We start from the raw sequence: 42,558 nt of genomic DNA, 5'->3' as shown, positions 1-42,558 counted from the left end.
GAGGGGAGTGAAATAGAACCTGAAACCGTGTACGTACAAGCAGTGGGAGCCCTTCGGGGTGACTGCGTACCTTTTGTATAATGGGTCAGCGACTTACATTTTGTAGCGAGGTTAACCGTATAGGGGAGCCGTAGGGAAACCGAGTCTTAACTGGGCGTCTAGTTGCAAGGTGTAGACCCGAAACCGGGTGATCTAGCCATGGGCAGGTTGAAGGTTGAGTAACATCAACTGGAGGACCGAACCCACTAACGTTGCAAAGTTAGGGGATGACCTGTGGCTGGGGGTGAAAGGCCAATCAAACTCGGAGATAGCTGGTTCTCCCCGAAAGCTATTTAGGTAGCGCCTCGGACGAATACTACTGGGGGTAGAGCACTGTTTGGGCTAGGGGGTCATCCCGACTTACCAACCCCATGCAAACTCCGAATACCAGTAAGTAATATCCGGGAGACACACGGCGGGTGCTAACGTCCGTCGTGAAGAGGGAAACAACCCAGACCGCCGGCTAAGGTCCCAAAGTTCTGGTTAAGTGGGAAACGATGTGGGAAGGCTCAGACAGCTAGGATGTTGGCTTAGAAGCAGCCATCATTTAAAGAAAGCGTAATAGCTCACTAGTCGAGTCGGCCTGCGCGGAAGATGTAACGGGGCTCAAACCAGGCACCGAAGCCGCGGATTCACACTAAGTGTGAGTGGTAGGGGAGCGTTCTGTAAGTCTGCGAAGGTGTATCGAGAGGTATGCTGGAGATATCAGAAGTGCGAATGCTGACGTAAGTAACGATAAAGGGGGTGAAAAGCCTCCTCGCCGGAAGACCAAGGGTTCCTGTCCAACGTTAATCGGGGCAGGGTGAGTCGACCCCTAAGGCGAGGCCGAAAGGCGTAGTCGATGGGAAGCAGGTTAATATTCCTGCACGACTTGTAATTGCGATGGGGGACGGAGAAGGCTAGGTGGGCCAGGCGACGGTTGTCCTGGTGAAAGTGCGTAGGTGGTGTTTCTAGGCAAATCCGGAGACACAACACTGAGACACGAGACGAACGCACCACGGTGCGGAAGCCATTGATGCCCTGCTTCCAGGAAAAGCCTCTAAGCTTCAGATTACAAGTCATCGTACCCCAAACCGACACAGGTGGTCGGGTAGAGAATACCAAGGCGCTTGAGAGAACTCGGGTGAAGGAACTAGGCAAAATAGTACCGTAACTTCGGGAGAAGGTACGCTCTTGTTGGTGAAGTCCCTTGCGGATGGAGCTGACGGGAGTCGCAGTGACCAGATGGCTGGGACTGTTTATCAAAAACACAGCACTCTGCAAACACGAAAGTGGACGTATAGGGTGTGACACCTGCCCGGTGCCGGAAGGTTAATTGATGGGGTTAGCGCAAGCGAAGCTCTTGATCGAAGCCCCGGTAAACGGCGGCCGTAACTATAACGGTCCTAAGGTAGCGAAATTCCTTGTCGGGTAAGTTCCGACCTGCACGAATGGTGTAACCATGGCCATGCTGTCTCCACCCGAGACTCAGTGAAATCGAATTCGCCGTGAAGATGCGGTGTACCCGCGGCTAGACGGAAAGACCCCGTGAACCTTTACTACAGCTTGGCACTGAACATTGAACCTACATGTGTAGGATAGGTGGGAGGCTTTGAAGGCGTGACGCCAGTTGCGCTGGAGCCGTCCTTGAAATACCACCCTTGTATGTTTGATGTTCTAACGCAGGGCCCTGAATCGGGCTCGCGGACAGTGCCTGGTGGGTAGTTTGACTGGGGCGGTCTCCTCCCAAAGAGTAACGGAGGAGCACGAAGGTTGGCTAATCCTGGTCGGACATCAGGAGGTTAGTGCAATGGCATAAGCCAGCTTAACTGCGAGACGGACAGGTCGAGCAGGTACGAAAGTAGGTCATAGTGATCCGGTGGTTCTGAATGGAAGGGCCATCGCTCAACGGATAAAAGGTACTCCGGGGATAACAGGCTGATACCGCCCAAGAGTTCATATCGACGGCGGTGTTTGGCACCTCGATGTCGGCTCATCACATCCTGGGGCTGAAGTCGGTCCCAAGGGTATGGCTGTTCGCCATTTAAAGTGGTACGCGAGCTGGGTTCAGAACGTCGTGAGACAGTTCGGTCCCTATCTGCCGTGGGCGTTGGATGATTGAAGGGAGTTGCTCCTAGTACGAGAGGACCGGAGTGAACGAACCTCTGGTGTTCGGGTTGTCACGCCAGTGGCACTGCCCGGTAGCTAAGTTCGGAATCGATAACCGCTGAAAGCATCTAAGCGGGAAGCGAGCCCTGAGATGAGTCATCCCTGACCCCTTGAGGGTCCTAAAGGGCCGTTGGAGACCACAACGTTGATAGGTGGGGTGTGTAAGCGCGGCGACGTGTTGAGCTAACCCATACTAATTACCCGTGAGGCTTAACCATACAACACCCAAGAAGTGTTCGAAGGCTTGTAGCAGATACCGAGAACGAAGAATTAAATCAGCTTTTTCAGATTGAAGATTTTGCCTGGCGGCAATAGCGCAGTGGAACCACCTGACCCCATGCCGAACTCAGAAGTGAAACGCTGTAGCGCCGATGGTAGTGTGGCATTCGCCATGCGAGAGTAGGACACTGCCAGGCACCCAATTAAACGGTGATGTGAAAGCACATGGCCGGCTGCGAGGATGACACCTCAGAAGAAGCGGCAAAAGATTTAGCGAAAGCTAACCGAATGCGGAGCGGTAGTTCAGTCGGTTAGAATACCGGCCTGTCACGCCGGGGGTCGCGGGTTCGAGTCCCGTCCGCTCCGCCACTACTTAAGAAGCCCAGTCGAAAGACTGGGCTTTTTTTCGTCTCTACGATCTCTCTATCTCATCTCGGTTAGCCCGATTTCGTTGCTCCATCCCGTTTCATGTTTATCTGAAATTCGCCGCCGCCCATGGTTGTCGCTATAATGGCCGCCCTCAATCAAGGTGGTGGTATGAAAGCAGAGTATCTACAGCGATTCGGGGGCATTGCCCGTCTTTATGGTCAGAGTGCACTTGGTTCCTTCAGCCAGGCGCGTGTCTGTGTGGTCGGGATCGGCGGCGTCGGCTCCTGGGCGGCAGAGGCGCTGGCCCGTGCCGGCATCAACCAGATCACCCTGATCGACATGGACGACATCTGTATCACCAACACCAACCGCCAGATCCACGCCATGCAGGGCACGGTCGGTCGCCTCAAGACGGAGGTGATGGCCGAGCGCATCCGTGCCATCAATCCGGATTGCGAGGTGATCGAGGTGGATGACTTCGTTACCGCCGACAACCTGGCCGAGCATATCAAGCGGGAGTTTGACTATGTGGTGGATGCCATCGACTCGGTCAAGGCCAAGGTGGCGCTGATTGCCTTCTGCAAGCGCAACAAGATCCCGGTGATTGTGGCGGGCGGCGCCGGTGGGCAGATGGACCCGACGCAGATCACCGTGGCCGATCTGGCCAAGACCATTCAGGATCCGCTGGCCGCCAAGGTGCGCTCTGACCTGCGCCGGCTACACAGTTTCAGCAAGAATCCGGCGCGCAAGTTCGGGGTGGAGTGTGTCTTTTCAACCGAGCAGTTGAGCTACCCGGATGGTAATGGCGGCACCTGTCAGGCCAAGGCGGCCAGCGATGGCAATATGAAGATGGATTGCGCCTCTGGCTTTGGCGCCGTGACGCCGGTGACGGCCACCTTTGGCTTGGTCGCCGCCTCCCGGGTATTGAGGAAGATTGCCGAACGAGGAGCCCGTGCCGAGAAAGAGGCCGGGAATGAAGAAACAGGGTCGATTGGCGAAGCCTGATCGACCACTGAACAAGGCGGGTTAGACTGCCTGTTGCCGGATAGCCAATACTATGGCCCTGAGCCCGTTGCCCCGCGACGGGCTCAGGTGTTTCTCAAGCCCTAGCTCGCTGAAATAGGCATCGATATCGAAAGTCTGGATAGTGTCGGCACTCTGATGATTGAGCGCCGCCAGCACGATGACGATGAGGCCACGCACGATGCGGGCATCGGAGTCGCAGGCAAAGTGCCAGTTGCCATCCTCACTCTTTTCACCCTTCAGCCAGGCCTGGCTCTCGCACCCTTTCAAGCGGTTCTCTTCCTGCTGCCACTCTGCGGGCAAGGTGGGTAGCAGCTTGCCGAGCTGTATGATAAGGCGGTACTGGTTCTCCCAGCCGTTCGCCGCCGCAAACTGCTGGCGGATGGTATAGGCATCGGGCTCAAGGCCGATCCGGGTATAGGTTGCGAGGCTGTTCATCGGGTTGTCTGCCTTAGAAGAAGTCACTGAGTTTGTGCAGGGCGGCCAGCAGGGCGTCCACATCGTCACGGTTGTTGTAACAGGCCAGCGAGGCTCGCATTGTGCCGCCTATGCCAAGGCTCTCCATCAACGGCATGGCGCAGTGGTGGCCGACCCGCAGGGCGATCCCCTGCATGTCGAGCAGGGTAGCCGCATCCTGGGGGTGGATATCCGCTAGCAGGAAGGAGACCGCGCCGGCGCGTTGGCGAGGTTCGCCGACAAGATGCAGCCCCGGCACCTGCCGCAGGCCGGCGACCAGATAGTCGGTCAGCACCGCTTCATGGCTGGCCAGCAACCCCCGGTCTTGCTCCATCACAAAGTCGATGGCGGCGGCTAGGCCGATGGCGCCGGCGATATGGGGCGTACCCGCCTCGAACTTGAAGGGCAGGCTATTGAAGGTAGTGCCGCTGAAGCTGACCCTGTCGATCATCTCGCCGCCGGCCTGCCAGGGCGGCATCCGCTCCAGCAGTTCGGTGCGCCCCCACAGCACACCGATACCGGTCGGGCCGTAGAGCTTGTGGCCGGAGAAGGCATAGAAGTCGCAGCCGATGGCCTGCACATCTACCTCGAGATGAGCCACTGCCTGGGCGCCGTCGATCAGGGTCAGGGCGCCGACCGCCTTGGCGGCCGCCACTATCTGTTCGACCGGGTTGACGGTACCGAGGGCATTGGAGACGTGAGCCACGCTCACCAGTCGGGTACGTGGTCCCAGCATGGCCAGATAGGCGGCCATGTCGAGATCGCCCCGCTCATCGAGGGGGACGACCCGGATGACGGCGCCGGTGCGCTGGGCGACCAATTGCCACGGGACGATGTTGGCGTGGTGTTCCAGGGTGCTGAGCACGACTTCATCCCCCGCCCTCAGCTCGCTTATCCCCCAGCTCTGGGCCATCAGGTTGATCGCCTCCGTGGTGCCACGGGTCCATATCACCTCGTGGCTGCGAGGGGCATTGATAAAGCGAGCGACAGTCTCGCGGGCATCTTCGAAGGCGCGGGTGGCCCGGCCGCTCAGGGCGTGGGCGGCACGGTGCACGTTGGCGTTGTCGGCCCGATAGTAGTGATTGATCGCATCCAGCACGGTTTGCGGCTTCTGGGTGGTGGCGGCATTGTCCAGATAGACCAGCGGGTGGCCGTTGACCTCCTGCGCCAAGGCCGGAAACTGGCTGCGCAGCCGGTCGTGCTGTTGCTGGTTCATGCTCCCCTCACTGTCTGGAAAAGTGGTCATCATCTCGAAAAGTCGGTCATGATCCTGAAAACCGCCGCCGAACACAAGGCATCTGGCGAGCTATTGCTCGATGGGGCTGGCCGGGTGATTTCTGTTACAATGCCGCCCCTCATCATAAGCCAAGAGATCCGGCCCATGAAGCTCAACCCCAATCAGAACGAAGCGGTCAAGTATGTCTCCGGCCCTTGCCTGGTGCTGGCGGGTGCCGGATCGGGCAAGACCCGCGTCATCACCAACAAGATTGCCTATCTGGTGCAGCAGTGCGGCTACAACGCGCGCAACATAGCGGCGGTCACCTTTACCAACAAGGCGGCGCGGGAGATGAAGGAGCGGGTCGGCCAGACCCTGGGTCGCAAGGAGGCGCGGGGGCTGATGGTCTCCACCTTCCATACCCTGGGGCTCGAGATCATTCGCCGCGAGCACAAGAGCCTGAACCTCAAGGCCAACTTCTCACTGTTCGACGACACCGATCAGCTGGCGCTGCTCAAGGAGCTGACCGAGGAGGAGCTCGACAACGACAAGGACAAGCTCTCGGCTCTTATCAGCCAGATCTCCAACTGGAAGAACGACCTTATCCTGCCTGCCCGGGCCATGCGCATCGCTCGCGGGCCGGAAGAGGTGTTGATGGCCCAGTTCTACGAGCGCTACCACCGCCAGATGGTGGCCTACAACGCGCTGGATTTTGACGACCTCATCGTGATGCCGACCCTGTTGCTCAAGAGCAACCAGGAGGTGCGCGAGCGCTGGCAGAACAAGATCCGCTATCTGCTGGTCGACGAATACCAGGACACCAACACCAGCCAGTACGAGCTGGTGAAGCAGATCGTCGGCGAGCGGGCTCGCTTCACCGTGGTGGGGGACGACGACCAGTCCATCTACTCCTGGCGTGGGGCAAAGCCGCAGAACCTGGTGCTGCTGAACGAAGATTTCCCCAATCTGCGGCTCATCAAGCTGGAGCAGAACTACCGCTCCAAGCGGCGCATCCTCAAGTGCGCCAACATCCTGATCGCCAACAACCCCCATGTCTACGACAAGGCGCTCTTCTCCGAGCTGGACGAGGGGGTGAAGCTCAAGGTGCTGTTTGCCAAGAACGAGGAGCATGAGGCGGAGCGCATCGCCGCCGAGCTGATGGGCCACAAGTTCATGAATCGCACCCGCTTCAAGGACTACGCCATCCTCTACCGGGGCAACCATCAGTCGCGCATCTTCGAGAAGGCGCTGATGACCAACCGCATTCCCTACCGTATCTCGGGCGGCACCTCATTTTTCTCCCGCACCGAGATCAAGGACATCATGGCCTACCTCAAGTTGCTGGTGAATCCGGACGAGGACACCGCCTTCCTGCGGGTGGTGAATCTGCCGCGCCGGGAGATAGGCCCCACCACGCTCGAGAAGCTGGGTCAGTACGCCAACCAGCGTGGCAAGAGCCTGTTTGCCGCCAGCTTCGAGCTGGGGCTGGAGCAGCACCTATCCGGTCGGGGCCTCACCGCCCTGCAGGCTTTCACCAACTGGCTGGTGCGGCTCGGTGATCAGGCCCTGCGCGGCAACCCGGTGGAGGCGGTGCGGGACATGATCAAGGAGATCCACTACGAGGAGTGGCTCTACGAGACCTCCCCCAGTCCCAAGGCGGCCGAGATGCGGATGCAGAACGTCTCCACCCTCTATCGCTGGATCAGCGAGATGCTGGAGGGGGACGAGCTGGAAGAGTCGATGACGCTCGCTCAGGTGGTGACCCGTCTCACCCTGCGCGACATGATGGAGCGCAACGAGGGGGAGGATGAGGCGGATCAGGTGCAGCTGATGACTTTGCACGCCTCCAAGGGGCTGGAGTTCCCCTATGTCTACATGGTGGGCATGGAGGAGGGGTTGCTGCCGCACCAGACCAGCATCGACGAGGACAACGTGGAGGAGGAGCGGCGCCTTGCCTATGTGGGGATCACCCGGGCCCAGACCGAACTGACCTTTACCCTCTGCAAGGAGCGGCGCCAGTTTGGTGAGTCGGTGCGGCCGGAGCCGAGCCGCTTCCTGCTGGAACTGCCGCAGGATGACCTGGAGTGGGAGAACCAGAAGAAGGTGAGTGCGGAGGAGCGCCAGCAGAAGGGGCAGATGGCGGTGGCCAATCTGCGCGCCATGTTCAAGAAGGATTGAGTCGCTCCGCTTATTTGCTCTGGGTCAGCAGGGGCGTGATGTCGGCGCCCGGCATGGGTGGTGAAATGTAGCGCCCCTGGCCCATCAGGCAGCCCAGGTCGATCAGCTTCTGCAGTTGCTGCTGGTTCTCTATCCCTTCCACCACCAAGGTGAAGTCCAGATCCTGGCAGATGTCGCGCATGGCGCGAATGAGGGCAAGATCCTTGGGAGATTGCAGCATGCGATGGGTGAAGCTGTCATCCACCTTGATGTAGTCTACCGGGAAGTGGAACAGGGCATTGAGGGAAGAGAAGCCGGTACCGAAATCATCCAGGCTGATCTGGATGCCCTTGGCCCTCAGCTCGTGCAGTGAGGTGAGGGCGTCGGAATCCTGCCGTGACAACTCGCGCTCGTTGAATTCGAAAATCAGATAGCCGGGGGAGATCCCCTCGGATTCGATGATCTCGACCAGTTGCATGATCTGTTCATGGCTGACCAGATGTTTGCCGGACAGGTTGATGGCCACCTTGAACTTGCTCTGGCCGGAGAGCGGCAGCCACTCCTTCAGCTGCTGGCAGGTGTGGCGCAGGATCTGGTAATCCAGCTCCTGAATGAGGCCACACTGCTCCGCCAGCGGGATGAAGTCGAATGCGTCCTTGAGCACCCCCTCTTCGGTGATCCAGCGTGCCATGACCTCCAGCCCGGTCAGGCGGCTGTCCTTGAGCCGGATCACCGGCTGGAAATAGGGCACGATGCGGCCTGCCCGCAGCGCTCTGGCCAGCATCTCCTCCGGTGAGGCCCAGGTCTGGGCCGAACACTCCTCCGAATAGCTGACAATGCGGCTGCGGCCGTTGCGCTTGGCCTGGTACATGGCCAGATCGGCCTGATGCAGCAGCTGGCTGATGTCGGATGTCTGTTCCGACACGCTGGCCACTCCGAGACTCACCGTGATGCCGAGTTCGTTGCCCATCAGCCGGAAGGGATAGGAGAGGCGGCTGATGATGCGGTTGAGCACCGGGCTGATATCTTCCTCGGTCTTGCTGCTGTCCAGATAGATGACGAACTCGTCCCCCCCCAGCCTGGCCACCATGTCGTTTTGTCGGATGCAGGTTTGCAGGCGGCGGCTCATCTCCTTGAGCAGCTGGTCGCCGGCGCTGTGGCCGAGAGTGTCGTTGACCTGCTTGAAGTGGTCCACATCGATGAAGATCAGTGAAAACCCGGGCGACTTGTAGCGGTGAAAGTGGGTCATGGCGTGGTTGAGGTGGTTCATCAACAACGCCCGGTTGGGCAACTGGGTCAGCGGGTCGTGCAGGGCATCGAACTGCAGCCGGCGTTCCAGCTCCTGGTGCTGCTTCAGCTGCTTCTGCAGCCTGAGGTTGGTCTGGCGCAACTGCTGCAGCCGCTGGTTGATGGAGTCTTCCGAGTTGATGTCGTGCAGCTGCTGGCGGATCCGTCTCAGCTCCAGCAGCAGGGTCAGCTGGCTGCGCAGAAAGTCGAGAAACAGCCGGTCGTCGGTTTCCAGCGGCTGTTGCAGGCTGATGAGGAAGTGGGCGAAGTACTGCTGCTGGAGACGCAGCGGCTGGCTGTACCAGTAAAGCTGCTCCTTGTGCTGCTCAATGTTGTTGGTGCTGTGGCAGAGCCCGGTGATGAATTCGTCGCTGTGGTGGGGCAGTTCCGGGTAGATCTTCTCGAGCCGGTGGCTGTCGATGCGTACCAGCAGCATGTCCTGAATGGCGAGCATCTGGCGCAACACAGCCTCGAGCTGGGAGAAGAGCGCCTGGCTGGGCAGGGTGTTGGCCAGCCGGATGATGCGGTTGATGCTCTCGATCTTTCTCTGCCAGTCCGGATCCTTGCGAATGAGCGGCGAGGCCAGCTCTGACAGCTGGGAGCCAGCCTGGGTCTCGTTCAGCCGTTTGGCCAGGCACTCCAGCAACAGGCGCAGCGTCGGCAGCTCCTTGGGCTGGCAGCAGGCCAGCAACCACTGGATCTGACCGTGCTCGACCGGCAGGGTGCACCAACCCTCGGCTTCGTCCAGCTGGGCCAGTTGATCCGTGATGCGTGACTCTTCCAGCCCCAGCTGCAGTTTGAAGCTGTCGGGGACCTGGTATTCACACACCCAGTGCAGTCCGGCTTCCGACAGGCCGAGCATGCCGAAATGTTGCAACGGGCAGAGCTGGTTCAGCTGCTGGATCAGGGTGTCGTAATCTTTGGTAGTGGCGACGGAGGGGGCGGGGAAATCCATAATAGCGGAAACCAACGCCAGCAAGGGAGTCGAGTAATGTGGTGCTGTGGGTTGCGCTGACATGAGTGACTCCCGATTTATCTACCCTTCAAAGAGTAGTCGGAAGTCATCAGATTGAAAGGGCCGCATATGCGGCCCTTTCAATCACTTAGAGCTTGTCGATCATGTAGTGAATGGCGTTTTCGATCTCTTCATCGCTACAGGTGGCGCAAGTCCCTCTGGGTGGCATGACGCCGGTCTTGCCTGCGAAGCCGGCAATGGCATGTTTCTTAAGTGTTTCAATGCCTTGGGCGATACGAGGCTCCCAGGCAGCCTTGTCGCCGCGCTTGGGCGCGCCGGCGATGCCGGCATCGTGACAGGCGAAGCAGGCGCCCTTGAACACGGCTTCACCGTCGCGCGGGCCGGATGACGCGGCCGCCGCAGGGGCTGCGCCTGCGGTCGCAATCCCTTCCAGATCCTTGGCGGTGTAGACCTGACCGACCGGCTTGATGCGCTCGGCAATGGCCTCCGGCGACATATCATCGGCAGCCAGCACGGCACCGGACAAACTGGCGGCCGTCATCCCGACCGCCAGCAAATAGCTCAGTTTTTTCAACACGCTCATGTACTCCCAGCAGGCTTTTATTATCCCTAGAAAACGACTGGATTATAACCGAATAGTTACAGCCATTTAAACGCTTGTGTGTGAAGTGTTAAGCACTCTGCGTGCAAAGTTTCTTCGTCGGATCACAAACTGGCGAGGCCGGCCTGCAAAAAAGAAACCCGGTTTTCACCGGGTTTCATCTGATTGACGTGCTGAAAGGCTTATTTGTCCCAGCTGAGGATCACCTTGCCGGACTGGCCGGAGCGCATGGCATCGAAGCCCTGCTGGAAGTCGTCGATGTGGAAGCGGTGGGTGATGATGGGGGAGAGATCGAGCCCGGACTGGATGAGGCTCGCCATCTTGTACCAGGTTTCGAACATCTCGCGGCCGTAAATCCCCTTGATGAACAGTCCCTTGAAGATCACCTTGCCCCAGTCGATGGCCATGGTGGCGGGGGGAATGCCGAGCATGGCGATTTTGCCGCCGTGGTTCATCTTGTCGATCATGTCCTGGAAGGCGGAGGGGACGCCGGACATCTCCAGCCCCACGTCGAACCCCTCGGTCATGCCAAGCTCGCTCATCACGTCGGAGAGCTGCTCCTTGGCCACGTTGACGGAGCGGGTGGCGCCCATCTTGCGGGCCAGCTCGAGCCGGTACTCGTTGACGTCGGTGATCACCACGTGACGGGCTCCCACATGACGGCAGACGGCAGCAGCCATGATGCCGATGGGGCCGGCGCCGGTGATCAGCACGTCTTCACCCACCAGGTCGAAGGAGAGGGCGGTGTGCACCGCGTTGCCAAACGGATCGAAGATGGCGGCCAGCTCATCCGGGATGTTGTCCGGCAGCTTGAAGGCGTTGAAGGCCGGGATCACCAGGTACTCGGCAAAAGCGCCGGGGCGGTTGACGCCGACCCCTATGGTGTTGCGGCACAGGTGGGTGCGACCGGCACGGCAGTTGCGGCAGTGGCCGCAGGTGATGTGGCCTTCGCCGGAGACCCGGTCACCGACCGCGAAGCCGCGCACTTCCTGGCCTACGGCGACCACTTCACCGACATATTCGTGGCCGACCACCATGGGCACCGGGATGGTCTTCTGCGACCATTCGTCCCAGTTGTAGATGTGGATATCGGTGCCACAGATGGCGGTCTTGCGGATCTTGATCAGCAGATCGTTGTGGCCCAGTTCGGGGGCCGGTACGTCTGTCATCCAGATGCCGACTTCTTTGTGCAGTTTGGAGAGTGCTTTCATGGTTGTTCCTTCACGATGAGCGCAGAAAAAAGGGGCGCCGGGCCCCTTGATTCAAATCAGATGATGCCGAGTTCGCGGCCGATGCGAATGAAGGCATCGATGGCCTGGTCCAGCTGTTCGCGGGTATGGGCGGCGGACATCTGGGTGCGGATGCGGGCCTGGCCCTTGGGCACGACCGGGAAGGAGAAGCCCACCACATAGATGCCGGCGGCCAGCATGCGGCTCGCCATCTCGGCTGCCAGCTTGGCGTCTCCCAGCATCACCGGGATGATGGCGTGATCGGCGCCGGCCAGGGTAAAGCCGGCGGCGCTCATCCGCTCGCGGAAGTACTGGCTGTTCTCCTTCAGGCGGGCACGCAGGTCGTGGCCGTCGGCCAGCATGTCGATCACCTTGATGGTGGCGGCGACGATGGAGGGTGCCAGCGAGTTGGAGAAGAGATAGGGGCGGGAGCGCTGACGCAACCAGTCGATCACCTCTTTCTTGCCGGAGGTGTAACCGCCGGAGGCGCCGCCGAGCGCCTTGCCCAGGGTGCCGGTGATGATGTCGACCCGCTCCATCACGCCACAGTATTCGTGGGTGCCGCGGCCGTTCTCGCCGATGAAGCCGACGGCATGGGAGTCATCCACCATCACCAGCGCATCGTACTTGTCAGCCAGATCGCAGATGGATTTGAGGTCGGCGATGACGCCATCCATGGAGAAGACGCCGTCGGTGGCGATCAGCTTGAAGCGGGCACCATCGGCATCGGCCTGCTTGAGCTGGGCTTCCAGTTCGGCCATGTCATTGTTGGCGTAGCGATAGCGCTTGGCCTTGCACAACCGCACCCCATCGATGATGGAGGCGTGGTTGAGGGCATCGGAGATGATGGCGTCTTCGGCGCCGAACAGCGTCTCGAACAGACCGCCGTTGGCATCGAAGCAGGAAGAGTAGAGGATGGTGTCTTCGGTGCCGAGGAAGGCTGACAGCTTCTGCTCCAGCGCCTTGTGCTGATCCTGGGTGCCGCAGATGAAACGGACCGAGGCCATGCCGAAGCCGTGGCTGTCCAGCCCCTGGTGGGCCGCTTCGATCAGATCGGGGTGGTTGGCCAGCCCCAGATAGTTGTTGGCACAGAAGTTCAGCACCTGCTCGCCGCCCACCGCAATCCGGGCCTGCTGGGCCGAGGTGATGACGCGTTCCTGCTTGTACAATCCTTCAGCCTGGACCTGCTCAAGCTGCTCGGTCAGGTGACGATAGAATCCGTTAGACATCCTCGATCCTCATTGGCTATTTCAGCTGCGTATCAACAGAGGACGACATTTTACTGCAATCTGTTGCGGCGAATTCAAATTATTGTGCTGATGTTCAACAAATGTGAAACAGATCTCACCCAGCTGGTTGGGCCAGTTGACGGTAATGCTGCTCCAGCTGGCGGATCTGTTCGGCCACCTGCGGCTGCACATAGGGGCGCAGCAGAAACAGCACCCGCAAGACGCCCTGATAGAGCAGTGGCTTGGTGATGCGGGTGCTGGGAGCCTGGGCGATCTGGAACGGGATCCAGCAGGTCACCACCATCTTGATGGTCTGGCCCAGATCCGGCAGATCCTCGTCGCTGACGTCTATGATGCCGCCCTCGCGCAGGCTTCTGAGCAGGGCCACCACGGCGGCGCGTAGCTGCTCCTGGGCCTTGAGGTACTTCTGCTGCAGCGGCTCGTCGCGACTGAGAATGTCCGGCAGGTTGGCGTAGAAAAAGCGGAACTGCCACATCAGATAGAAGATGGCATCCAGATAGCCCATCAGGTTTTCCAGCTTGATCTCGTCGCTGCGGGCCGGCGTGAAGCTCTCGCTCAGGTGACGGGCGTACTGGTCGAAGATGGAGTGGATGATGTCTTCTTTATTGCGAAAGTGGTAATAGAGGTTGCCCGGGCTGATGCCGAGGTGGGCGGCAATGTGGTTGGTGGTGATGTTGCGCTCACCCTGGTCGTTGAACAGCTCGGTGGCGCTGTGAATGATCCTGTCTCTGGTTTTCATCGCTGCTCCCTCTGCCGGGTCCCGGGGGCGATCTCGTCAAGGTCGAATCCCCCTGCGGCCCGTGATAAACTTTTCGGCAATTTTAAATTGGCTCACTATACACAGCTTTAACAGGCAGTCACATGTGACCATCAACGTACGCGAGGCAAACTCCATGATCGTAGTAACTGGCGGTGCTGGCTTTATCGGCAGCAATCTGGTCAAGCAGCTGAACGCTCAAGGACGGACCGACATCGTGGTCATCGATGATCTGACCGACGGCACCAAGTTCGTCAATCTGGTCGATCTGACCATTGCCGATTACATGGATAAGGATGAGTTCCAGGCGCGGATCGTCTCCGGTGACGAGTTTGAAGAGTGGGACGGCATCGAGGTGATCTTCCACGAAGGTGCCTGCTCCGCCACCACCGAGTGGAACGGCAAGTTCATCATGGAGGTCAACTACGAGTACTCCAAGGATCTGTTCCACTACTGCATCGAGCGGGAAATTCCGTTCATCTACGCCTCTTCCGCCGCGACCTACGGCGGGCGCAACGACAACTTCATCGAAGATCCCAAGTTCGAGCAGCCGCTCAACGTCTACGGTTACTCCAAGCAGCTGTTCGACCAGTATGTGCGCCGCTGGATGCCGGAGATCAACTCTCAGGTAGTCGGCCTCAAGTACTTCAACGTCTATGGCCCGCGCGAGCAGCACAAGGGCTCCATGGCCTCGGTTGCCTTCCACCTCAACACCCAGGTGAAGAAGGGCGAAAATCCCAAGCTGTTCGAAGGCTGCGACGGTTTCCCCAACGGCGGTCAGATGCGCGACTTCATCTATGTGGATGACGTCTGCAAGGTGAACCTCTGGTTCTGGCAGAATCCGCAGCACTCCGGCATCTTCAACTGCGGTACCGGTCGTGCCGAGCCGTTCCAGAACGTGGCCGAGGCGGTGATCAAGCATCACCAGAAGGGCGCAGTCGAGTACATTCCCTTCCCGGATCACCTCAAGGGCCGTTATCAGAGCTTCACCCAGGCGGACATGACCAAGCTGCGCGGTGTCGGCTATGACGCCGAGTTCAAGACCGTGGCCGAAGGCGTGGCCGACTACATGGCCTGGTTGAACCGGGCTTGATCCCCCTCTGACGGGTGGCTGCTGGCCACCCGTCGTTCGGATACCCTCCCATGAATATATTGATGGCACTCTCCCAGCTCGAAGTGACGGGAGCTGAGGTCTATGCCACCACGGTCGGTAACGAATTGACCCGGCGTGGCCACCAGGTTTTCTACGTATCGGACACTCTGACCAAGCCCACGCTGGGCCAGGTATTCAAGCTGCGATTCAACAAGCGCAGCATACTGCGCCGCTTCTGGCACGTGTTTTACCTCGTCTACCTCATCAAGAAGCATCATATCCAGTTGGTGCACGCCCACTCCCGCGCCTCCGGTTGGAGCAGCTATGTGGCCTGCAAGCTGACCGGCACTCCCATGATCACCACGGTACACGGGCGCCAGCCGGTGCATGCCTCCCGCAAGGCTTTTCATGCCCTCGGTTTTCGGGCGGTGGCGGTGTGCGAAGATATCGCCAGCCAGATCATCGACAATCTGGGGGTGGATCCGGCCATCGTACAGGTGCTGCGCAACGGCATCGAGACCGACAAGTTCCAGCCCGTGCCGGCTCCGGACAACGCCAAGCCGGTGATCGCCATCATAGGTCGGCTCAGCGGCCCCAAGGGGGAGCTCTGCTACCGGTTGCTGGATGAAGTGCTGGATCTGGATGCCTGCCAGGTGAAGGTGGTGAGTGGCAGCCAGCTGCCCGAGCGCTTCGTGCGTTTTCGTGACCGGGTCGATTTCGTCGGTTACGTAGAGGATATCCCTGCCCTGATGGCGCAATGCGATCTGGTGATCGGTGCCGGTCGGGTAGCGATGGAAGCCCTGTTGTGCGGTCGTCCGGCGTTTGCCATCGGCGAGGCCAAGGCCATCGGCCTGGTGACCGGGCAGAATCTGGATGAGGCGCTGGCCAGCAACTTCGGCGACATAGGCCCCAGGGATCTGGCTATCGATTTTGCCGCGCTGAAGACGCAGATTGCCCCGGCCCTGGCCAGCGGCAGCATCTCCGACGTTATCCGTCAGCGCATTCAGGCCGAGTATGGCTTGGCGGGGGTAGTCTCCGGCCTGGAGTCCATCTATCAGGATGCGGTGGTCGAAACCCTGCGCCGCGAGATGCCGGTCATCATGTACCACCGCTTCATCGAGCACGAGAGCGAGAAGGGGGTGCATGGTACCTGGATGCCGATCGCCATGTTCGAGAAGCACCTGCGCCTGATGAAGTGGCTGGGTTATGAGACCCTGACGTTTCGCGACCTGGCGGACAAGGGGTTCATCCATCGTCTGCAATACGGCAAGAGATACCTGATGATCACGGCTGACGACGGCTATCAGGACAACCTGACCCGCATGCTGCCGCTGCTGGAAAAATATGGTTACAAAGCCGTGGTATACGTGGTCACGGGGGAAGGGTATAACCGCTGGGACGTGGAGCAGGCGAGCAACCCGGACACCCGGGTGGATCTGATGAATGGCGAGCAGCTCAAGGCGCTGGTGGCCTCCGGCCATGTGGAGATCGGCGGTCATACCCTGACCCACCCCAGGTTGAGCAAGCTTGCACCCGAGCAGCAAGCCCATGAAATACAAGAGAACAAGCGGCAACTCGAGACTCTGCTTGGCCACCCTTTGCTGTCGTTCGCCTACCCTTATGGGGATATGGATGAGAGCGCCAAGGCGCAGGCGATGGCGGCGGGCTATCGTTTTGCCGTGGCCACCAACAGCGGGCCCAGAGCCATGCACCAGGACCCCTTCCGGATCCGCCGCATCGCCATCTTCCCGCGTACCGATGTGTTTGGCTTGTGGCGCAAGATCCGGGGTAACTATGTCTTCAGGAAATCGTGATTGATGCTCAGCAGAAGCCTCGTTTTGCTCGATAAGGTGACGACAGCCCTGTTCGGACTGACCATCATCTTTGCCTTTTGCGGCCTGTTTCTGGTGCCCGTCGGCCAGAGCATGCAGTCCAACCTGCTGGCGGTGACCGGGATCTTCGGTCTGTTGAACTACTTTGTCGGCAAGCAGCGGGATGTTGGGCTCAGGGATCGCCGGATTCTCTGGGGCCTGCTGGTGTACGCCGTCATGATCTTCGTGAACCGGTTGATCCATGGCGATCAGTACGGGGTGATGCGGGGGCTGTTTTATGTCGCTGTCTTCGCGCTGATGATGCCGCGCAAACCCGTGCTGCTGATGCTGGGGTACCTGGCCATCGTGCTGGGTGGCGTCGGGCTCGGGATCCTCAGCTTCTGGCAGTACCATCACGGTATCGTCAGGGTGGAGGGGTTCACCAATGCCATTCTCTTCTCGCAGGCGGCATTTGCCCTGGCGATTCTCAACTGGTTTGTCTTTCAGCAGGGGCAACTGGCCGCCTGGCTGAGAGGGGGGGCTCTGGTTGGCCTGCTCGCTGCCCTGTTTGCACTGTATCTCTCCCAGAGTCGGGGGGTCTGGCTCGCCTTCGGGATCATTCTCGCCTACGTCATCTGCTACAAGGCCTACTTCAAACCGTGGAAATACATTGCCGTCGCCGTGCTCTGCATGGCCACGACAGGCGCCATCTATCAGACCAACCAGCTGGTACAGGTGCGGGTTGCCGAAGCCGTGTCGGATCTTAAATCGGCAGAAAACGGCTCTTTTGATTCCTCCTGGGGCCTGCGGGTGATTGCCTGGCAGAGCGCCTGGCTGGGCTTTCTGGATTCGCCGGTTGTCGGGGTGGGTACCGATGGTTTTGATGCGCTGAAGCAGACGCAGGTCAACAACCATCAGATTTCCGAGCTGATCTTTCATCCGGCGCTGGCTCATTCCCATAACCAGTACATGCAGAACCTGGTGATCCGGGGCGGCATCGGCTTTGTCGCGCTGCTGGTTTTTCTGGGTTGGCCTCTCTACCTTGCCGCGACCAACATCAGCAAGATTTCCGCCGGAGTGCTGGTGCCGCTGGCGTTTTCAGTTAATTCATTGAGTGATGTGCCGTTTGAGCATCAAGGGGTGCTCTATCTGTACACGCTCAGCCTGGTTTTCATCTGGTTTGCCCATGAGTTGAAAAAGGATACCCGTACGTCATGATTCCAGTTTTTGTCATCAGTTTGGCTCGCAGCGTTGAGCGACGGGCGATGGTTGTCCAGCAGATGGCGCATTTGGGCATAGATTTCGAATTTGTAGACGCAACCGACGGGAAGGCGTTGAGCAGTGCCGAACTGGCCAAGGTGGATTTTGAACTGGCCAAGGAGGTGTGCGGCCATGCGCTGAGTTTTGGCGAGATAGGTTGTGCCATGAGCCATATCCGGCTTTATGAGCGCATCGTCGCCGAGGGCATTGAGCGCTGCGTGGTGCTGGAGGATGACATCTACCTGCACATGCACAGCAAGGCCATCATCGAGGCCATAGTGCACTCCTGCAAATCGGAAATCGTCTTCCTGCACCATGGTAAAGCCAAACGCTGGCCGTTCCTGTCATCCCTGCCGGGTGGTTATCGACTCGCCAGATACCTGACCCCCAGCCGCACCTCCAAACGAGGTGTGCTCTCTACCGCAGGGTATGTGCTGAGCCTGACCGGGGCCAAGAAGCTGTTGCAGTGCGCCTATCCGCTGCGGATGCCTTCCGACTATCTGACCGGCCGCCTGCAGCTCAACGGCCTGACCGCATCCGGGGTGGAACCCAGCTGTCTGGATGTGGATCTGTTCACCACCACCATAGATGACAGGGCCTACGGCCACTATCTGAAATAGGGCGGAGCGTGCCGACGGTGGGTCGGCACCCTGCGGGCCTTGCCAAAGCAGCGGCCACACATGCTGGATGACCCATGAACCTCAAAAAGTTGCTTACCCATTCCATTGCCAGATGGCTGATTGGCAGAGAGCCTGACGCCGCCCCATGCCCTGCCGGAGCGCAGGTGGAGAGGGTGCTGGTTGTCGGTTATGACGCCATCGGCGACTTCATTCTTACCCTGCCCGCCATCGCCAGGCTCAGGGAGATCTACCCCGCCGCGCGGCTCGAGCTGGTGTGCAGCCGGCGCAACCAGCTGCTGGCGGCATCGGTCGTCGGGATCGACGAATGCCACGTGATCACCCTCAACGACACCCTGTTGCCGGCGAGCATGTGGTGCAAGCTGCGTGAACTCAGGCAGCGGCGATATGATCTGGTGATCAATCTGTTTGACGAGCCTGACGATATCGCCATGGCCAAGTTGCTGTTGCTGGCCAACGGGCGCTTGCAGTCGTTGCCCCTGCGCTTCAAGAGCGAAGGGCAGCAGAAGTTGCTGCCGCTGTTCGACAAGAAGGCCACCATAGTGTCGTCACGTCCCAGCCGGGATCACTTCGTCTATCGCATGCTCAGCGTGACCGGTGAGCAGACCGGGGTGCCGGTCACCATACCGTCCCCCTGCAACGAGCAGCTGGATACCAGTGCGTATGGCCGTTATCTGCTGGTCAACCTGACGGGCAGCCAGGTCGGCAACTCGATGACGGAGGCGCAGATCGACGGGATTCTGGCGCAGTTGCCTGCCTATGAGGGGATCTCCTACCTGGTCTTCTCCAGGCAGCCAGTGGCCTGTTCACGGCAAGACATGAGAGCGCTGTTTCCCGACACCATTCTCGATGCCGCCAAGATTATCAAGGATGCGCGAGGGGTCATCTCCACCGATACCTCCATCATCCATATCTCCTCTTCCTTCGGGGTGCCCACCCTGGTGTTGATGAACAACGAGCGCTGGCGCGATGCCTTCATCCCGCTGGCGGGTCGCAACATCATCCTGCGCTCGACCACGGACCAGCTGGCGGCCCTGTCGCCAGCCGAAATCAGTCGTCAGGTCGATGCCCTGATGGCGCTCTAGCCGCGTCAGGCTGGTATCATCGTTCTCCCAATTCAACGGCCCTTCTGGTGGATTCATGTCATTAATCAACGATCTGCAACTCCAGCGTGACATTCTTCGCCGCAAGCTGGGGCAGCTGCTGTTCGATCGCAAGCGGCCGGCTCCGCTGCACGAGCGCAAGGGGAAGATAGTGTTGCTGCGCTGGGATGCCAAACTGGGCGATGCCATCGTCTCGTCCTGGGTGGCCCGCGAGATCAAGCGCGCCAGCCCGGAGCGGGAGGTGTGGATCGTCACGACCGCGGCCATGGCGCCCCTGTTTCGCGATCATTTCGGCATGGACAAGGTGATAGAGGTGCCCAAGCGGCCGGGCTATGGCCAGCTCAAGCGGCTGGCTCATTCGCTGGGGGAGGTGGAGTGCCTGGTGCATTTTGGCAAGATGCTGAAAATGAAGGACATCTTCTTCATCAGTCAGGTCAGGGCGGATTGGGTCGCCGGCATGGACGACGCCCTGCAGGCGGTCAACCTCAAGCTGGGCAAGGCCTCCAGCGGCATGCACTTCTCCGACAAGTTCGCCCTGCTGCTGCAGCGGCTCGGCGTGAGCAATCCGGATCAGCAATACATAGTCCCGACCATGAGCCCACCCGATGCGCTGGCCAGCTGGTGGCCGGCCGAGCCGGTCCTCTGTTTCAACCCGTACGGCAGTGGCAGCTCCCGCCGTCTGCGGCCCGAGCTTATCAGCCAGATGATTGAGCAGATGCTGGCGGCTGGCTCTTGCGTCATCTGCCTGCTCTATCCGCCGGGCATGGAAGAGGAGGTGGCCGGGATCCGGGCCGGCCTGAGTCAACCGGAGCGCCTGCTGCTGTCACCGGATGCGCCCTCGCTGGCCGGGCTGTTTGCCCAGCTGCGCCAGTGTCAGGGGTTGATCTCGGTGGACACGGCGACGGTGCACATCGCCGCCGGGTTGCACAAGCCCATTCTTGGCCTCTACAACCCGGACATAGGTGGCGGCAACGAGAACTTCCTGGAGTGGCACCCCAACTCCCCGTCAGCCACAGTGCTGTTCTCGGCCAATACTAGGGAGCAAGATATCAACTCCCTCGATCTGGCCGAATTCGAGCGTACTTTCAGGGCGTGGCTGCTTGCCAATCAGGCAGCGCTGTCAGCCGTGCAATCACCAGCTCGGGAGTGATGGCGCGCAGCAGGGCTTCGTCGATGAAGTCCTTCTCCGCGTTCTGCGGCAGCTGGAAGCCGGGCCCCTTGGCATCAAACACATCGATGGCCTGATAGCGGGGGTGGTTGACCGGGTTGGCGATGATCTTGTCGCCGCCCGGGGCCACTATGGTCAGCAGGGGCAGGTCGATGGCCTGCGCCATGTGGCGGGGGCCGGTGTCATTGCCGACAAACAGCCGGCAGTGGGCAAACAGTCCCACCAGCTCCCGTACCGAGCGGGTCTTGATGTGGTCGAAGACGCTGGCTTGCAGGGCGGCGGGCAGCAGCGGTTTCAGGCCGCGGTTGTACTCCTCCTCCCCCGGCCCGCAGTAGATCAGGATCTGGGCATTGTGCTGCTCGATCAGCCACTGGGCGACCTTGGCGAAGCAGTCGATGGGCCAGCGCTTGTAGTGTCCTAGCGAGTTGACGCCCATGGCGATCAGCGGGCGGTTCAGGTCGACGCCGGCGGCCAGCAGGGTATCCCTTCCTTGTCGTTTCTCTTCTTCACTCAGCCAGAGGTAGTAGTTGCGATCCTCGCGGGCCAGCTTGAGCGGCTTGAGCAGCGAGAAGCGGTCGTCGACCAGGGTGCTGTTGCCCTGAAACTCGGTGTCCTTGCGAAAACGAACGATGCGGTTGTGGCCGAGCCGCCAGGGGAAGGAGTCAAAGCCGATGCGCAGGCGGGCACCGGAGAAGAGGCAGCTGAGCAGGCCGATCATCTGGCCCTGGCTGTTGACCACCACATCGTAGCGTTCGCGGCGGATGGTCAGCAGCAGATCCTTCATGTAGCGCCACTCGTTGCGCCTGGCCTTCTCGATGATGATGAGCCGATCGATATTGGGATTGCCCTGCGCCATACCCGCGCAATAATCCATGACCAGATAGTGAACCTCGCCGCTTGGGTCATTCTGCTTGAGGTTGTTGCACAGCGCGGTGGAGATCAGTACATCCCCTATCTGTTTGGTTTGAACTACTAGGTATTTCATAAGGCAGGCCTCAACAGAGGTCATGGTTGATCGTGAGCGTGACAGCATACCGCACAAGTGAGTCAGATGCTGTCGGTACGGCGTGAAAATCCGATCTGGCGCAAGCCGGCCGGGCCGGCATCCGAGGCACATAAAAGAAAAGCCATTTTGACAATGGCTTTTCTGCTGCTTAGAAGGTGAGCGAGGTGGAGAGCTGGAAGGTGCGTGGCGCCCCCAGGCCGCCGGAGAGGCCGCTGCCGTCGCCGCCGGACCAGGAGCCGATCCAGTAGTCGCGACCGGTGAGGTTCTGCACCGCGGCCCGCACGGTCAGGGCGTGGTCGGCGATCCGCATGGTGTAGCGGGCCCCCAGGTCGAAGGTGGTGTAGGAGGGCAGCGAGAGGCGGTTGTCATCGGTGACGAACCGCTCGCCGATGAACTGGGTGTTGCCGGTCAGGGTCAGCCCCGGCACGGCGGCCAGATCGTACTCGGCGCCGAGCTTGGCCATCCACTTGGGCACCCCGGTGGCCTGGTGGCCGACGTTGCTCTCGTTGAGCGCCTTGGTCAGCTCAGCCTGGGTGTAGGAGGCCCCGCCCAGCAGGCGCAGCTCGGGGGTGAGCTCACCGAACAGATCCCACTCGATGCCGCGGTTGCGCTGTTCCCCGTAGACCCCGTAGACGTTGGAGCTGGGGTCTGTGTAGGCGCTCGGCTTGGCGATCTGGAACAGGCTCAGGGTATGGGCGAAGTGGCCCAGATCCAGCTTGGCACCGACCTCATACTGCTTGGTCTGATAGGGCTTCATGATCTCGCCGGCATTGCTGGCGGTGTTCGGCGCTGCGCCCCCCTGGCTCAACCCCTCGATGTAGTTGGTGTAGACGGCGAAATCGTCGCGCAGCTTGATCAGCAGAGTGGTGGCGGGCGAGACCCGGCTCTCCTCGTAGCGGGCAGTCTGGTCGCCGCTGCCGTTGAAGTTGCTGCTCTCGACCGTCTGGCGGCGGGCCCCCAGGGTCCACTGCAGGTCGCCATCGAGGAAGGAGAGGGTATCGACCAGCGCCACGCTCGCCAGGGTCGCCTCGCTGCGCGAGGTGACTGCACCGTACCCGGCGAGATCCGGCGCGGGCCCGAAGTCCAGCCGGTCGTAGTTGGTCATGGCGTGATTGAAGAATATCTTGTCCCGGAAGGTCTGCTCCGAGGTGTAGCGGGTGGCGGCCAGCGACCAGGCGTGATCGACCGGGCCGGTGCCGAAGGTGCCGCGCAGGCCCGCCTCGCCGGAGCGCTGGGTACCGTCCCGCTCGGAGCGGGCCGCCATGGCATTGATGTCGCCGGCGTCATTGAGCAGGGTGTTGCGGGTGATGAGGGCGCTGTAGCCGCCGTCACGCTGGCCCCAGGCGATGAAGGCGGTGAGGTTGTCGGTCAGGTCATACTCGGCACGCAGCACGGCAGCCTTGGTGTCGTTGATGGTGTAGGCCCAGGCCGGCGCCAGGGAGTAGTCACCACGCTTGGGCTCGGGCAGCTGGGTCACCTGGCTGGCGACCGAGAAGATGCCGAAGTAGTTCACCCCGTCCACCCGCTCGTGCTGCCGGTAGAGATCGGTCGAGGCGCGGGCCCGTTCGCCGCGCCAGTCCAGCCCGACCGAGGTGAGCTCCATCTTGTGCTGCTGGTCGTTGACCGCGGTGTCCCCGTCCCGATAGACGCCGTTGAAGCGTACCCCCCACTGCTGCTCGTCGCCGAAACGGCGACCCAGGTCCAGGTGCACGCCACCGATGCCGTCCGATTCATAGCTGGCGGTGACCTTGGCCAGGGGGGTCTTGCCGGCGCGCTTGGGCACTATGTTGATGTTGCCGCCCACGCTGCCATCCGGCGGCATGCCGTTGAGCAGTACCGAAGGCCCCTTGAGCACGTCGACCCGCGCGGCCATCTCGGTGGAGCTGCGCATGTTCGGCGCCATGCCGATGAGGCCGTTGAAGGTGATGTCGTTGGCGTTGGTGTTGAAGCCGCGGATGTAGAAGGTCTCGAACAGGCTGCGCTTGCTCGGCACATAGACCGAGGGGTTGGTGGCACCGGCCACGGCGCCTATGTCCTGGGCCTGGCGATCCTCGATGTACTCCTCGGTATAGCTCACCGTGTTGAACGGCGTCTCCAGGAAGGGCTTGTTACCGAGCAGGCCGACCCGGTTGTCGGCGGCGACCTGGCCGCCGGCGTAGGCCTTGCGACCCTCCACCACGACGACCTCGTCGGGACGGGGGGCGGCTTCTTCACGGGGAGCCGGGGCGGCCCAGGCACTGCCCAGTTGCAGGCCGGCCAGGATGGCCAGCGTCAGGCGGGAGAGTCCGTGGCGCGGCACGGCAAGGGAGGATGAGTGCAATGTCTGCATGCAGAATTCCTTTCAGGGTGAGGAGTGCGTTTTTGTCTCCTTATGCTTTCCGGATGACACTCTCAAACCCTCAAATAAAAATAACTCTCATTTGCGTATTGATGCCCGGTGCTGGCCGGGCACGGGGGATCAGCTGCGATAGGCGGCCATCACCTCGTCGGCGATGCGGTTCAGGCAGGTGAAGCTGGCGGTGCAGAGGTACCAGGTTTCGGGGTCGACGAAGCGCACCTTGCCGTTGCGCCACGCCTTGGTCTGGCGCAGTAGCGGGTTGTCCAGGGTGCCGGCGTCGATGGCCGTGCGTCGCTCCATCACGGCGGTGCGGTCGATGACGAACAGGATGTCCGGGTCGGCCTGCTGGATGAACTCGTTGGAGATGGGTTGGCCGTGCATGCCGGTGTCCCGCTCCAATCCGGCCGGCTTGACCCCCAGGGTGTCGAACAGGAAGCCGTAGCGGGATTGGGTGCCAAAGGCGGTGAAGGCGCCGTTGTTGTGCAGCACGATCAGCGCTCTTTCCGGGCGATCCCGCGTCAGCGCCTGCACCTCGGCGATCTTGGCGTCCATCTGCTGCACCTTCTCTTTGGCCAGCGCCTCCTGGCCGAGCAGGGTGCCGAGGGTGAGCAGGTGGGCCTTGGCGGCCTCCAGGATGTGGCCGTCGCGGTTGGTCATGTCGATGTCGTAGTGCAGGGTCGGGGCTATCTGGCTCAGCGCCTCGTAGCTTTGGGCCTGCAGGGGGGAGATGAGGATGAGATCCGGCTTGAGCTTGTGCAGCCGCTCCAGGTTGGGCTGGATGGTGGTGCCCACGTCCATCACGGCCGGGTCGTCCCGATAACGCTGCAGGAAGTGCGCCACGTAATCCTTGGCGATGCCGGCCACCGGGGCCTGCAGCTGATCCAGGGTATCGAGTTCGCTCATGTCGAAGGCCACCACCCGCTTGGGCGGGGTGACGACCCGGGTGGTGCCGAGCTGGTGGGTCACGGTGACCACGGTGCCGTCGGCCCCGGTGGCGGCCTGCTCCCTGGGGGCGTCGCAGCCGGTGAGCCCTGCGATGGCGGCCAGCAGCACTGCGGTGATCGTATTGATCCTCATAACAATTCTCCAGACGGGGTTGGGTTGAAGTAGTTGCACAGCAGGCCGCGCTGGCTCGGCAGTATGTCGAAGCGCAGGTCGTAGAGCGTCTCCAGGTTGGCCGGGGTGACCATCTCGGCGACCGGGCCGCTGCCCGCAAGCGCGCCCCCCTTCATGGCGACGATGTGATCGGAATAGTTGGCGGCGAAGTTGATGTCGTGCACCACCAGGATCAGGGTACGCCCCTGCTCGTCGCTGAGGCGGCGGATCGCCTGCATCAGCTGCACCGCGTGCTTCATGTCGAGGTTGTTGAGGGGCTCGTCGAGCAGCAGGCAGTCGGTCTGCTGGGCGACGGTCATGGCGAGGTAGGCCAGCTGCCGCTGCCCGCCGCTCAGCTCGTCGAGGTAGGCCCGGCGCAAGGGGGCGAGGGAGAGAAAGTCGATGGCCTCGTCGACCGCGATGCGGTCTTCCCGGGTCAGGTTGCCCTGGCTGTAGGGGAAGCGGCCGAAGGCGACCAGCTCGTCGACCGTCAGCCGCAGCCCCACGTCCGGCGACTGGCGCAGGGTGGCGACCCGCTTGGCGTAGTCACGGGCGGTGAAGCGGTGCAGGTCGGTGTCCCCCAGGCGTATCCGTCCCTGGCTGATGGGCAGCAGACGGGCCATGGCCATCAGCAGGGTGCTCTTGCCGGCGCCGTTGGGGCCGATCAGCGAGGTGACCCGGCCGGCCGGGAAGTCGACTGTGATGTCGCGCAGGACGGCGCGATCGCCGTAGCGCTGGTGAACCTGTTCGAGGGAGATCATGGCGATCCTCTGGTTTTGACCATCAGGGCGAGGAAGTAGGTGCCGCACACCAGGTTGATGAGGATGCTGACCGTGGTGCGGTAGTTGAAGATCTGCTCCACCAGGAACTGGGCCAGGATGAAAAGCGCGATGGCGATGGCGCAGCCGAGCGGCAGGGTGACCCGGTGTCGGAAGGTGCGCGCCAGGGCATAGCTGATGTTGGCCACGAACACCCCCATGAAGGCGGTGGGGCCGACCAGGCTGGTGGAGATGGCCACCAGCACGGCGATGAGCGCCAGGTGCAGGCGTACCGCCCGCCGGTAATCCACCCCGAGCGAGCTGGCCTGCTCGCGCCCGAGCGCCAGCACGTCGAGCTCGGCCTGGCGGCGGGCGATGACGAGACAGACCAGGGCGACCAGACCGCCCCCCATCAGCAGCTCCAGCGGCTGGGCCCGGTTGAACGAGGCATAGCCGAACCCCTGCAGGATGGCGAACTCCCCCGGGCTGGTCTTGAGCTGGACAAACTGGGTCAGGGTGCCAAACACCATGGTCAACACCAGCCCCGTCAGCAGCAGCTGGAACAGATCGGTCTGCCCGGGCCGGAACAGCCAGCGGTGGATGATGGCCGAGTACCCCAGCATCAGCAGCAGCGACAACATGCCGTTCTCCTCGCGCCCGAGCAGCAGCAGGCTCTGGCTGCCGAGCAGCAGCACCAGCAGGGCTTGCAGCAGTAGATAGACCGCCTCGTACCCCATGATGGCGGGGGTCAGGATGCGGTTGTCCGCCAGGGTCTGGAAGCTGATGGCCGAGACCGCGATGCAGACGCCGGCGACTGTGATGGCGGCCAGGCGCAGCAGCCGCTGGGGGATGATGTAGCCGGTGTCGAGCTCCGACCCGAACAGCACAAAGGTCGCGGCGAGCAGGGCCAGCAGCCCCCAGATCCCGTAACGCATAAGAGTCTCTCTCATCGGCGCTGCCAGAGGATCAGCAGCAGGAACAACACGCCGCCGAGGCTGCCGGCGGTGAGCCCGATGGGCACCTCGAAGGGGTGGATCAGCAGCCGGCTCAGCAGGTCGCACGCCAGCAGCAGCAGGGCACCGTAGAGGGCCACCAGCGGCAGGGTCTTTCTCAGGTGCTGGCCGTGGCGCAGCACCACCAGATTGGGGATCACCAGCCCGACGAAGGGGATGGCGCCGACCGTGATGACGGTGGCGGCCACGGTGACCGCCACCAGCAGCAGGCCGAGGGTGGCGGTGGCCGAGTACCCGAGCCCCAGGCTGGCGGCGGCCTCCTCCCCCATGCCGAGCACGGTGAGGCGGTGGGCGTAGAGATAGGTCAGCAGGGTGATGGGCAGGATGAGGTAGATGATCTCGTAGTTGCCCTCGACCACCTTGGAAAAATCCCCCAGCATCCAGCCCTGGATGCTCTGCAGGATGTTGTGCTGGTAGGCGTAGAACTCGGCGAGGGCGCTCAGCACGCTGCCATACATGAGGCCGATCACCGGGATCAGCACGGTATTCTTGAAGCGGATACGGCGCACGATGACGATGAACAGCAGGCTGGCGGCAAAGCAGAAGGCGAGCGCCACCAGCATGCGGCCGGTGGTGCCGGCGGCGGGCAGCTGGGTCAGGGCGATCAGGATGCCGAGCTTGGCGGCGTCGAGCCCGCCGGAGGTGGCGGGCTCGACAAAGCGGTTCTGCACTATCTGCTGCAGGATGACGCCGGCCACCGCCAGCCCGGCGCCGGTCAACAGCACCGCCGCCAGCCGCGGCAGGCGACTGGCGGTGAGGGTGAGCAGGCCATCCCCGGCGAAGAGCTCCGCCAGCGGGAGGGGGCGCGCCCCGATCAGCAGGGAGCACGCGGCCAGCACCAGCAGGGTCGCCGGCAGCAGGAGCGCCCTCACGCGTCCTCTCCGGTCAGGCGCCACCCCTTGGCGCTGGCGCGCTGCGCCAGGAAGTGGGCATAGCGCCCCGGCTGGCGGCTGAGGACGGCGTGGGGGCCCTGCTCGCACACCATGCCATCGTCGAGCACCACTATCTGATCGGCCATGGCCACGGTCGAGAGCTGGTGGGCGATGACGATCAGGGTGCGTTTGCCCCGCAGCCGGGCCAGCGTCTCTGTGATGGCGGCCTGGTTCTCCGCATCCAGCGCAGCGGTGGCCTCGTCCACCAGCAGGATGGGGGCGTCCTTGAGCAGGGCGCGGGCGATGGCGATCCGCTGGCGCTCGCCCCCCGAGAGGCGGGCACCACCCTCGCCAACCTGGGTGTCGAGCCCGAGCGGCAGGCGCTCGACTATCTCGCTCACCCCGGCCTGATGGGCGGCGTGCAACAGCTCGGCGTCGCTGGCCTCGGGCTTGCCGATGCGGATGTTGTCGGCAATGGTGCCCTGGAACAGGTAGGCATCCTGGAAGATCTGGCTGATGTGGCGGGCCAGGGTCTCACCGCTCATGGCGCGCACGTCCACCCCTCCCACCAGCACGGCCCCCTCGTCGACGTCGAAGAAGCGGGCGATGAGCCGCAACACAGTGCTCTTGCCCGAGCCCGAGGCGCCGACCAGCGCCGTCATGCTGCCGGGCGCCACCGCCAGATCCACCCCCTTGAGCACCCGCGGGTGGGCCGGGTCATAGCCAAAGTGCACCCCGCGCAGTTCCACTGAGCCATCCAGCGGGGTAGCAGGAGTGGCCGGCTGCGGCTGGGCCGGGTAGTCGAACATGGTCTGCAGGGCCGCCAGCTGGGCACGGGCGCCGCGCAGCACGTCGCTGTAGCCGGCCACGTCGAGCAGGGGATCGATGAAGCGGTTGATGAGCACCAGGGTCACCAGGGCGGCGATCAGGCTCTCCCTGTCGGCACCGCCCAGGTGCTGGGCGGCCACCAGCAACAGGGTGGCAAAGCAGGCCTGCACTGCCCAGACGTTGAGCCCGGAGGCCAGGGCGGTGAGCCGGATCAGCTGCCTGCCGGAGGCTTGCTGCTGGGCAATGGCCTGCTCGAGGAAGCGGGTGCCCCCCTGCTCGCCGTTGAAGGCGCGCAGCACCGACTGAGCCTGGGCAAACTCCACCATGCGCTGGCTGGTATCGGCGGCATGCTGGTGGAAGGTCTGGTCGGCGTGCTGGTTGAGGCGGGTGGTGAGCAGGAAGACCGCCACCAGCAGCGGCAGGGCGATCAGGGCGATGAGGCCGAGCTGCACATCGAGGGCAAACAGGGCTACCAGCACCACCAGCGGGGTGATCACCCCGCCGAGCAGGGGGGTGAAGACGTGGGCCGGCAGCTGGGCCAGTTCCATCATGCCTTGCGAGGCCAGGTGGTTGAGGCGGGCTGTGTTGGCCGGGGTGAACCAGCCGATGGGCAGGCTGCCCACGTGCTCGCCCAGGGCGTGGCGGCCGGTGCGCAGCACCGCGATCCCCACGGCGATGCCAGCCTTTTCCACCCGGCGGCGCAGGTTCCAGCAGAGCAGCACGCCGATCAGCTGCACCAGCAGCCAGCCGGTGGCGCCGTCGGTCTCGGCGCGCAGCAGATGCGTGAGCACCGGGATGAGGCAGACCAGGGTCAGGCCGCAGAGCAGGCCGTAGAGCAGGGCCAGCAGGCCGTAGCGGCGCAGCAGGACGGCATCGTCGCCGAGCAGGCGCAGGAAGGTGTTCAGCATGTGGGGACGGCCTCCTGATGAGGGATGTGGGTCTGGGTGGGAGTGTCGTATCCCCCCTGTTCCCACAGGCGGGCATAGCGGCCGCGGCGGGCCAGCAGTTCGTGGTGGCGCCCCTGTTCGCACAGGACGCCGTTGTCGAGTACCAGGATCCGGTCGGCGTGCATCACGGTGTCGAGCCGGTGGGCGATGACGACCAGGGTGCGGCCGCGGGCGAAGGTGGAGAGCGCCTGTTGCAGTTTCACCTCGTTGTCGGCGTCGGCGGCGGCGGTAGCCTCGTCGAGCACCAGCACCGGCGGGTCGAGCAGCAGGGCGCGGGCGATGCTGACCCGTTGCAGCTCGCCGCCGGAGAGATTGGCGTCCTCACCGACCACGGCGTCGTAGCCCCTAGGCAAGGCCTGAATGCGGTCGTGGATGTTGGCGCGGCGCGCGGCGGCCTCGACCTCCTGGCGGCTGGCGCCGGGGCGGCCGAGGGCGATGTTGTCGTGCAGGCTGGCGTGTACCAGGCGCACCTCTTGCAGCACGAAGCCGATGTGGCGATAGAGCTCGCGGCTCTCGAGATCGCGCAGGTCCACCCCGCCCAGGGTGATGCGCCCCTCGCTCGGGTCGAAGAAGCGCAGCAGCAGCCTGGCCAGAGTCGATTTGCCGGCCCCGGAGGCGCCGACGATGGCGGTGACCGTGCCCGGGGTCAGGGTGACGGTCAACTCGCTGAGCACCGGGGTCTGGTCGTCGTAGCGGTAGCTCACCCGCTCGAGGTGCAGGGTGTTGTCGGCCGGCTGCAAACCGGTGCCGGCGGCGGGCTCCGTCAATACCGGGGTGGCGAGCAGGGCGTGGAGCCGTTCGGCAGCCGCGGTGGCGCTGCCGAGATCGTGCTTGAGGTAGCTCAGCAGCATCAGGGGGGCGCACAGCCCCGGTGCGACCAGCACAAAGGGCAGCACCTCGGCCGGCGCCATGGCGCCCGTTCGCACCATCACCACGGCGCCGGCCAGCACCACCCCGAGGACCGAGGCGGGGGCCATGATGGCGTTGGCGTTGGCCATGGCCGCGACCAGCGGACGGGTGAAGTCGGTGAAGGCGCGGGCAAAGTCATCGATGGCGTTGCGGTAGCTGGTGTGCAGCCGGCCCTGCACGCCGAAGGCCTTGACCACGGGGATGCCGCTCACGAACTCCACCACGGCGTTGTTGATGCGGGCCATGCCGGCGCCGAACTGCTGCATGTTGGCGGCGCTGGCGCGGTGGGCGCGGGCGGAGAACAGGAAGAAGAGCGGGAAGGGGGAGAGGGCGATGAGGGCCATCCGCCAGTCCATGGCGAAGAGGTAGAGCAGGGAGATGAGCACAGCGCCGCTACAGCGGCCCAGGGTGGTGTAGAAGTGGGCCGTCAGGCTGTGCAGGGTGCCGATGTCGTCCTGCATCGCCTGTTTGACCTCCCCCGAGGCGCGGGCGGTGAACCAGCCGAGGGGCACCCGGGCCAGGCGCCGGGTCAGGGCCAGGCGCAACTGTCCGGTGATGCGGTTGTCGGCCAGGTGGGCCACCAGATCGCCGGCGCTGAGCAGGATCATGCCGCCAAACAGGCAGGCCAGGCTGATCCCGAGCACTGCGGTGATCGCGTCGCCTGGCACGGCGGCCTCGGCCAGCATCAGGCCCGCCAGGTGGGCGATCCCGGCCAGCGGGACCAGGGTCAGCATGGCGCCGATGGCCGCCAGCAGGGCGGCGGCGATCAGGTGGCCGCGAATGGGGGCCAGCACGCGGCTGATGGGCCCGCCAGCATTGGCCTCGGGGCACTGCACATCGTCTGCCTTCATGGCTATTTCTCCACGGTGAAGTGATGGTGGCCGCAACGAGCGACCGGATCTCTGTGGTTTTCCGTACGGGGGACAAAAAACCTCAAATGAATCTTTTTATTTCCCCCATCCGGGTCAGATGCCGCCGCCGGGCCGGCTGCGATGGCAGCTTTGCACGCCCTGGGCGATATACTTCTCGACCGATGAAACGGACACCTGCAGCTGGCTGGCGATGTCCTGATAACCGAGGCCGCCGAGGCGGGAGAGCAGCAGGGCCTGGCGGATCTTGGGGGACTGGCGTTGCAGGGCCGATGCGACGGCTCCCAGCGCCTCACGCTGCATGGCGCGCAGCTCTTCCGAGGGGGCCTGAGCGTCGGGCTGGTAGCTCTGCTGTTCGAGGTAGCGTGCCTCCAGCGCACGCCGGCGGTAGAGATCGATCACCTTGCCCTTGGCGATCTGCATCAGATGGCGACGACACTCGGCCGCCGTAGGGATGTGTCCCTTGCGTAGCAGCTGAAGGTAGATGTCGTGCGCCAGATCCGCGGCGTCGCAGCTGTTGCCCAACCTGCGTCTTAGCAGCGAGCAGAGCCATCCGTGATGTTCCTGATACAGACGATGCAACTGCGCCTGGAAGGAGCCTGTGCCCATTTCCACGATTTCTCTCCTGAACCTCGTGTTATTTTTATTTGAGAATGAAAATCATTATGGTAATCATTTGCACGGTATCGTGTTCATCGATATATCGCAATGCCTTTCCCGCCAATTAGGGGGGAGGGGCATGCGTCCGTGGTTATTTCAAATAAAACAGACGTAATTCACAGGGTTATATTTCCACAGAGAAGGAGATGGCTTTTGCTGCAATTCCATAATGAGGGGCTGCTTGAGCTGCCTGTCAGTGCCCATGAAGAGAGCTGCTGGTTGTTACAACAACAGCAGCCCGAGCAGATAATTAAACAGGCGATGTGTTGGCCGCTCCCTGACGATATTGATATTTCGCTATTGATATTGAGTGTTGAGTTATTAATAAAGGAGCAGCCGGAACTCAATGCCCGTTATTTTTTCAGTGCCGATGGCGATCTATTTAAATATCAGATAAATGGCTGGTATCCCTGTCTGGAGTTTCATCGTCTGGCGGCTGACGAGGTAGATGAGCTGGTACGGCGAGTGCAGCAGGCCCCCTGGGACAGTGCCCGCCAACCGCCTTTCAAGGCATTGATTATCAACGCAGAACGCAGTGTGATACTGGCGCTGGTGCTGCATCCTGTGCTTGCGGAACAGGGCTCGCCACAGACCCTGATGGCGGCGCTGAAGCAGCACTACGATCGGTTGGCTACCGGCCAGGCCGGGCAAACGCCGCTGCTGCTATCATCCCCGGCACACCTTGCCGCACCAGCCTCTTGTGCCCCTGCTCATGATGTCGGAAAGAATATTTCACGGATTATTCTTGAGGAATTTCGTCGTGCCTTGTCATCGCCCGATATGGGGCCGGATGATGACTTTTTTGATAATGGTGGTCACTCCCTGCTGGCGACCAGAATTATTGGGAAATTACTGAGCGAGCACGGTATCGAGTGCCGCTTCAACGACTTTTTCGAATCGCCGACGGCGGCTGCCCTGGCACGCAAGGCCGTGATATCAGAGCAGGCTTCATTGCAGGAAGCCGTCCCGGCAAATAACAGGGAACCGGCTCCGCTCGCCCTGGCGCAGGCCTCTCTGTGGCGGGCTTATGAAGCCCACGACTTTGGCACCATTTTTAATCTTCCGTTTGCCCTCGACTTTATTGACGAGGTGGACGAGTCCCTGTTTGCTCGCGCCTTTACCGATATTATCGAGCGCCACGCCAGTTTGCGGACCCTGTTCATGACGCAGGATGGCGAGGTGCGGCAACGCATTCTCCCGGCCGATCAGCTGGCCGGCTATCGCTGGTTCTGGGGCAGTGCCGAGTCGCAGGGGATGACCCTGGCCGACGCAGCGGCCCATCGCTTCGACCTGACCCGGGAACTGCCGCTGCGGATCCGTTTCCTGCGCGATCCGGCCACGGGGCGCCAGCAGCTCTCCTTGCTGGTGCACCACATGGTGGTGGACGAATGGTCCATCAACCTGATGATGGGGGAGCTGGCCCAGGCTTACCTGGCTCGCGCCGCCGGGATTGCCCCCCGCTGGGATGCACCGGCGCCGGCGTTTCACGATTTTGCTCGCCGGCAGGCGGCGGATGGGATCAACGAGACGCACCTGGCCTACTGGACCCGTCTGCTGCACGGCGCCGTGCCGGCTTCCCGCCGTCCTCCCTTGCCGGTGATGCCCCTGCCGGGGGAAACCTGGGCCGCCCGCTGGCACGAGTGGCAGCCGGCCGGGGGCACGCTGGCCCGGCTCTATGAGCTGGCCCGTGGCCACGATGCCTCCCTCTTTACCCTGATGTACACGGCCATCGCCCTCTCCTTGCACCAGCTGGGTCAGGCCGAGGAGATCCTGATCGGCACCTCGACCTCGGGGCGCACCGATCCGGCCTTCTTCGACTCGGTGGGCTATTTCACTACCATGGTGGCGCATCGGGTGTCGTTTGCCGCGACCACCCGGTTTGGCGATCTGCTGCGCCAGGTGACCCGCACCATCAACGACTCACTCTGCTACGCGGATGTGCCGCTCGAACAGATCCAGCAGGGATTGGGCATGACGCCGGCCGACGGCTTGCTGTTCGACGTCTACATCCAGATCCACGCCAGCAACGCCCTCAACGGCCGTCTGCCGACCCCGGCGGGCGAGGGGCTGCGCTACCGCCAGATCGATGCGGACAAGACCGAAACCATGTTCGGTCTGCAGTTCGAGATCATGGAGGATGTGCTGGACGATGAGCGGCGGCTGCGGCTGGTCATCACCTACCGGGACGGTCGCTACAGCCCGGCCCAGATACAGACTCTCTGTGCCCTGCTTGACCGGTTGCTCGAACAGCTGGTGCGGGAGGGTACTGCCAGCCCGCTCGCGGCCCTGGCCCCACAGGTGTGATGGCGTGAGCCCCCGCAAGGGGGCTCACTGTTTGGCTCAGTCGGTCGGCAGACCGTAGTGCTGGAAGGTGGTGCGGGCGGGCAGGTGGTAGTGGGCGCGCCCCAGCAGCTGATTGAGGATGCGGGCATTGCGGTTGGGCCCGAGCCCCAGATCCGGCGAGCCTACCCCCTGCTGGAAGATGTCGGCATTGTGGATGAAGACCCGGCCAGTGCCCCGATCGGCGCGGCGGGCGGTGAAGTCCTCCTGCACTATGCAGTCCCCCTGTTCGTCCACGGCCAGCACCTCACCCTTTAGTTGTTCGAACCAGGCGGGCCAGGCGTGGGCATAGCCGGTGGCGGCTACCACGGCATCGGCCTCGAGGGTACAACGCTGATCGAGCTGGGTGTGGTGGCAGGTCAGGCGCAGGGCGCCGTCGCTCAGGACTTCGGCCGCCTCCAGATTGCAGCTGGAGAAGAGGGTCAGCCCGGGTGTCTGGCCGCCGATGGATCGCTCGTAGATCAGGTCGAACAGGGCGCCTATGGTCGCGAAGCTGATCCCCTTGTAGAGCATCCCCTGCCCGGCCACGATGGCGCGCCGTTTCTCCCGCGGGATGCGCTGGAAATAGTCCATGTAGCCGGGGGTGAAGCACTCCTGCCCCAGCTTGGAGTACTCCATGGGGTGGAAGCCGGGGGCCCGGGTGATCCACTGGATGGCCGCCCCGGCGGCCACCCGTTCCGGCGTGAGCGCCTGGAACAGGGCCAGCACGCACTCGGCCGCACTCTGCCCCGAGCCGACCACGGTCACCCGGCGGCAGGCGGCCAGGCGCTCCCTGGCGTGCAGGAAGTCGGCGGAGTGCAGCAGATTGGGATGATCGATCCCCTGCGCCCAGGCTGGCAGGGCCGGGCGGGTGCCGATGCCGATGGCCAGATCACGGCTCTGGTAGTGGTGGGCCCGGCCGTCGGCGTCGCGGCTCTCGAGGCAGAAGCGCTCCTTGCTCGCATCGTAATGCACCGCCACCACCTCTTCGCCAAAGCGGCAGCTGGGGAGCTGCTTGGCGGCCCAGCGGCAGTAGTGGTCATACTCGCGGCGCGGGATCTGGAAGTGGTCGTAATAGTAGAAGGGGTAGAGCCGGTCGTGCCGGTGCAGATAGTTGAGGTAGCTCAGCGGATGGGTCGGATCGGCCAGGGTGACCAGATCGGCCAGGAAGGGCACCTGCAGCGTGGTGCCCGGCAGCAGGAGCCCCTGGTGCCAGCTGAAGGCCGGTTTGCGATCCAGAAACACCCCGATCAGCTCGGGATGCCGGTCCAGCAGGGCCGCCAGCCCCAGGTTGAAGGGGCCGATGCCGACCCCGGCGATATCCACGTGTGTGGTCTCCATAAACACTCCCAAAGGAAAGGTGATGCGCCCCGGCCATGCCGGGGCGCAGGATCAGGCGCGCACGCTGGCCAGCAGCCCCTCGACGTCGGCCGCCGTGCGGCAGGCCAGCAGCTGGCCCGGTGACAGCTCCACGGCGAAGCGTTCGCGCAGCCGGGCCGAAATGGTCTTCAGGTGCTGGGGCCGCAACCCCAGTGCGGTAAAGGGCTGCCGGCTGTCGGCACTGCCCGGTGCCGCGCCCAGCACCTCCAGATAGATGTCGAGTACCCCGTGACGGGGGGCGGGTTGCGCCAGCAGGGTGCGTGCGGCGGGCTTGTCCGGCTTGCCGTTGGCGGTGAGGGGCAACTGCTCGACGGCCAGGGCGCGGGTCGGCACATGGGAGGCCGGCAACTGCGCCCGGGCAAACTCGCGCAGGGCGGCCGGGTCCAGCCGGTGGTCGGTGGCGCAGACGTAGAGCAGCCCGATCCCAAGCTCCCCCTGTCGCTCGTCGCCGTACTCCACCACCAGCACCTGGGCGAGGGCCGGATGGGTGATGAGGGCACTCTCGACGTCGGGCAGCGAGACACGCACCCCGCGCACCTTGATGTAACCGTTGACCCGGCTGTCGAACAGCAGGGTGCCGTCGCGGCGGTAGCGGCCCCGGTCGCCGGTGCGAAACGCATGCACCGGTTGGCCCTTGTCATCGGTGAGGGTGACGAAGTCGGTCTGGACAAGCTGCCCCTGTTCTAGGTAGCCGAGGGCCAGGTTGACGCCGCTGGTATGGATGCGGCCCGCCACCCCGAGCGGGCAGTGTTCACCGCGCTCGTCCAGCAGCCAGTAGGCATTGCCCGGCAGTGGTGTGCCATAGGGAATGCGCTGCCGATCGTCGGCGCTTATCTCGTGCCAGATGCTCCAGATGGTGGTTTCGGTCGGCCCGCCGAGGGAGAAGAGACGGGCGGCAGGCAGGCCGGTGCGCAGGCGCTCTATGATGCCCGGCTTGATGTAATCCCCTCCCTGGGCGACGAGCCGCAGACTCTGCAGCGTGTCGACCGGGTGGCAGGCGAGCAGCATCTCCAGCATGGCCGGCACCGAACACCAGAGGGTGACGCCGTGGCGCGCGATGAGCCGGCCCCAGTGCACCGCATCCTTGTCGGCGCCTGGCTCCGGTAGCACCAGGGTGGCGCCGGCGGTCAGGCAGCCAAACACGTCGAAGACCGACATGTCGTGGTGCAGCGGAGTGACGGAGAGAAACCTGTCCTGCTCTGTGATGCCCCAGCGCTGCAGGGTGCTGCCGATCACGTTGGCGGTGGCCTGGTTGCTCAGCACCACGCACTTGGGGCGCCCCGTGGTGCCTGAGGTATAGAGGTAGTAGGCCGGCGTGGTGTGGGCACTGCGCCCCGCCCAGGGCGTGCCGAGGGGGGCATCGGAGCCGGCCAGCAGGGTGGCCGGGGTCAGCGTGGGGTGGCCCGTCTCTGCGCCTGGCTCTGCCACCACCAGGTCGGGGCAGCAGTTGTCCAGCAGATAGCGGCGTCGTTCGGCTGGCGAGGCGGCATCGACGGGCACCCAGATGATGCCGCTGAGGGCGCAGGCCAGGGTCACCATGGTGTGCTCTGGGCTGCGCGGCAGGCAGATGGCGACGACCTGCCCGGCCTTTATGCCGGCCTCGCTCAGGGCATGCATCACGTGCCCTACGCCGTGGCCGAGCTCCCGGTAGCTGAGTTGTCGCTCCCCCTGGATCAGGGCCACCGCCTCGTGCTGCGGATGGAACAGGCGATCGGCGATGCGCTGCAGGAAGTCGGTGTGGCAGGCGGCGTCCGGCAGGCTGTTGTGACGGGCATGGGTGGGGGTGACCAGATCCGGGAGGTGAAATGCCTTTCCCTCCGCCAGCCGGGCCACGGCACGCGCCATGGCCGCGAGCAGATCGCTCACCAGCGCGGCCTCCAGAGCCTCGCTGGCGTAGTCGATGTCGAGCACCAGAGTGCCGTCGGCCTGCTGGCTGATGCGAATGTCCATGGCGACCTGGGGTGTCTGAGTCAGGCCCCCTTGCCACTGCATGGGGCTCTCTGACGCGGCCACCGGCCAGGCCAGTCCGTTGGTGATGACCACGGGCAGGGCGGGCCCGCCGCCATGGGTCTCCACCAGCTGGCGGGCGATATCGACCCCGGAGAACGCGAGCCGATCCAGCCCCTCCATGACGTCCTGCTGCAGGATGTGGGCCCGCTCCAGCAGGGTGCCCTCCGCGGGTTGCCAGGTGAGGGCGATAAAGCTGGAACGGTTGGTCAGCGGCCCGCCGGGTGGCGGGGCCACCGGCACGGCCACGCAGAGATCCCCCTCGTCGCGCCAGCGGGAGAGCACCTCCAGGATGACGGCCATCAGGGTGGTGTTCTTGAACAGGTGCTGGCGGGCACCCAGCTTGTAGAGCGCGGCCGCCTGCCCGGCAGGTATGCGTTGCCGCTGGCGTGCGTAGCGGGCACGGCGCAGACCTTCGAGCGGCTGGGTCCAGGGCAGGCGCGGTGGCCCCTCCAGCCTGGCCAGCTTGCGTCGCCAGTAGTCCCCTGCCTGCTCCCGCTGCGCCGCCGTGGGCTCGTGAGCGGGTGGAGAGGGCAGCGCGGGGGCCACTATTCCTTCGAACAGTTCGCGCATCAGGGTGGCGATGGCGTGTCCATCCAGGATCAGGGCATCGATGCGCACGAAGGCGACCAGCTCGTCTCCCGGCAGGTGCAGCAGGGTCAGATCCCAGGGGGACTGCGTCAGGTCGAACAGGGCATGGCTGTATGCCTCCCGGTGGCGAGCGAGCCTGGGAGCCACCTCCTCTTCGGTCAGCTGACGCAGGTCCTGTTCGTGCAGATTGAGGCGCACCTCGTCATCGACGATCTGTACCAGGCGGTCGGCATCGATGCGGGTACGCAGCGCATCGTGGCGCTGCACTATCTCCCGCAGGCGGGCGCGCAGCAGCGCCGGCTCCATCTTGCCGCGGTACTCCCGGTACTCCTGCATGGCCACGCCCCCGAGCGGAAACTGGGTGGTGCGCCCGAGCAGGTAGGCCTGCTGCAGCGGCGTCAGGGGGGCCTCGCGGCGGCGGTGCAGCTGGGCGTCGAGCAGGGCGGGATCCCGCGCCAGCTGGCGCAACTGTGCCACCAGATCGTCGAAGAGGGCGGTGATCCAGGGGCGCGGCAGGGCATCGAGGCGGACGTCCCAGTTGATGAGCAGTTCGCCGCGCAGGCGCACCAGCTGGGCATCCAGCGCCACCTGGGGGCCCTGGGAGATGACCCAGTTCATGGCGCCGAAGACCCTGTGCACCCGTTCGTGAAACAGCGAGCCCCCTTCCAGATCCAGGGCGGCGGTGAAGACGATGGGGGCCAGCTGGGCCGAGCCGTGGTGGCGGGAGAGATCGCGCATCACCGCCACGCCGGAATAGGCGCCGTGACCGAGGCGCTGGTGCCATTGGGCCGCCAGTTGCCGGCACAGCGCATCCAGCGTGCCGGCCTGGTCAAGGTCCACGTCCACCAGGGTGAGGTTGGCGAACTCGCCGACGATCCGCTGCTCGTTGCCGAGCACGGGCTCGCGCCAGAAGAAGGGGACATTGAGGCGAAAACGCCTGTCGCCGGTGGCCTTGCCCAGGGCGTGGGCAAAGAGGCCCAGCATCAGGCTGGAGAGGGTCAGGCGCCGCTGCCGTGCCAGGGTGGTAAGGGCTTGGCAGGTAGCGGCATCCAGGGTGGCGCTGAGGCGCTCGCTGGCGGGGGGCGCCTGCTGCGGAACGGTCGGCAGGGTAGGCGCCGGCGCCAACGTTGGCAGCTGTTGTCGCCACCACTGCCGATCCTGTTCCCGGCGCGCGCGCAGGCGCGTCTGCACAGCCTCGTGCCAGGCAAAAAACGAAGGGGCCGGTGGTGGCGTCCACTCCGGTTCTTCGTACCACCGGGCCAGGTCGGCGAGCAGGATCCGCACGCTGGAGGGATCGACGGCCATCATGTCGGTGTCGATGTGCAGCCGCTGGCGCTGCTCTGCCAGCCGGGTGACGGAGAAGCGGGCCGCCTGACCCCGGCTCAGATCGAGTTGCTGGTGGGTCCACTCCTGCCGCTTGCGGGCCAGGGCATCGGCCAGTGGCTGGCCGCTCAGGGAGCGGAAATCATCTATCTCCAGCACGGCCGGGGCAGGCTCTCCCAACGTTTGGGCGCCGTCCCGGGTGACGGTCAGGCACAGCATGGGGTGCGCCTGATAGAGACGTTCCAGCGCACCGTGCAGGCGCGCCAGATCGAGGGCCGGGCCGTCAAACTCGGCGTAGAGGTGGGCACTGACGCCCCCCAGATGGGCATGTGCGCTGCGTCCCATCCAGCAAGCCGCCTGCATCGCGGTCAGTTCTTTCATCTCATTCATGGCGTTGACAACTTGTCGTGTTTCGTTGTTTATATATTTAAAGGTGAGAATGATTTTCATTTCAAGGTTAATTTAATCCGTCAACCCATATGGTTATATCGATAAGTCGCTTAATTAAATTGGCATCAGTCGTGGCCAGAGATGACTCTTGACGGTATTTAAGAGCGGTATGACGGCACCTCTTTTTTGGCAGTCGTCGATCCAGTTTTCAGCAATTTGGTGGGGGCGTTGATTAAACAATCACGACTAGAAATAACCATGACAGACAGTGAGGAAATAACATGAGCAGACCAACATTCATGACCCGTGAGTGGTTGAATGAACGAGTACAGAGCTTGGTGGAGGAGGGGGAACTGGATCCGGAGGAGAGTCTGGTGCTGTATGGGCTGGACTCCCTCAGCATCATGCGCTTTACCGCAGAGCTGAAGGCACAAGGGGTCGATGTCGGCTTTGACGAGCTGGCGCGCAGGCCCACCCTGTCAGCCTGGTGGGCGCTCCTGAGCGGCTCCCCGGCGGCCTGACTGGCTGTATATATTCAATCAATTTCACGCATTGCTCTTATCATTCAGCAAGGGCGGCGCCAGGTCATGGCGCTCGCCACGGACACCATCATGACGCTGTCAGCAGAAGATCAGCACAGGCTCGAGCAGTTTTGGCAGTTCTGCCTTACCCATCAGTATTTCAATGTCGGTTATCCGGAGGCTGCCGACTTTGATTATTCCACGCTGCACAAGTTTTTACAGTTTTCTATCAATAACTGTGGCGACTGGGGTGCGCCTGGAAATTATTTGCTCAATACCTTCGAATTTGAGCGAGAGGTCATGCACTATTTCTCATCGCTATTTTCAATCCCGCCAGAGCAGAGCTGGGGTTATGTGACCAATGGCGGCACCGAAGGCAATATGTTTGGCTGTTATCTCGCCAGAGAGTTGTTTCCTGAAGGTACCCTCTATTATTCACAAGAGACACACTATTCGGTTGCCAAAATAATCAGGTTGCTGCGGATCAAGGCCAAGGAAATTCCCACACTGCCCAGCGGGGAAATTGACTGCGATAAATTGGCAGAGCAGATAGTGAATGATGGCGAGCGTCATCCCATCATATTTGCCAATATCGGTACCACCATGAAGGGGGCGGTCGACGACATCGGCGCCATTCAACGGCGGCTGTCGGCCATCGGCATCCCCCGTCAGGACTACTACCTGCACGCGGATGCGGCCCTGAGCGGCATGATTCTGCCGTTTGTGGACGATGCGCCGGCCTTTTCATTTGCCGACGGCATCGATTCCATCAGTGTCTCGGGCCACAAGATGATGGGGTCGCCGATCCCGTGCGGCATCGTGCTGGCCAGGCGGCGTTTTGTAGATCGCATCGCCGTGGAGGTGGACTACATCTCGGCCAGCGATCAGACCATCAGCGGATCGCGCAACGGCTTCACGCCCCTGTTGATGTGGGCCGCCATCAAGGGGCGGACGCTGGCCCAGTGGCGTGAGCGGACCGGGCGCTGCCTGGCCATGGCCCAGCAGCTGGTAGAGCGGCTGAATCAGCAGGGGGTGCCGGCCTGGCGGCATCCGCACTCCATTACCGTGGTCTTCCCGCGCCCCTCGGAGCGCACCTGGAAACGCCATTGTCTGGCGACCTCGGGTGAGCACTCCCACCTCATCACCCTGCCTCATCATCACAGCCTTCATCAGCTGGATGCGGTGATCCGCGACATAGTGCGGGATCTCGGCCCGGCGGCCGAGCCCACCGCCTGTACGCTCCCTGTGCTCGCCTGCTCCGCATAAAAAGAAAAAGCCATTGTCTCCAATGGCTTTTTCACGCAATCGAACCGATCTCATTCGATGTTCTGGATCTGCTCGCGCATCTGCTCGATGAGCACCTTCAGCTCGACGGCTGACTGGGTCACCTCGGCGTTGATGGACTTGGAGCCGAGGGTGTTCGACTCGCGGTTGAACTCCTGCATCATGAAGTCGAGACGGCGGCCGCAGGCGCCACCCTTCTTCATGATTTTGTTGGTCTCGCTGATGTGCATCTCCAGCCGATCCAGCTCTTCCGCCACGTCGATCTTCTGGGCCAGCAGCACGATCTCCTGCTCGATGCGGGCCGGATCCAGCTCCACCTTGGCTTCGGCCAGCCGGTCGGTGAGCTTCTGGCGCTGCCACTCGATGATCTGCGGCAGGTGCACGCGCACCTTCTTCACTTCCACCTGAATGCCGGCCAGACGCTGTTCGATCAGTGCCTTGAGGTTGGCCCCTTCGCTGGCGCGGGAGGCGAGGAAATCTTCCATGGTCAGGTCAAACCCGCCGAGCAGCTCGGTGGCGACCACGTCCATGTCCTGCTCGGCGGCAGCCATCACGCCCGGCCAGCGCAGCACGTCGACCGGGTTGAGCTGACCCTGGCCCGCCTCTTTCATTACCCAGTTGGCGCTGTCGATGATGAGCTTGGCCAGC

30 protein-coding genes, 1 tRNA gene and 2 rRNA genes (2 of these 33 running past the window's edge) are annotated in these 42,558 nt (G+C 62.8%); 14 read left to right on the top strand and 19 right to left on the bottom strand.

What is annotated here, in order from left to right:
- From CK627_RS03550 to tcdA, 4 genes are all read left to right on the top strand, one after another.
- Nucleotides 1-2,405, top strand: a 23S ribosomal RNA gene (locus CK627_RS03550) (it extends 483 nt beyond the left edge of the window).
- 83 nt (nucleotides 2,406-2,488) lie between these two features.
- Nucleotides 2,489-2,603 (top strand): 5S ribosomal RNA (rrf, locus tag CK627_RS03545).
- 95 nt (nucleotides 2,604-2,698) lie between these two features.
- Nucleotides 2,699-2,775 (top strand) — tRNA-Asp (locus CK627_RS03540).
- 168 nt (nucleotides 2,776-2,943) lie between these two features.
- Entirely contained in the window at nucleotides 2,944-3,780 is an 837-nt protein-coding gene (gene tcdA, locus CK627_RS03535; protein ID WP_043170509.1) for a tRNA cyclic N6-threonylcarbamoyladenosine(37) synthase TcdA, read from the top strand.
- Between the two features lie 21 nt (nucleotides 3,781-3,801).
- On the opposite strand, the gene CK627_RS03530 is transcribed toward tcdA, so the two are convergent.
- Nucleotides 3,802-4,236, bottom strand: coding sequence for a SufE family protein (locus CK627_RS03530; protein ID WP_167385259.1), 435 nt, complete (start codon nucleotides 4,234-4,236; stop codon nucleotides 3,802-3,804).
- A 13-nt stretch (nucleotides 4,237-4,249) separates the two neighbouring features.
- Complete coding sequence (locus CK627_RS03525) at nucleotides 4,250-5,470, bottom strand: aminotransferase class V-fold PLP-dependent enzyme (RefSeq protein WP_095591702.1); 1,221 nt, start codon at nucleotides 5,468-5,470, stop codon at nucleotides 4,250-4,252.
- Between the two features lie 165 nt (nucleotides 5,471-5,635).
- Here CK627_RS03525 and rep point away from each other — a divergent pair, with 165 nt between their 5' ends.
- Nucleotides 5,636-7,648, top strand: a complete 2,013-nt coding sequence (rep, locus tag CK627_RS03520) for a DNA helicase Rep (RefSeq protein WP_095591701.1) — start codon at nucleotides 5,636-5,638, stop codon at nucleotides 7,646-7,648.
- A 10-nt stretch (nucleotides 7,649-7,658) separates the two neighbouring features.
- On the opposite strand, the gene CK627_RS03515 is transcribed toward rep, so the two are convergent.
- The 5 genes from CK627_RS03515 to CK627_RS03495 form a co-directional block, all read right to left on the bottom strand.
- On the bottom strand, nucleotides 7,659-9,932 hold the full coding sequence (locus CK627_RS03515) for a putative bifunctional diguanylate cyclase/phosphodiesterase (RefSeq protein WP_095591700.1): 2,274 nt from the start codon (nucleotides 9,930-9,932) through the stop codon (nucleotides 7,659-7,661).
- Between the two features lie 85 nt (nucleotides 9,933-10,017).
- Nucleotides 10,018-10,473, bottom strand: a complete 456-nt coding sequence (locus tag CK627_RS03510; RefSeq protein WP_017786998.1) for a c-type cytochrome — start codon at nucleotides 10,471-10,473, stop codon at nucleotides 10,018-10,020.
- A 200-nt stretch (nucleotides 10,474-10,673) separates the two neighbouring features.
- Nucleotides 10,674-11,702: an L-threonine 3-dehydrogenase gene (gene tdh / locus CK627_RS03505; RefSeq protein ID WP_095591699.1), complete on the bottom strand. Its 1,029-nt coding sequence runs from the start codon at nucleotides 11,700-11,702 to the stop codon at nucleotides 10,674-10,676.
- 56 nt (nucleotides 11,703-11,758) lie between these two features.
- Nucleotides 11,759-12,949, bottom strand: a complete 1,191-nt coding sequence (locus CK627_RS03500) for a glycine C-acetyltransferase (protein ID WP_010635674.1) — start codon at nucleotides 12,947-12,949, stop codon at nucleotides 11,759-11,761.
- Nucleotides 12,950-13,064: 115 nt separating this feature from the next.
- Nucleotides 13,065-13,709, bottom strand: a complete 645-nt coding sequence (locus CK627_RS03495) for a TetR/AcrR family transcriptional regulator (protein WP_005306940.1) — start codon at nucleotides 13,707-13,709, stop codon at nucleotides 13,065-13,067.
- Between the two features lie 154 nt (nucleotides 13,710-13,863).
- Here CK627_RS03495 and rfaD point away from each other — a divergent pair, with 154 nt between their 5' ends.
- The 6 genes from rfaD (at nucleotide 13,864) to CK627_RS03465 (ending at nucleotide 20,782) form a co-directional block, all read left to right on the top strand.
- Nucleotides 13,864-14,820 carry an ADP-glyceromanno-heptose 6-epimerase gene (gene rfaD, locus CK627_RS03490; protein WP_005306938.1) on the top strand — a complete coding sequence of 319 codons (957 nt, stop codon included), beginning with the start codon at nucleotides 13,864-13,866 and terminating at the stop codon, nucleotides 14,818-14,820.
- Between the two features lie 50 nt (nucleotides 14,821-14,870).
- Nucleotides 14,871-16,634, top strand: a complete 1,764-nt coding sequence (locus tag CK627_RS03485; RefSeq protein ID WP_095591698.1) for a bifunctional glycosyltransferase family 4 protein/polysaccharide deacetylase — start codon at nucleotides 14,871-14,873, stop codon at nucleotides 16,632-16,634.
- A complete protein-coding gene (locus tag CK627_RS03480) occupies nucleotides 16,635-17,849 on the top strand; it encodes an O-antigen ligase family protein (RefSeq protein WP_095591697.1) in 1,215 nt (404 codons plus the stop codon).
- Complete coding sequence (locus tag CK627_RS03475; protein ID WP_005306929.1) at nucleotides 17,846-18,511, top strand: glycosyltransferase family 25 protein; 666 nt, start codon at nucleotides 17,846-17,848, stop codon at nucleotides 18,509-18,511. Before CK627_RS03480 ends, CK627_RS03475 begins: the two co-directional genes overlap by 4 nt.
- Nucleotides 18,512-18,585: 74 nt before the next feature.
- Nucleotides 18,586-19,614, top strand: coding sequence for a glycosyltransferase family 9 protein (locus CK627_RS03470; protein ID WP_167385257.1), 1,029 nt, complete (start codon nucleotides 18,586-18,588; stop codon nucleotides 19,612-19,614).
- Between the two features lie 55 nt (nucleotides 19,615-19,669).
- On the top strand, nucleotides 19,670-20,782 hold the full coding sequence (locus CK627_RS03465; RefSeq protein WP_095591695.1) for a glycosyltransferase family 9 protein: 1,113 nt from the start codon (nucleotides 19,670-19,672) through the stop codon (nucleotides 20,780-20,782).
- Here CK627_RS03465 and CK627_RS03460 read toward each other — a convergent pair.
- From CK627_RS03460 to CK627_RS03420, 9 genes are all read right to left on the bottom strand, one after another.
- Entirely contained in the window at nucleotides 20,718-21,785 is a 1,068-nt protein-coding gene (locus CK627_RS03460; protein ID WP_095591694.1) for a glycosyltransferase family 9 protein, read from the bottom strand. The genes CK627_RS03465 and CK627_RS03460 overlap by 65 nt on opposite strands.
- Nucleotides 21,786-21,954: 169 nt before the next feature.
- The gene (locus tag CK627_RS03455; protein WP_095591693.1) at nucleotides 21,955-24,135 is read right to left on the bottom strand and encodes a TonB-dependent receptor; all 2,181 of its coding nucleotides are present in this window, start codon (nucleotides 24,133-24,135) and stop codon (nucleotides 21,955-21,957) included.
- Between the two features lie 129 nt (nucleotides 24,136-24,264).
- Nucleotides 24,265-25,221 carry a siderophore ABC transporter substrate-binding protein gene (locus CK627_RS03450; RefSeq protein WP_095591692.1) on the bottom strand — a complete coding sequence of 319 codons (957 nt, stop codon included), beginning with the start codon at nucleotides 25,219-25,221 and terminating at the stop codon, nucleotides 24,265-24,267.
- Nucleotides 25,218-26,000, bottom strand: a complete 783-nt coding sequence (locus CK627_RS03445; protein WP_095591691.1) for an iron ABC transporter ATP-binding protein — start codon at nucleotides 25,998-26,000, stop codon at nucleotides 25,218-25,220. The genes CK627_RS03450 and CK627_RS03445 overlap by 4 nt, the downstream gene beginning before the upstream one ends.
- Nucleotides 25,997-26,932 (bottom strand): iron chelate uptake ABC transporter family permease subunit, encoded by a 936-nt coding sequence (locus tag CK627_RS03440; protein ID WP_095591690.1) that lies wholly within the window; start codon nucleotides 26,930-26,932, stop codon nucleotides 25,997-25,999. Before CK627_RS03440 ends, CK627_RS03445 begins: the two co-directional genes overlap by 4 nt.
- Nucleotides 26,933-26,943: 11 nt before the next feature.
- Nucleotides 26,944-27,882 carry an ABC transporter permease gene (locus CK627_RS03435; protein WP_095591689.1) on the bottom strand — a complete coding sequence of 313 codons (939 nt, stop codon included), beginning with the start codon at nucleotides 27,880-27,882 and terminating at the stop codon, nucleotides 26,944-26,946.
- Nucleotides 27,879-29,618 (bottom strand): ABC transporter ATP-binding protein, encoded by a 1,740-nt coding sequence (locus CK627_RS03430; RefSeq protein ID WP_095591688.1) that lies wholly within the window; start codon nucleotides 29,616-29,618, stop codon nucleotides 27,879-27,881. The genes CK627_RS03435 and CK627_RS03430 overlap by 4 nt, the downstream gene beginning before the upstream one ends.
- Entirely contained in the window at nucleotides 29,612-31,417 is a 1,806-nt protein-coding gene (locus tag CK627_RS03425) for an ABC transporter ATP-binding protein (RefSeq protein WP_095591687.1), read from the bottom strand. Before CK627_RS03425 ends, CK627_RS03430 begins: the two co-directional genes overlap by 7 nt.
- Nucleotides 31,418-31,531: 114 nt before the next feature.
- On the bottom strand, nucleotides 31,532-32,044 hold the full coding sequence (locus CK627_RS03420) for a sigma-70 family RNA polymerase sigma factor (RefSeq protein WP_019840901.1): 513 nt from the start codon (nucleotides 32,042-32,044) through the stop codon (nucleotides 31,532-31,534).
- A gap of 204 nt (nucleotides 32,045-32,248) precedes the next feature.
- Between CK627_RS03420 and CK627_RS03415 the strand changes: the two genes are divergently transcribed.
- The gene (locus tag CK627_RS03415; RefSeq protein ID WP_095591686.1) at nucleotides 32,249-34,399 is read left to right on the top strand and encodes a condensation domain-containing protein; all 2,151 of its coding nucleotides are present in this window, start codon (nucleotides 32,249-32,251) and stop codon (nucleotides 34,397-34,399) included.
- 36 nt (nucleotides 34,400-34,435) lie between these two features.
- On the opposite strand, the gene basC is transcribed toward CK627_RS03415, so the two are convergent.
- Complete coding sequence (gene basC, locus CK627_RS03410) at nucleotides 34,436-35,740, bottom strand: putative histamine N-monooxygenase (protein ID WP_095591685.1); 1,305 nt, start codon at nucleotides 35,738-35,740, stop codon at nucleotides 34,436-34,438.
- Between the two features lie 66 nt (nucleotides 35,741-35,806).
- Nucleotides 35,807-40,096, bottom strand: coding sequence for a non-ribosomal peptide synthetase (locus CK627_RS03405; RefSeq protein WP_095591684.1), 4,290 nt, complete (start codon nucleotides 40,094-40,096; stop codon nucleotides 35,807-35,809).
- A gap of 290 nt (nucleotides 40,097-40,386) precedes the next feature.
- Between CK627_RS03405 and CK627_RS03400 the strand changes: the two genes are divergently transcribed.
- Both CK627_RS03400 and CK627_RS03395 read left to right on the top strand, forming a co-directional pair.
- On the top strand, nucleotides 40,387-40,626 hold the full coding sequence (locus CK627_RS03400; RefSeq protein ID WP_226014205.1) for a phosphopantetheine-binding protein: 240 nt from the start codon (nucleotides 40,387-40,389) through the stop codon (nucleotides 40,624-40,626).
- Nucleotides 40,627-40,692: 66 nt separating this feature from the next.
- A complete protein-coding gene (locus CK627_RS03395) occupies nucleotides 40,693-41,892 on the top strand; it encodes a histidine decarboxylase (RefSeq protein ID WP_095591683.1) in 1,200 nt (399 codons plus the stop codon).
- Nucleotides 41,893-41,942: 50 nt separating this feature from the next.
- Here CK627_RS03395 and CK627_RS03390 read toward each other — a convergent pair whose 3' ends face one another.
- A protein-coding gene (locus CK627_RS03390) for a YicC/YloC family endoribonuclease (RefSeq protein ID WP_017781293.1) crosses the window boundary here: on the bottom strand, nucleotides 41,943-42,558 show its 3' portion. It continues 248 nt past the right edge of the window; the window shows 616 of its 864 coding nt (coding positions 249-864); the start codon falls outside the window, past its right edge; the stop codon is at nucleotides 41,943-41,945.

It is taken from the genome of Aeromonas dhakensis (assembly GCF_002285935.1).
In the GTDB taxonomy this organism is placed as follows: domain Bacteria; phylum Pseudomonadota; class Gammaproteobacteria; order Enterobacterales; family Aeromonadaceae; genus Aeromonas; species Aeromonas dhakensis.
This window is presented reverse-complemented; position numbering and strand designations above follow the sequence as displayed.

What these genes read in the sequence shown, in the direction of transcription:
- tcdA (WP_043170509.1), top strand. Translation starts at nt 2,944, where the DNA reads ATGAAAGCAGAGTATCTACAGCGATTCGGGGGCATTGCCCGTCTTTAT.
- CK627_RS03530 (WP_167385259.1), bottom strand. Translation starts at nt 4,236, where the DNA reads ATGAACAGCCTCGCAACCTATACCCGGATCGGCCTTGAGCCCGATGCC.
- CK627_RS03525 (WP_095591702.1), bottom strand. Translation starts at nt 5,470, where the DNA reads ATGAACCAGCAACAGCACGACCGGCTGCGCAGCCAGTTTCCGGCCTTG.
- rep (WP_095591701.1), top strand. Translation starts at nt 5,636, where the DNA reads ATGAAGCTCAACCCCAATCAGAACGAAGCGGTCAAGTATGTCTCCGGC.
- CK627_RS03515 (WP_095591700.1), bottom strand. Translation starts at nt 9,932, where the DNA reads ATGTCAGCGCAACCCACAGCACCACATTACTCGACTCCCTTGCTGGCG.
- CK627_RS03510 (WP_017786998.1), bottom strand. Translation starts at nt 10,473, where the DNA reads ATGAGCGTGTTGAAAAAACTGAGCTATTTGCTGGCGGTCGGGATGACG.
- tdh (WP_095591699.1), bottom strand. Translation starts at nt 11,702, where the DNA reads ATGAAAGCACTCTCCAAACTGCACAAAGAAGTCGGCATCTGGATGACA.
- CK627_RS03500 (WP_010635674.1), bottom strand. Translation starts at nt 12,949, where the DNA reads ATGTCTAACGGATTCTATCGTCACCTGACCGAGCAGCTTGAGCAGGTC.
- CK627_RS03495 (WP_005306940.1), bottom strand. Translation starts at nt 13,709, where the DNA reads ATGAAAACCAGAGACAGGATCATTCACAGCGCCACCGAGCTGTTCAAC.
- rfaD (WP_005306938.1), top strand. Translation starts at nt 13,864, where the DNA reads ATGATCGTAGTAACTGGCGGTGCTGGCTTTATCGGCAGCAATCTGGTC.
- CK627_RS03485 (WP_095591698.1), top strand. Translation starts at nt 14,871, where the DNA reads ATGAATATATTGATGGCACTCTCCCAGCTCGAAGTGACGGGAGCTGAG.
- CK627_RS03475 (WP_005306929.1), top strand. Translation starts at nt 17,846, where the DNA reads ATGATTCCAGTTTTTGTCATCAGTTTGGCTCGCAGCGTTGAGCGACGG.
- CK627_RS03470 (WP_167385257.1), top strand. Translation starts at nt 18,586, where the DNA reads ATGAACCTCAAAAAGTTGCTTACCCATTCCATTGCCAGATGGCTGATT.
- CK627_RS03465 (WP_095591695.1), top strand. Translation starts at nt 19,670, where the DNA reads ATGTCATTAATCAACGATCTGCAACTCCAGCGTGACATTCTTCGCCGC.
- CK627_RS03460 (WP_095591694.1), bottom strand. Translation starts at nt 21,785, where the DNA reads ATGAAATACCTAGTAGTTCAAACCAAACAGATAGGGGATGTACTGATC.
- CK627_RS03455 (WP_095591693.1), bottom strand. Translation starts at nt 24,135, where the DNA reads ATGCAGACATTGCACTCATCCTCCCTTGCCGTGCCGCGCCACGGACTC.
- CK627_RS03450 (WP_095591692.1), bottom strand. Translation starts at nt 25,221, where the DNA reads ATGAGGATCAATACGATCACCGCAGTGCTGCTGGCCGCCATCGCAGGG.
- CK627_RS03445 (WP_095591691.1), bottom strand. Translation starts at nt 26,000, where the DNA reads ATGATCTCCCTCGAACAGGTTCACCAGCGCTACGGCGATCGCGCCGTC.
- CK627_RS03440 (WP_095591690.1), bottom strand. Translation starts at nt 26,932, where the DNA reads ATGCGTTACGGGATCTGGGGGCTGCTGGCCCTGCTCGCCGCGACCTTT.
- CK627_RS03430 (WP_095591688.1), bottom strand. Translation starts at nt 29,618, where the DNA reads ATGCTGAACACCTTCCTGCGCCTGCTCGGCGACGATGCCGTCCTGCTG.
- CK627_RS03425 (WP_095591687.1), bottom strand. Translation starts at nt 31,417, where the DNA reads ATGAAGGCAGACGATGTGCAGTGCCCCGAGGCCAATGCTGGCGGGCCC.
- CK627_RS03420 (WP_019840901.1), bottom strand. Translation starts at nt 32,044, where the DNA reads ATGGGCACAGGCTCCTTCCAGGCGCAGTTGCATCGTCTGTATCAGGAA.
- CK627_RS03405 (WP_095591684.1), bottom strand. Translation starts at nt 40,096, where the DNA reads ATGAAAGAACTGACCGCGATGCAGGCGGCTTGCTGGATGGGACGCAGC.
- CK627_RS03400 (WP_226014205.1), top strand. Translation starts at nt 40,387, where the DNA reads ATGAGCAGACCAACATTCATGACCCGTGAGTGGTTGAATGAACGAGTA.
- CK627_RS03395 (WP_095591683.1), top strand. Translation starts at nt 40,693, where the DNA reads ATGGCGCTCGCCACGGACACCATCATGACGCTGTCAGCAGAAGATCAG.